The sequence below is a fragment of the Streptomyces ficellus genome (genome assembly GCF_030406405.1).
GTDB classification, from domain to species: domain Bacteria; phylum Actinomycetota; class Actinomycetes; order Streptomycetales; family Streptomycetaceae; genus Streptomyces; species Streptomyces ficellus_B.
This window is the reverse complement of sequence record NZ_JAUEPL010000015.1, coordinates 1-57671: the sequence shown is the minus strand read 5'-3', so window position 1 is coordinate 57671 and position 57671 is coordinate 1. Positions and strand designations below refer to the sequence as shown.

At 68.6% G+C, this 57671-nt stretch carries 50 protein-coding genes and 5 pseudogenes (1 of these 55 running past the window's edge); 35 read left to right on the top strand and 20 right to left on the bottom strand.

Features of this window, described 5'->3' with window-relative positions; translation table 11 throughout:
• The 5 genes from QWM81_RS12830 to QWM81_RS12805 all read left to right on the top strand — a co-directional run.
• Positions 1-155, top strand: the 3' portion of a protein-coding gene (locus tag QWM81_RS12830) for a hypothetical protein (protein WP_290111956.1). 100 nt of this gene lie to the left of the window's left edge; 155 of the gene's 255 nt are visible here — the last part of the coding sequence; the start codon falls outside the window, past its left edge; it ends in the stop codon at positions 153-155.
• A gap of 385 nt (positions 156-540) precedes the next feature.
• A complete protein-coding gene (locus QWM81_RS12820) occupies positions 541-1845 on the top strand; it encodes an FAD-dependent oxidoreductase (RefSeq protein WP_290111955.1) in 1305 nt (434 codons plus the stop codon).
• A gap of 119 nt (positions 1846-1964) precedes the next feature.
• Positions 1965-2081 (top strand): azolemycin family RiPP peptide, encoded by a 117-nt coding sequence (locus QWM81_RS12815; RefSeq protein ID WP_290111954.1) that lies wholly within the window; start codon positions 1965-1967, stop codon positions 2079-2081.
• A gap of 78 nt (positions 2082-2159) precedes the next feature.
• Positions 2160-4325 carry a TOMM precursor leader peptide-binding protein gene (locus QWM81_RS12810; protein ID WP_290111953.1) on the top strand — a complete coding sequence of 722 codons (2166 nt, stop codon included), beginning with the start codon at positions 2160-2162 and terminating at the stop codon, positions 4323-4325.
• Between the two features lie 19 nt (positions 4326-4344).
• Positions 4345-5448, top strand: coding sequence for a SagB family peptide dehydrogenase (locus QWM81_RS12805; RefSeq protein WP_290111952.1), 1104 nt, complete (start codon positions 4345-4347; stop codon positions 5446-5448).
• Positions 5449-5609: 161 nt separating this feature from the next.
• Here QWM81_RS12805 and QWM81_RS12800 read toward each other — a convergent pair whose 3' ends face one another.
• From QWM81_RS12800 to QWM81_RS12775, 6 genes and pseudogenes are all read right to left on the bottom strand, one after another.
• Positions 5610-6041 (bottom strand): cytochrome P450, encoded by a 432-nt coding sequence (locus QWM81_RS12800; RefSeq protein ID WP_290112009.1) that lies wholly within the window; start codon positions 6039-6041, stop codon positions 5610-5612.
• Positions 6042-6045: 4 nt separating this feature from the next.
• Entirely contained in the window at positions 6046-6327 is a 282-nt protein-coding gene (locus QWM81_RS12795; RefSeq protein WP_290112013.1) for a hypothetical protein, read from the bottom strand.
• Between the two features lie 90 nt (positions 6328-6417).
• Positions 6418-7136, bottom strand: a pseudogene (locus QWM81_RS12790) (IS110 family transposase); the annotation flags it as partial.
• Between the two features lie 368 nt (positions 7137-7504).
• Positions 7505-8431, bottom strand: coding sequence for a DUF6895 family protein (locus QWM81_RS12785; protein WP_290111951.1), 927 nt, complete (start codon positions 8429-8431; stop codon positions 7505-7507).
• The gene (locus QWM81_RS12780; protein WP_290111950.1) at positions 8428-9231 is read right to left on the bottom strand and encodes a hypothetical protein; all 804 of its coding nucleotides are present in this window, start codon (positions 9229-9231) and stop codon (positions 8428-8430) included. The genes QWM81_RS12785 and QWM81_RS12780 overlap by 4 nt, the downstream gene beginning before the upstream one ends.
• Complete coding sequence (locus tag QWM81_RS12775) at positions 9228-9416, bottom strand: hypothetical protein (RefSeq protein ID WP_290111949.1); 189 nt, start codon at positions 9414-9416, stop codon at positions 9228-9230. Before QWM81_RS12775 ends, QWM81_RS12780 begins: the two co-directional genes overlap by 4 nt.
• A 417-nt stretch (positions 9417-9833) precedes the next feature.
• On the opposite strand from QWM81_RS12775, the gene QWM81_RS12770 reads away from it, so the two are divergent.
• A complete protein-coding gene (locus QWM81_RS12770; RefSeq protein WP_290111948.1) occupies positions 9834-10082 on the top strand; it encodes an HTTM domain-containing protein in 249 nt (82 codons plus the stop codon).
• 270 nt (positions 10083-10352) lie between these two features.
• On the opposite strand, the gene QWM81_RS12765 is transcribed toward QWM81_RS12770, so the two are convergent.
• The 3 genes from QWM81_RS12765 to QWM81_RS12755 all read right to left on the bottom strand — a co-directional run bounded on the left by QWM81_RS12765 (position 10353) and on the right by QWM81_RS12755 (position 12269).
• Complete coding sequence (locus tag QWM81_RS12765; protein ID WP_290111947.1) at positions 10353-10664, bottom strand: hypothetical protein; 312 nt, start codon at positions 10662-10664, stop codon at positions 10353-10355.
• Positions 10648-11685, bottom strand: a complete 1038-nt coding sequence (locus QWM81_RS12760; RefSeq protein WP_290111946.1) for a terpene synthase family protein — start codon at positions 11683-11685, stop codon at positions 10648-10650. The genes QWM81_RS12765 and QWM81_RS12760 overlap by 17 nt, the downstream gene beginning before the upstream one ends.
• A 413-nt stretch (positions 11686-12098) precedes the next feature.
• Positions 12099-12269 (bottom strand): hypothetical protein, encoded by a 171-nt coding sequence (locus tag QWM81_RS12755; protein ID WP_290111945.1) that lies wholly within the window; start codon positions 12267-12269, stop codon positions 12099-12101.
• Between the two features lie 550 nt (positions 12270-12819).
• Between QWM81_RS12755 and QWM81_RS12750 the strand changes: the two genes are divergently transcribed.
• Positions 12820-13092 carry a hypothetical protein gene (locus QWM81_RS12750; RefSeq protein WP_290111944.1) on the top strand — a complete coding sequence of 91 codons (273 nt, stop codon included), beginning with the start codon at positions 12820-12822 and terminating at the stop codon, positions 13090-13092.
• Between the two features lie 467 nt (positions 13093-13559).
• Here QWM81_RS12750 and QWM81_RS12745 read toward each other — a convergent pair whose 3' ends face one another.
• Positions 13560-13706: a hypothetical protein gene (locus tag QWM81_RS12745; RefSeq protein ID WP_290111943.1), complete on the bottom strand. Its 147-nt coding sequence runs from the start codon at positions 13704-13706 to the stop codon at positions 13560-13562.
• Between the two features lie 156 nt (positions 13707-13862).
• Here QWM81_RS12745 and QWM81_RS12740 point away from each other — a divergent pair.
• Positions 13863-14293: pseudogene (locus QWM81_RS12740) on the top strand (VOC family protein).
• 69 nt (positions 14294-14362) lie between these two features.
• On the opposite strand, the pseudogene QWM81_RS12735 reads toward QWM81_RS12740, so the two are convergent.
• The 4 genes and pseudogenes from QWM81_RS12735 to QWM81_RS12720 form a co-directional block, all read right to left on the bottom strand.
• Positions 14363-15064: pseudogene (locus tag QWM81_RS12735) on the bottom strand (transposase family protein).
• A gap of 1367 nt (positions 15065-16431) precedes the next feature.
• A pseudogene (locus tag QWM81_RS12730) lies at positions 16432-16689 on the bottom strand (hypothetical protein); the annotation flags it as partial.
• Between the two features lie 431 nt (positions 16690-17120).
• Positions 17121-18614, bottom strand: coding sequence for an ABC1 kinase family protein (locus tag QWM81_RS12725; RefSeq protein ID WP_290111941.1), 1494 nt, complete (start codon positions 18612-18614; stop codon positions 17121-17123).
• Between the two features lie 65 nt (positions 18615-18679).
• Positions 18680-18925, bottom strand: a complete 246-nt coding sequence (locus QWM81_RS12720; protein ID WP_290111940.1) for a hypothetical protein — start codon at positions 18923-18925, stop codon at positions 18680-18682.
• A 660-nt stretch (positions 18926-19585) separates the two neighbouring features.
• On the opposite strand from QWM81_RS12720, the gene QWM81_RS12715 reads away from it, so the two are divergent.
• Positions 19586-19762 carry a hypothetical protein gene (locus QWM81_RS12715; RefSeq protein WP_290111939.1) on the top strand — a complete coding sequence of 59 codons (177 nt, stop codon included), beginning with the start codon at positions 19586-19588 and terminating at the stop codon, positions 19760-19762.
• 194 nt (positions 19763-19956) lie between these two features.
• On the opposite strand, the gene QWM81_RS12710 is transcribed toward QWM81_RS12715, so the two are convergent.
• Positions 19957-21324 (bottom strand): NsdA family TPR-like regulatory protein, encoded by a 1368-nt coding sequence (locus QWM81_RS12710; RefSeq protein ID WP_290111938.1) that lies wholly within the window; start codon positions 21322-21324, stop codon positions 19957-19959.
• A gap of 145 nt (positions 21325-21469) precedes the next feature.
• Between QWM81_RS12710 and QWM81_RS12705 the strand changes: the two genes are divergently transcribed.
• The 16 genes from QWM81_RS12705 to panD all read left to right on the top strand — a co-directional run bounded on the left by QWM81_RS12705 (position 21470) and on the right by panD (position 39986).
• Positions 21470-22558, top strand: coding sequence for a polyprenyl synthetase family protein (locus QWM81_RS12705; RefSeq protein ID WP_353938292.1), 1089 nt, complete (start codon positions 21470-21472; stop codon positions 22556-22558).
• A gap of 315 nt (positions 22559-22873) precedes the next feature.
• Complete coding sequence (locus tag QWM81_RS12700) at positions 22874-23443, top strand: hypothetical protein (RefSeq protein ID WP_290111937.1); 570 nt, start codon at positions 22874-22876, stop codon at positions 23441-23443.
• Positions 23365-23655, top strand: coding sequence for a transketolase C-terminal domain-containing protein (locus QWM81_RS29100; RefSeq protein WP_353938291.1), 291 nt, complete (start codon positions 23365-23367; stop codon positions 23653-23655). Before QWM81_RS12700 ends, QWM81_RS29100 begins: the two co-directional genes overlap by 79 nt.
• Before the next feature lie 1509 nt (positions 23656-25164).
• A complete protein-coding gene (locus QWM81_RS12695; RefSeq protein WP_290111936.1) occupies positions 25165-26160 on the top strand; it encodes a beta-ketoacyl-ACP synthase 3 in 996 nt (331 codons plus the stop codon).
• A 43-nt stretch (positions 26161-26203) separates the two neighbouring features.
• Positions 26204-26446, top strand: a complete 243-nt coding sequence (locus tag QWM81_RS12690) for an acyl carrier protein (protein ID WP_290111935.1) — start codon at positions 26204-26206, stop codon at positions 26444-26446.
• 316 nt (positions 26447-26762) lie between these two features.
• Complete coding sequence (gene mvk, locus QWM81_RS12685; RefSeq protein ID WP_290111934.1) at positions 26763-27833, top strand: mevalonate kinase; 1071 nt, start codon at positions 26763-26765, stop codon at positions 27831-27833.
• Complete coding sequence (gene mvaD / locus QWM81_RS12680) at positions 27820-28818, top strand: diphosphomevalonate decarboxylase (protein WP_290111933.1); 999 nt, start codon at positions 27820-27822, stop codon at positions 28816-28818. The genes mvk and mvaD overlap by 14 nt, the downstream gene beginning before the upstream one ends.
• Positions 28815-30020, top strand: a complete 1206-nt coding sequence (locus QWM81_RS12675; RefSeq protein WP_290111932.1) for a phosphomevalonate kinase — start codon at positions 28815-28817, stop codon at positions 30018-30020. The genes mvaD and QWM81_RS12675 overlap by 4 nt, the downstream gene beginning before the upstream one ends.
• The gene (fni, locus tag QWM81_RS12670; RefSeq protein ID WP_290111931.1) at positions 30004-31080 is read left to right on the top strand and encodes a type 2 isopentenyl-diphosphate Delta-isomerase; all 1077 of its coding nucleotides are present in this window, start codon (positions 30004-30006) and stop codon (positions 31078-31080) included. The genes QWM81_RS12675 and fni overlap by 17 nt, the downstream gene beginning before the upstream one ends.
• Complete coding sequence (locus QWM81_RS12665; RefSeq protein WP_290111930.1) at positions 31077-32168, top strand: hydroxymethylglutaryl-coenzyme A reductase family protein; 1092 nt, start codon at positions 31077-31079, stop codon at positions 32166-32168. Before fni ends, QWM81_RS12665 begins: the two co-directional genes overlap by 4 nt.
• On the top strand, positions 32158-33348 hold the full coding sequence (locus tag QWM81_RS12660; protein WP_290111929.1) for a hydroxymethylglutaryl-CoA synthase: 1191 nt from the start codon (positions 32158-32160) through the stop codon (positions 33346-33348). Before QWM81_RS12665 ends, QWM81_RS12660 begins: the two co-directional genes overlap by 11 nt.
• A 396-nt stretch (positions 33349-33744) precedes the next feature.
• Complete coding sequence (locus tag QWM81_RS12655; RefSeq protein ID WP_290111928.1) at positions 33745-34299, top strand: hypothetical protein; 555 nt, start codon at positions 33745-33747, stop codon at positions 34297-34299.
• A 1910-nt stretch (positions 34300-36209) separates the two neighbouring features.
• Positions 36210-36437, top strand: coding sequence for a hypothetical protein (locus QWM81_RS12650; RefSeq protein ID WP_290111927.1), 228 nt, complete (start codon positions 36210-36212; stop codon positions 36435-36437).
• 565 nt (positions 36438-37002) lie between these two features.
• Positions 37003-37440, top strand: a complete 438-nt coding sequence (locus QWM81_RS12645; protein ID WP_290111926.1) for an NfeD family protein — start codon at positions 37003-37005, stop codon at positions 37438-37440.
• A 29-nt stretch (positions 37441-37469) separates the two neighbouring features.
• Positions 37470-38579 carry an SPFH domain-containing protein gene (locus QWM81_RS12640; protein WP_290111925.1) on the top strand — a complete coding sequence of 370 codons (1110 nt, stop codon included), beginning with the start codon at positions 37470-37472 and terminating at the stop codon, positions 38577-38579.
• A gap of 978 nt (positions 38580-39557) precedes the next feature.
• Positions 39558-39986: an aspartate 1-decarboxylase gene (gene panD, locus QWM81_RS12635; RefSeq protein WP_290112007.1), complete on the top strand. Its 429-nt coding sequence runs from the start codon at positions 39558-39560 to the stop codon at positions 39984-39986.
• 392 nt (positions 39987-40378) lie between these two features.
• On the opposite strand, the pseudogene QWM81_RS12630 reads toward panD, so the two are convergent.
• Positions 40379-40878, bottom strand: a pseudogene (locus QWM81_RS12630) (NADP-dependent phosphogluconate dehydrogenase); the annotation flags it as partial.
• A gap of 383 nt (positions 40879-41261) precedes the next feature.
• On the opposite strand from QWM81_RS12630, the gene QWM81_RS12625 reads away from it, so the two are divergent.
• The 3 genes from QWM81_RS12625 (at position 41262) to QWM81_RS12615 (ending at position 44629) form a co-directional block, all read left to right on the top strand.
• The gene (locus QWM81_RS12625; RefSeq protein ID WP_290111924.1) at positions 41262-42401 is read left to right on the top strand and encodes a transglycosylase family protein; all 1140 of its coding nucleotides are present in this window, start codon (positions 41262-41264) and stop codon (positions 42399-42401) included.
• Between the two features lie 344 nt (positions 42402-42745).
• A complete protein-coding gene (locus tag QWM81_RS12620; protein ID WP_290111923.1) occupies positions 42746-44212 on the top strand; it encodes an SDR family NAD(P)-dependent oxidoreductase in 1467 nt (488 codons plus the stop codon).
• A gap of 246 nt (positions 44213-44458) precedes the next feature.
• Positions 44459-44629, top strand: coding sequence for a hypothetical protein (locus QWM81_RS12615; RefSeq protein ID WP_290111922.1), 171 nt, complete (start codon positions 44459-44461; stop codon positions 44627-44629).
• A gap of 267 nt (positions 44630-44896) precedes the next feature.
• On the opposite strand, the gene QWM81_RS12610 is transcribed toward QWM81_RS12615, so the two are convergent.
• The 3 genes from QWM81_RS12610 to QWM81_RS12600 are packed head-to-tail and all read right to left on the bottom strand — an operon-like array spanning position 44897 to position 47690.
• The gene (locus QWM81_RS12610; RefSeq protein ID WP_290111921.1) at positions 44897-46309 is read right to left on the bottom strand and encodes a lipase maturation factor family protein; all 1413 of its coding nucleotides are present in this window, start codon (positions 46307-46309) and stop codon (positions 44897-44899) included.
• 11 nt (positions 46310-46320) lie between these two features.
• Positions 46321-46866: a DUF1990 domain-containing protein gene (locus QWM81_RS12605; protein WP_290111920.1), complete on the bottom strand. Its 546-nt coding sequence runs from the start codon at positions 46864-46866 to the stop codon at positions 46321-46323.
• Positions 46863-47690, bottom strand: coding sequence for a YndJ family protein (locus QWM81_RS12600; RefSeq protein WP_435372360.1), 828 nt, complete (start codon positions 47688-47690; stop codon positions 46863-46865). Before QWM81_RS12600 ends, QWM81_RS12605 begins: the two co-directional genes overlap by 4 nt.
• Before the next feature lie 236 nt (positions 47691-47926).
• Here QWM81_RS12600 and QWM81_RS12595 point away from each other — a divergent pair, with 236 nt between their 5' ends.
• The 6 genes from QWM81_RS12595 (at position 47927) to QWM81_RS12570 (ending at position 55984) form a co-directional block, all read left to right on the top strand.
• A complete protein-coding gene (locus tag QWM81_RS12595) occupies positions 47927-49258 on the top strand; it encodes a DUF6777 domain-containing protein (protein ID WP_290111918.1) in 1332 nt (443 codons plus the stop codon).
• A 74-nt stretch (positions 49259-49332) separates the two neighbouring features.
• Positions 49333-51516: a SpoIIE family protein phosphatase gene (locus tag QWM81_RS12590; RefSeq protein WP_290111917.1), complete on the top strand. Its 2184-nt coding sequence runs from the start codon at positions 49333-49335 to the stop codon at positions 51514-51516.
• 102 nt (positions 51517-51618) lie between these two features.
• Positions 51619-53043: a wax ester/triacylglycerol synthase domain-containing protein gene (locus tag QWM81_RS12585; protein WP_290111916.1), complete on the top strand. Its 1425-nt coding sequence runs from the start codon at positions 51619-51621 to the stop codon at positions 53041-53043.
• A 107-nt stretch (positions 53044-53150) separates the two neighbouring features.
• Complete coding sequence (locus QWM81_RS12580; protein ID WP_290111915.1) at positions 53151-54131, top strand: aldo/keto reductase; 981 nt, start codon at positions 53151-53153, stop codon at positions 54129-54131.
• On the top strand, positions 54128-54982 hold the full coding sequence (locus tag QWM81_RS12575) for an amidohydrolase family protein (RefSeq protein ID WP_290111914.1): 855 nt from the start codon (positions 54128-54130) through the stop codon (positions 54980-54982). Before QWM81_RS12580 ends, QWM81_RS12575 begins: the two co-directional genes overlap by 4 nt.
• A gap of 141 nt (positions 54983-55123) precedes the next feature.
• The gene (locus QWM81_RS12570; protein WP_290111913.1) at positions 55124-55984 is read left to right on the top strand and encodes an Fpg/Nei family DNA glycosylase; all 861 of its coding nucleotides are present in this window, start codon (positions 55124-55126) and stop codon (positions 55982-55984) included.
• A 15-nt stretch (positions 55985-55999) separates the two neighbouring features.
• Here QWM81_RS12570 and QWM81_RS12565 read toward each other — a convergent pair whose 3' ends face one another.
• Positions 56000-56659 carry an anti-sigma factor family protein gene (locus QWM81_RS12565; protein WP_290111912.1) on the bottom strand — a complete coding sequence of 220 codons (660 nt, stop codon included), beginning with the start codon at positions 56657-56659 and terminating at the stop codon, positions 56000-56002.
• A gap of 98 nt (positions 56660-56757) precedes the next feature.
• Here QWM81_RS12565 and QWM81_RS12560 point away from each other — a divergent pair, with 98 nt between their 5' ends.
• Complete coding sequence (locus QWM81_RS12560; protein WP_290111911.1) at positions 56758-57501, top strand: LytR/AlgR family response regulator transcription factor; 744 nt, start codon at positions 56758-56760, stop codon at positions 57499-57501.
• The last annotated feature ends 170 nt before the right edge of the window (positions 57502-57671 follow it).

Below are 57671 nucleotides of genomic sequence, written 5' to 3'. Positions count from 1 at the left end.
CCACCAACGGCGTCACGGGCACCCAGGGCAACACCGTCAGCTATGGCGCTGACTACCGCGTCAGCGACAGCGGCGACGCCAAGGCGTGCGGGGACGCCAAGGTCAGCGCCGAGGGCACGAACGTCAACGAGAAGGAGTGCGTCTCGACACCGTGATCACCAGCACACCCCGGCCCGCCGACCTCGATTGCCGGGGCCGGCGGGCCCCTTGGTGCCTTTTCGTGGACGATCGGGAGGAGAACATCGCTGTGGCAAATGAGCTTGGGATGACCACGGTGCTGTATCGCACTGGCAGCGCTAATGGACAACGCCTCCTCATTGATCACGGATGCCCACACCCTGCTGGCTGCTGGCTCGTACGGGCGGGGCTCGACGACCCACCGCCGCGGGATGGACCAGCAAGGGCGGCCGGCCGGAACAGGTACGGCTCGGCCTGGCCACGGCCGGCCTGCACGTATCGGCAACAGCCTGCGCCTGCGCGGCTTCAAGGCGGCGGGGGCTGGGCGGAGGCTGAGCGGCTGGCGAGTTCCTGCCAGGTGCGATGCCGCTGGGTTCCACGCCGGTCGAACGGCGCATAAGACAAGAGGGGGCGGCACTTCGGAGGGAAAATCGCCCGGCCCGCCATTTGCCTTGCTGTTCTTCCTTTTCGGGGTGGATATTGTTCGATGTGGCGATCGTGGGTGCTCGGTGCGCGGGATCAACCACAGCCATGCTGCTGGCTCGGCGTGGATACCGCGTACTAATACTGGAACGGGCAGAGTTTCCTTGTGACACATTGTCCACGCTCTTCATTCATCTGCGTGGCATGGAATTGCTGGCACAGTGGGGCCTGCTGGACGAGGTGCTGGCCACCGGCTGCCCGCCGCTGACGGAGCTGTCGTTCACGGCCCCCGGGATACGGGTCGAGGGGACGGTCCCGGCGGACGGGGACGCGCGGATGGTTTGCGCACCACGGCGGTACGCACTGGACGAGGTGCTCGCCCGGGGAGCGGTCCGGGCTGGTGCCGAATTCCGCCAGGGCGTCTCCGTCACCGGACTCCACTGGGAGGATGGCGCGGTCGCCGGTGTGACCTGCCGGGCATCCGACGGGCGGCCGAGCGTCGAGCGAGCCCGCTTGGTCATCGGCGCGGACGGACGCCGTTCGACGGTGGCACGCCTGGTCGGCGCCCCGTACACGCGGTGGGACGGCAGGCTCACCCGGGCGTGGTACACGTACTGGAGCGGCGTGGACGGTGCGTCCCTGCGGCTCTTCCTCGGCAAGGGCGTCGGCGGAACCGCGATCCCGACACACGACGGCCTGACCTTGATCAACGTGCAGTTCTCCGTCGATCACCCCCTCGGTGCGCGTTCCGAGCGGGACCGGCTCTATCTCGACCTGCTCGCGAGGGCAGCGCCCGAACTCCGCGAGGCAGTGGCCGAGGGCCGCCGGGAGGACCGCCTCTACTGCTGCGGGGACCTGCCCAACTTTTTCCGCCGGCCCACCGGACCGGGATGGGCGCTGGTGGGGGATGCCGCGCACCACAAGGACCCCCTCGGTGCGCAGGGCATCGCCGACGCCTTCGAGCAAGCGGCACTTCTCGACCAGTGCCTCGCCGACGGCCAGTGTGACGGGCGCCGCGGCGGTCTCGGCGACCGGGAGCGGACGGCGGCGGCGCTGGCGCGGTACGCCACCGCGCTGGAGAGCCGGTTTGCCGCCCCGTACGAGGAGAACCTGCGCCACGCGCGGCTGGCGGAGTCCGAGCAGCAGACGGCCGGACTTCGGGTGGCGCTGGACGATCCCCCATTCCGGGAAGGGTTTTTGCGTACGCTTTCGGGGGCCCCCGGTAAGCAGAATGAAGTCTCCTGAATGGCGTAACCTCGCCACGCCGGATTGCGGTGCACGACGCGGGGGATTTACTTCTCCGACAGATGCGCGTCCCGGCTCGGAGCCTGGCGTGCATACACCTCCACGGAAAGAGTCAAGCGATGGAAGACATCAACGACCTGTTCGAGGAAATGGCCGTTCCGGAGCCCGAGGTGACGGCCGCTTGCCACACCACCTGCTCCAGCGCGGTGTCGGACGGGGAAGAGAGGGCCGACTAGCCGATCAAGGTGTGCCCCGTTTCCACTGGGGGCGGGGCACACGCCTTTCGCCCCCCACCCTGCCGAAGGTGAGCCGCCATGAACGCCCAGCCGAGCCAGCCCTCCGCCTCCGCTCCGTCGATCACCCCCCGGCTCGATGTCCGGTTCCTCGCACGATCGGGTCTGCTGTACGTCTGTGCCAGCACCGGCACGCTGCGGCTGCGCGGAGCTTTCCTCCCGGGCCGACCGGAGGGCGTTGACGACTTCGTCGGCCTGGACGCCCTGCCCGAACCGGCCGTGACCGGACTGCGCCGACGCGGACTGCTCGCCGAAAGCGGCCATACGCCGGCCCATCCGCTGTACGAAGTTGCCGACCCTACCGTGCTGCTCGCCGGGCACGGCCCTGTGCAGGACAGTGTCCGTGCGCTGCTGGTGGCGGCAGGGGTACAGGTCGAGCGCGCCACGGTCTCCAGTACCGCTGCGGCACGCGCAGCACTGGTGCCGCTGTCGGCCGACGAGGGCGAGCTGAGCGACTGGGCCCGGTGGGCAAGCAAGACCGGCAGCCCGGTGGTGACCTACCTGAGCACGCCCACCCGGCTGTTGCTCAGCCGGCTGGACCCACCGGCCACCCCATGCCCGGTGTGCCTGGTCCGGCGCCTTCGCGCCAACCACACCTGGCAGGCGATCGCCGACCTGCCCCTGGACGTCATCCTGGGCGCGGCGGACAGCGACGCCTGGCCCACCACAGCCATCGCTGCCGGCACGCTTGCCCATGAAACCCTTAGGGCCCTGTCTGGCTCAGCCCCCCAGGAGCCCCCGTGCCTGGTGGAGCTGGATCACGCGTCGCTGGAGTGCACCCGGCACCGGTTGCTGCACACGCCCCACTGCCCGGGCTGCCCCGCCGACGTCCACCCCACGACCCGCAGCGACGCGACTTTCGAGGCGGCGCCCGAAGCCGTGCCCGAGCGCGACAGCGGCACCGACTGGGAGCGCATGCGCCATGCCGTCGACCCGCTGACCGGACTGGTGGCCGGGATGCTTGTGCGCGAGGACGGCCAACCGGGCGCCACCACGAGCGTCTACACCACCGGAATGCCGACGACGACCTGGTTCTCCCCCGTCAAGGCGGAACCGCAGGGCGCCGCGAACAAATGGGATCTTGACACCGCCCGGGTGTGCGCCCTGGGGGAGACCATGGAGCGGTACGCGGCGGGCGTCTACGACCCGGCGACGTTGGTGCGCTCCACCCTCGCCGCGCTGGGCGAGGCGGCTGTCGACCCCCGCACACTTCCCCTGGGTTCGGCCGCGGAGTACGAACGCCTGCCCCACTACGGCCCTTTCGACCCGGACGTCGAAATCGACTGGGTCCGGGGCGTTTCACTGACGACCGGGCGCCCACGCTACGTACCCGCCTGTGCCGTTTACCTGCCCTACCACTTCCCACGTGGCCACAAGCCATGGCTCGACTCCATCTCCAACGGGCTGGCCGCCGGACGCAACGCCTCGCACGCGGCCTTGGGTGGATTGATGGAGCTGGTGGAGCGGGACGCGGCTGTCATTTTCTGGTCCAACCGGCTCACCCTCCCGACCCTGGACTTGTCCGTCCTCCCCGACGGCCCGGCCCGCGAGATGGCCGCGCGCCTAACTGCAACCGGCGCCCGCGTCCTCTGCAAGGACCTCACCACCGACCTGGGCATCCCCGTGGCCGGGGTGCAGGTACTGACCGGCACCGCCGATCGGCCGGTCGTCAGCCACGCCGCGAGGGCCGCCCTCGACATACACGACGCCATCCAGGGAGCCCTGGAGGAAGCGTGCCTGTGCCTGTACTCCGTCGAAACCACGCTGGAAACGGAGGGCGTCCCCGAACCCAACCAGGACCTGCGCACCGCCATGGATTTCGGACGCTACTACTGCTCGCCCGAGCGCCTCCACCATCTCCGGTTCTTCGAGGACGGCCCGTTGCACCCGCCGCCGCCTCCGCGACCGGGCCTGTCGTCCACACACGCCGAGCTCACAGAAGCGGTCGAACGGCTGGCCGCCACCGGGCACGAGACCATCACCGTCGACATCACCCCCATCGACGTGCACGAGTGCGGCGTGTCGGTGTTACGCACCATCGTGCCGGGGCTGTGCCCCATCACGCTGCGCCGGGACTTCCACCGCCGCGGTGGCCCCCGTGTCTTCCAGGCCCCCGTCTCGATGAGCGCACGCACCAGTCCGCTCACGGAGGAGGAGCTCAACCCCATGCCGCACCCGTTCCTGTGACCACCGCTCGGAGGCCCGCATGAGCCATCACCAGCGCTACCGTCGCAACCCCGACGTGATTCCCGAATGGGGACACGACGCGGGCCTGGTCCTGCGCGACTGCCGCCAGTGGCGGGTGTTCAGCGTCCGCCCCGCCCTGATCGGGCTCCTGTCCCACCTCGACCGGCCCCACACGGCCGAGGATCTGCACGGCCTCTGGGACGAGTCGCCTGGTCCCGGTCCCGTGGCCGCGCTGTTGGAAAAGCTGGCCGACGCCGGCATCGTCCGACGCTGCCCGCCCGACGACGAGGACGAGCCGGACGACGGGTGGAGCCCGTACGAACTGGCCGTCCACCGGCAGGCGGGCACCGGCGGATTCACCGGGCGGGACCTCGGCGCCTCACCACCCGCCCGCTTCCACCACAGCGAGGCCACCACCACCATCCCGCTGCCCGGCGCCGACGGCACGGACAGCCGCCCCCTGGCCACGGTGCTGGCCGAGCGTCGCAGCACCCGCCGCTACGCCGCCGAGCCGGTGCCGCTGACCACCCTGGCAGCCTGCCTGGAACGCGCCGCCCGGGTCCGCGGCCGCCTGCCGCCGCTCGCGTACCAGCAGACCCAGCGCCCCACCCCGTCGGGCGGCGCACGCCACAGCCTGGAGATCCACGTTCTGGCACGGGACGTGGACGGCCTTGCATCCGGCGCCTACCACTACGACCCTTTTGGCCACGGACTCGCCAAATTGGCGCCCTGGGAGGAGAGCCTGACGGCGCTTCAGCAAAGGTTCATCGTCACGCCGGCCGTGATGGAAGCACCGCCGCCCGTCAGCCTCTACCTCACCTCATGCGCGGAGCGCACCGCCTGGAAGTACTCCCGCCTGGTGCTCACCCTGATCTACCGCGACACCGGCTGCCTCATGCAGACCCTGTGCCTGACCGCCACCGACCTGGGGTTGGCCGCCTGCCCGGTCGGGGCGATCGACGCCTCGCTGAGCGCCCCGTTCCTCGCCCCGTACCGGGACCGTCTAATCCACGTCGGGGGACTGGCTCTCGGACTGCCCGACAGGAGCAGCCCACCCGCGGCAGTGACGCCCCTCCAGGGGACCACTGAAAAAGTTGCCCCGCCAAGGGTGTTTCAGAAGTGAGGGCGTTCGACGCCCTCTTCTCCCTCGCCTGCGGCCTCATCTGCTGGAGACGCCTCAAGAGAGCCTGCCCCGTACAACCCGGCGAACTCGCGTGACCACGTCGGACAGAAACATAGCCAGGCCAGCAACTACCCCGCACACCAACAAGCCCCCTCTGAGCGTCACCCCGGAGCGCGGCGTGTGAGCTGGAGGGAAAGCCGGCTCGGCAGCAGCACCGAGTTGAAGGTCGGCGCAGTGGCTGGGGTGGAGACGGCGAGCTGATAGTGGGTGGTGATGCGGGCGGCGGTCAGGGTGAGCAGGACCTCGGCCAGATGCAGGCCGATGCAGACCCGGGGCCCGGCGCCGAAGGGCAGATAGGCGTAGCGGTGACGCTTGGTGTGCGGGAGCGTCCACCGGCTGGCGTTGAACCGGTCCGGATTGGGCCAGTGACGGGGGTCGCGGTGGATCAGGTACGGGCTGATCAGGATGGCCGTGTCGGCGGGGGCGGTACACCGGTCGGTGACCGCGGTCGGCGCAGTCATGTCGCGGGCCAGCAGCCAAGCGGGCGGGGGAGTGCGCACCGACTCACGGACGAACGCTGTGGTGTACGGCAGCTCATTACCGGATCCCGTGGCGGGTAGTGGCCTCGGCGCGGATGCGTGCCATGTCGCCGGGATGGGCAGCCAGGTCGTGTAGCAGCCAGCACCAGGCGCTGGCCGTGGCGGGCAGTCTCTTCGCCAGGGCCTCGGCCATGACCTCGATCGCCAGATCTGTGGGAACGGAGGAGGGTCGCAGGTTGTCCAACAAGGTCGGGTTGTCGCTCGGCAGCTGGTTTTCGGGGCGACGATCGGTGAGCAGAACGCGAAGTTCGGTCTGCACCCGGCGGCGAGTGGTGAGCACCCGCTACCGCATCGAACTGGGCCACCAGCGGGGTAGGTGCACGCCGGCGCCAGCGAGTACAAGGGCAGCCTTGATGGAGTCCAGCACTTACCCCTTCGCGAGGCGGGCCACCATCGACGCGGCCAGCGTTTCGCCAGGCAGTGAGGTGTGCTGGGCCTGGGCTGCCTCGACGGCGACCTGGGCGAGCGTGGCGGCACCTTTCACCTTGCGGTTCTTCAGCCATGTCTCGATCCGCCTGACGCCGCTGCGACGGATGGCTGCCGGCGTCTGGTAGCCGGTCAACAACAGGACGGGCCCCTTGTTCGTCAGGCTGAGGGCCCACTCCAAAGCCGGGCAGATCTGCAGGAGTTGCTCGCGGAGCCTGTTGATTTGGCGGGTGCGGTCGTTGACGAGGTCGGTGTGCCGCCTGACCAGGATTTTGAGGTCGACGACTATCTCGTCGCCGAGGCGCAGAGCACCGAGGTCCTTGCGCATGCGAGCCTGGTCGGCGATGACGAAGGCGTCCTTGGCGTCCGTCTTGCCCTGGCCGCGGTAGGCAGCTGATGCCTGGTGAACGGCGAGTCCGGTGAGGTAGACCATCGGCTGGTCGTGGCCCAGCAGCAGGCCGATGAGGAGGGCGGCACCGCCGTGGTTGATGTCCACTGCCCACAGCGCGTCCTCGGAGAGCGCGAGGACGTCGTCGATCAGCTCCAAGAGCGCGGACTCGTCGTTCAGGACCCGCCGCGACAGGAGCGTTCGCCTTGCACGTCGATCACCACGCAGTGGTGGTGTTCCTTGCTGATGTCCACTCCCGCCCAGATTTCGGGCACGGTTACCTCCCCCAGCTCGTCGTCGCAACAGTCCCGCAGACGACCTCGCCGACGTTGTCCTACAGAACGATCGAGTCCCGTATCCAAATTAGCGGTCGAGTCGTCGCGGAGCTCCGGGCGGCCAAGTCATTTGAGCCATCAGACGGCGACAAGCTGACAGCCATACCCGGAACCCCTGGGCCCGACGATCTTACGAATGACCCTCTCAAACCCACGCTTGGAAGGTAGGACGAGCTTAGTCTTAGCTCACTTCGGTCTCTTCCGCGACACGAGCTGTGACGGTTTCAGCGATGGACCGCGAGACGTGGTTGGTGAGATTTTCGTTGCAAGCCCGAACTCGGGGCCGGGCCGAACCACCTCAAAGAACCTCAGTGGGGTGGTGGGCGGTCCAGGGCCCGGGCAAGAGCGAGCGTTCCCGCGATCACGACCACGATGGTGGTGTGCTGATGGTCGATGAAGCGCTCCACTGGATCGTCGCTGATGGGCTGGTTGTCGCAAGGCATCATGCCGTCCTGGTGCTGCAGGTTGGCCACAAGTTGCCAGTCGTTGGGATCGGTACGGGGTACGGGCAGGCAGTCCCCGGCCATCATCAGTTCTGCCATCAGGTCCCACTGGCTGGTCTCCGCCCAGATGTCGATCCATACCGGGAGCCAGGTGGAGGCGTAGTCGGCGAGGTCTGGAGGGAGGAAGGCAGGGAGCCGTCCCCAGTCGGTGAGGTGGTAGATGGTGTGGGTGGCGTAGTAGCCGGTCACCCAGTCGATGTGCCAAGGGTCGGGTGTGGTGCCAAGCCAGGTGGCCCGGGTCAGGCTCTCCCAGTCGGGCGCTCCGTCGCCGTGGTCCAGCCGGCAGACGCGAATGGCATTGGCGACGGCGAGGCGGCGGTTAGGCAGGAGCTCTGCGGCGTGTGTGGACGGCAGGGTTACTGTGTGGGCCAGCAGCCTGGCAAGTTGTGGATGGCTGTAGCCTCCGCGAACGAAGTGAGCGTACGTCTCAAGAGGGTCTGTTTTGAGGGGGTGGTGCAGCAGCCGCTCGTAGAGCAGAGTGCCGCTTCCCAGTTGTTGCCAGCTGAAATCGAGCAATGCGCGGGCGAGGTGGAGTTCCGTTGCTCCTGCGACTCCGCTGCGGAGCACGAGCGAGGCGGCGAGGGCTGTCTCGCCCAGCGCCTTGTAGGTCTCATCGGTTTCGAAGTCGGTACTGGGCAGGCAGGAGAGCCTGCCGTGGTGACGGTTGGCGTGCAGCCAGGCAAGAGCTCGGGAGCTGACATCGTGTGCGATGCGTGCGACAGGGGTGCTCATGCGGGCTCCAGGCCGAGCAGTCGGCGGGAGATCGCCGTTTCCAGCGTGATGCGCTCGCTACCACCGAGTAGGGCGATGTGCTCCGTCAGCCGAACCACGTCCAGCGGAAGGCGGGCGTGTTCGGCCTGTAGCCAGGCCAACCAGCGAGTGATGCGTGCGGCGGTAAGGAAATCACGCCTCAGCACGGCCCGTGTGGCACCGCGGGCCAGCCCCATGGCCCCTGATCGTGCTGCCTGGTGGACTGGCCCGTCCAGCCCGGGCAGGGCCAGTGACGACAGCTGTCCCAACCGTACCGACCAGGGCACCCAGCCCTCTCGTGTGTGACCGTCCGAGCCGCCCTCCGCGGTGGGCGGGCGACGGCGGGGTGCGGCGCCGTCATACAGCGGCGGCCCGGCAGGGACCGGGGCCACCACCAGCACGTCTCCAGGGTCGACACGGGCAAGCACAGTAACCAGAGACCAGTCGACCCAAGCCCTCACCCAGGGCTCCTCACGGCCCTCGGGCGGCGCCGCAGGCGGCGGCTGGGCGGGAGGCAGAGCATTGAGTGCCATGTTGATGGCAGCCGTCTCACCGACAGGCGGGGTGCGGCCGGTCAGTACGTACGGTGCCAGGACATCCGCTCCCAGCAGACGCACCGCGCCCAGCGCCACTGCCGTCTGTTCTGCGGACTTGGCTGCGGCGTCTTCCACGTGGTTAGCGGCAATGCCCGTGTCTTCGACGTCCCGCAGGACGTCGAAGACACGGCGGGCCAAGCGGTCGGCCGACAAAGTGTAGGCCGTGCGTGACCGCTCAGTGATCACCGGCGGTCGGCTTCCTTCCGAGGGAGGTTCTTGATCAGCGCGAGCGCGATAAGGCCGGCCCCCCGGGCATCTGCCTGCAGGGGTGCCGGAGCATCGCTCAGCGGCGCTTCTGCCTGAGTCATCAGGCCTTCGAGCGTCTCCGGGTCGAGCGTGAGGCCCGTAGGCCTGACAGCCTGGCTGATCATTGTCTATTCCCTTCGATCAGGGCTGGCGCTACCACCGCAGCACCTCGGACATACCCATACCAACACAACCGGAAAGGGCTATCCATTCGACGCAGGAGCCTTGGGCGCCCTTCCTCAGATACACGGCGCACACACGCCCGCAATGGCGCCCCAACCGGAGAAACCAAAACCCGACCCGGTTAGCCCAAACGAGTGAACGCCATCATTGACGCGGCCCGCTATTCCTCTGTCCGTGATGCCCGCACTGACGCGCGGCGCCATGGCCGCCGCACTTGCCGTCATCCCGCTCACCGGAGGATCGGGACATGGTGGTGCGCGGAGCTCTGCGTACGACCGCCCGGCTCGTACATGAGGGCATGCTTCATGGGGGCCGGACCCACGTCGTGCGCCCTTCCAGGGACCTGCCCAGTGGCGATGATGACCTGGCTCCCCCTCGTGATCGAGGGCTGCATGGTGATCTCCCCGCTGCTCCCACAGCGGCTGCGGTGGTGGGCCATGAGCGCCGGCCTCCTCTTCCACCTCTCCATCGCTCTGATGATGGGCATGTGGAGTTTCGCCCTAGCCATGTCCGGCGGAATCCTCGTCCTCTGCCTGCCGCTCGGCTCAACCCTCCAGATGCGCACCACTGGAAGCGCCGGCGGCTCACCTTGTCCTGCGGGCAGGTGACCTGCTTCGCATCCCAGTTGATCGCGAAGGCTTCGCGGTGGAACATGGTGCCCTTATGGGACTGCCGGGTGCTCCCGGCCCGGATCGGTCCGACCAGGCCGACCCCGTGTTCACGGGCGACCTGCTGTTTCAGCGCGACGGAGAGGTAGCCGCCGTCGACGAAGTGCTCCTTCGACCTTCGACAGCAGGTTCCGGTGGTTCAGGCTGGCCAGGATTCCGGGAGGGCCTTGGTGTCGTGGACGGCGGCCTTGGTGGTGGTCACGTCGGTGATCACGCTCGGCGCGTCGGGGTCGCAGGTTTCGGTGAGTGGGCGAGGAAGCCCTTCCAGGGGGTCTGGCCCCGGCGCGCGTATCGGACGCTCAGGTCATAGGGCGAGACGATGGCGACGGCCGAGGGCGGCAGACCGGCGTCCTGCACCTCCCGCCACTGCGGGCGGTCCTGGGCGTCGATGCAGTAGTTCTGCACGAAGATCTGGCGCAGCGCCTGGACTTGCTCGCCGTCACGGAGGGCTGGCAGGCAGCGGTGGACGTAGCGCAGGAGCAGGCGGCGTTGCCAACGTCGCGGGTCATACGGATGGTTCAACTGCGCCGAGCAGGTTCTCGCGCGCCCACGCCTCGTGCTGGGGCCGCTGGTCCAATGCCTGCGTGTAGCGGGCGCTGGTGCGCTGCCATGGCTCGAACCCAGCTACCCACATTTCCAGGGCGTCCGCGTAGCGGATGCTGCTTTCCGTGTCGCTCGAGGTGAGGCCGAGGTGGGAGCAGACAGCCGGTAGCTCGCTACGCAGTTCGACGAATCGGCATAGCCGTGCATGGATGGTGTCCAGGGCTTTGGGGATGGCTTCCTGGACGGTGATGCCTTCTTCTTCACACAAGACCAGGACGAGGTTGTCGTACTGGCCCCGGGCAAGTTCCTTCTCCAGGGAGAAGACATCGTTGATGAAGTTGCCGAGGTCTGTGGTGATGCGACGCATCAGCATCAGCTGCGGTGAGTAGTAAGCGAGGGCCGATGGCTCAAAGGATGCGGCAGGCTCCAAGATGTCGAGAAAGGGCCCCATGAATCCGCTGCTACGGCGGATGTCCAGGTACACGTCACGCGGCGCGGGCTTCCTTCGCACCTCGCGGTTGAGGGTCTCGTGCGCTACTGCGATTAGGCCCATCTCCCAGTTCCTGGCCGCACGCCGCCACCAGGCGTCCGAGGCGCAGGCGCGCGCCTCACGCAGAACCTCTGCGAAAGCTTGATGAAGCGGCTGGTTAGCGCGCGGTACCGTCTCTCCGCCAGTGCGCACGATCTCCAGGAACGGCGTGATGGCGTTGACACACCTGCCAACGGAGGCCGACTCATCAATCTGGTCGTCCAAAAGGATCGTGACGGCCATCAGCTTGCCCACCAAATCCATGCCGCGTCCGGGGTCGGCATGCGGGTAGCTGTTGCCCACGAATCGAGCGGTGTCCCACATGCAGTACCAGGCGAACGCTTCCTCTGAGCCCGTCAGTCCCCGGTCTTTGACCCACTGCTGCACACGTCGGCCGCTGGCTTCTACAGCCGCGGCCGGGTGAGGGCGGAAGCGTAACTCGGAGACATCAATCGTCTTGGCATAGAGCATTGACCACCACCGGGTTTTGATCTCCCACAGAGGCTGACGGCTGCGGTCGCCATCGGATCGGCAGGCGCACGGAGAGGCTGGATACGTTCACTACAGCGGCAACAGCGGACAGCAACCACCCTCTGACTACAGAAAAGGCGTGAACGCGTTGAATCCTTGTGTCGGCGTACTCATTGAAGTTAAGGAGTACGCCGACAGTTACGGCCGACAGGTTTTCCAAGATCGGCTGACACGGTGGCCGGAAAGCCAACCTGCAGAAGGTGCCCGGCGGGATCAGCCCGCCCCACCACCAGGAGGACTCCGTGGCCAGCACTGCCGACGAGCCGGAACAGACCCCCTCCGTAGACCCCTCCATCACCCCCTCCGTGCCCCGACGCCAAGAGCCGGACGTTTCCGCAGGTCACACCCGGCGGTCAGGGGGTCGGCGCGTTCGCCTTCTCGCCGACCACGTTGGGGGTGCCGAGCGCTTCGGCGATCCGGTCCGCCGCCGCGCCGCCGGAGACCGGCGGAGAGGGCATCGCTGCCCGGATGGTGTCGGCGTCCAGCGCCTCCACAGCGGCCCGGCACCACTGCCAAGAAGACACGTCCGGGTCCGGGATGAGCCCGGTGTGCCGGGCCCAACTGGAAGGTGGCTGCGGGCACCTTCAGGCGCTTGGCGGCCTGGCCCTCGTCGTACTCGGTTCGTCGCATGAGATCACCTCTCGGACTGGCCATGACAGAACACATGAGATTCTGTCAATGGGAGCTGCAGTCAGGGGAGTTGGGCGCGCGCAGCTTGAACTGCGCCCGCGTACGCGAGGGAAAATCACCCGCCCGGACGCCACTGCGATCGCCGACCGAGCCGCCATCGCCGGCGTTCTCGAGGAGGTGAAGGGCGACGGGCCCACCCGGCTCCTGTGCCACGCCGTCGGCACCATCGGTGCCCGAAGCACGCCCGGGGGCGGCCGGTGTTTCCACTGCGACGGCACGAGGCTTGCCCGGCCGCTGTGGGAGTCGGCCTCATCTGCTGGGCAAGCCCAAGGGGAGCCTGGGCAAGTCGCGCCCGAACAGCGGCTTGCCCACCCTGGCCGGGCGCGCTGAGGTGATTGCGCCTGACCAGTCGCCCCGGCCGGTGCCAACACCCAGGAGGGCATGATGCGAACCTTCGAGTCAGGGGAGACGGTCGTACGGCGCCACGTACACGGCTCAGGCCGGGTGTGGAGCGAGCACGCGCGCGTCGTCGCCGACCCCAGCGAGGCCCTGGTGGCCGCCTGCCCGCCGGGAGCCGAGACTCGCTGGCCCGCGCTGTACGTCAGGGCCCGCGCGGAGGGCAACCGGGCGGTGCGCAAGGAGGCGTTCGACGCGATGGCGACCGGCACGTGGGTGCTCGCAGACGCGGTGTGGCAGGAGACCGAGCTGCTGCTGTGAAAGCCGCCGGCGGCCTGGTTCAGCATCAACGCCTTCTACACGAGCGGCGGGCTGCGGAACTGGTATGTGAACTTCGCCTCGGGACCGCCTGGACGAGTGATCGCCGTAGGCGAGCTGCTCGCCGCCGGTCGCGTCGGTGCGGCCGGGCCCGTAGACAGAGAGGGCAGCCTGCGGTCCGATGACAGGACGGGGCCCTACGGCTGCTGCCGCTTTCGCCGGGGCCTGTGCTACTCCGAGCGCGCGGGCTCCGGCGAACCCCCCGAGCCTGCCCGGGTCGCGCCGTGCGCAGCGCCGTCGTAGACAGAAGCCATGAGTGAGGAGAAGACGTCGTGGCATCCCAGTGAGATCGTGCCCGCCACTACAACAGCTGTTGCCCATCGCCGGGTTGACTGTCGTCAACCCGGCACCTGTTGCGGCTGTGGCCCAAGCGCCAGGCCAGAACTGGCGATGGAATTCCACGGCTCGCCCTACGGGAAGATCTGGCAGGACAACCGGTGCCTGACCGCGAGCCCGAACAGCTCCGCCGTCACCACCACCCCCTGCTGACTAAGAGTTGTCCCGCAACTGATCTCGGCCTGAAGGTGGTTGGTCAGGACTGGGTCCTGGGGGGCCACGGGAGCGCTCCGCCGCCACGGTCGCATCGTTCTCGTGGACTGTTCGGCTTGATCACTTGGTGTCCAAGGCGGCCCAGGATGCGACGGTGGAGACGGGCGGATCGGCCCTGGGGAAATGAGCGGCAGGATCCCCCTGGTACGCGGCACGGTGCGCCGATGTCGAAGATCAAGAAGTTCCAAGTCACCTTTGACTGCGCAGAACCTGAGCGCCTCGCTCTGTGAAGTGTTGGGGTACGTCATACCGCCGCCACCGGAGGGGTTCACTACTTGGGACGATCACAACCGCACCCTGTGCCTCCTGAAAAGCAGGGATCACGGTTCGCCTGCAGTGATCCCTCAGGCGTGGGCCCGCGCCTGTACTTCCAGCGCGTCCCCGAAGGAAAAATCGTTAAAAATCGGGTGCATCTCGATGTCCGGGTCGGCACCGGGCTCATGGGGGACGAGCGCCTCGCCGCGCTCGAAGCCGAGTGCGCACGACTGGTCGCGCTCGGCGCAACCCCCACGTGCAGACGCTGTACGCCGATGAAGAAAATGAGTCGTGCATCCCGATGCTGGACATCGAGGGCAACGAGTTCTGTATCGACTGAACGTTCTCCGTGCCGGGGAGGTGGGGAGCCACCTCCCCTGGGCCTCTCTGGTCTCGTATGGGGCGGGAGTTATCCCGCGAGGGCGAGGTTGTGCAGCCGGGCGGTGCCGAGCATGGCGGTGTGAACGCCGTCGCCTTTCAGACGGCAGTCACGAACGTGGGAGGTGTTGTGTTTCTCTTTCCAAGCTGGCAGTTCGGTCTGGCCGCGTTCACGGCGGTGCGGAATGAGCAGGCCGGTGCCCCGATAGCAGCCGTCCGCGATGACCGTGGCCCGGCCGACGGCGGCCTTCGCACACGCCTTGCAGTCATTGCGGTTGCCGGGCAGCGGCCGGCCGACGGCGACGACGAGTTGGGAGTCGGCGTCGATGACGACCTGGTGGTTGGTGGAGTACCGGTAGTTCTTCGACTGCTCCGCGATGGTGTGGTCGCGGGTCGGGACCAGGGTGCCGTCCACGATCAGCACGGCGTCCTTGCGGAACCTTCTGCGTTGCTGGAGCGCGAGCGACGGCCCGAGGTGGTCGATGACACGGTCGGCGCCGACTTCGACACCCCGAACAGCGGGGCCAGTTGGCGCAGGGTCAGTTTCGTGCGCCAGTACGCGGCCACCAGCAGCACCCGGTCCTCCAGCGGCAGGCTCCACGTCCGGCCCTTGCCGGCCCGGCTCTGCATCCTCACGCCGCAACGCGTTGACGAGCTTGCTGAACTGACGTGCGCTCAGCCCGGTGAACGGGGCTATCCAAGAGGGCTCCGACGCCGTGATCACACCAGACACGACAAGATCATCTCACCCGTGACCAGCAGCTACGGGACAGCTCTTAGGTAAGGATTGTTGACTGATGAGGAGACCGTCACGTAGGGCGCGCGAGAGAATCCAGTCGCTACCGTGCACGAGAGTCCTTGGTCTGCGGGCACCGGGCGGGGTCGCAGGTGCCGGGACGTCATCGCGAGGTAAGCTCCTCGATAAAGGCACTGAGGCCGCTGAAAAATCTTGCGATAGTGGCACCGACAGCCAGGACGGCGTGAGCCAATTCTGTAGGTGCTGTGGCGATTATGTACAACAGTATGATGAGGGCGATCCAGAAAACCAGACTATGCGGGCGGGAGAACATGAGCGTCCCCTCTTGGTTGGGCGTTACGAACCAATGAATACTCGGAGTTTATTCATTCGTGACTCGCCAGCAGAAGACAGGCAGGGAAAGCCATGGTTGGTCGGTTTCACCTACGAGATGGCTGATGCATTGTATTGCGATCTCGCCAAGATTAGTCGGCCCTCATGGTGTGGCATTTTGTGGCTCCTCGGCTTCTGTTTACGCACAGGCCGCAGGTCCAGCGTTGCGAACCGTTCATGTGACTTCTCTCCATCTGACCAGCTCGGCTCGAGGGTGTCTACCATGATATCGCTGCAGCGCATGCACGTGTTGAACGCATACCGCCAAGCACTGGAAAAAGCAAAGCGTGCACTTCGGTGTGCTTCTCGCTGGTTGACTGCGACGCCTGGATCAACTCCAGGCGCGTTTCCTTCTTAACGTGGAAGCGCTGAGCCGAGGAATCCATTCAGGTGCAGTAGTCCCGAGACCAAGGCGGCGTCAGTAGTCATGTCGTTCTCCCTACGGAGGGGCAGTGCAGGGGCGTCGTATGTCTGCAACTCAAAGGACGGAATGGGGCCACCGCGGGAGGTCAGCGGACATTGACGCTTTACCGGCTTACTACCGGCAGCACTGTTTGCGATTTCTGACTACCGGGACAGTGAAGAGCACTGGCACCGGTGAAGGGCGCTGGACATTCGCACACATAAACGTCCATAACACAGGCTGAAACGCTTTTTCACGGACGCCGGCTCACTTAGCGGTGTCGGTCCGGACCGCTCAAGGGGAGATTTTCCCTTATGGACTAGGCAGCCTTGCTGCCGGTCGCCCTTATGAAACCTGACCGGACATCGGCTCGAGCCAGTGCGGAGGACCTTGGAGCGCGGTGATGAAATTGCACCTTCTGCGGCAGGCCCAGAGCCGCGTAGTGCACGTCGCGGTTGTCCTCGAAGTCGGCGGACAGGTCGTCCCCGGGTTGTGCCATCGGTTCGCCCCACCGCCCAGAGCTCCCGTCGGTACAACGCGTCCCGCAGCGCCACCAGGACACACAGCTCTACAGGTTCCCTCGACACGACCCTTTGTCGTCCATCACCGTCGCCCGCCACTGACCGGGGACCACATCCTCCAGCGGCACCGTCTCCGCCGGGTCGAAGAACGCCCCCTCCTGCAGCGGGTGCTTCATGCACCACTTCAACAGGTCGATCGCGTCCATCACCGGCCGATAGGCGGTGTTGTTGCACTTCAACGTCAGGGCCTTCAGCAGCGGCGACAGCATCCGCCGCCAGTGCGCTGAGTACAACAATCGCAGTGCCGTGCGGAGCCGGACCTTGTCGTGGCTGCGTTACCCGCGACCTTGGCCAGAGCCTTGAGCGTCTTCTCCCCGCCGACCACCGGAAAGATCACCCGCCGCACCGTGCCGGGACCGCTTCAAGCGCGCCGCCTTCGCGACACGCAGCAGCGCCTACCGCGGACCTTCCTCAGCTCAGCGTTCAGCTCCTTGCGACCGCTCCGCACGGGAGTTGATCTTCAGCACGAGCTGATGAACAGGTCCACCAGCGAATCGGAGGTCTCCGTCTGCCGGACATCGGTCCCGGGACTGGTCGCTCGCTTGTTGAGGTATCGCCTATTCAATTCCTGCGGAGGAGTTCAGTCACTCCTTGTGTCCTCGCTCTCCGATGCGGCTGTGATGCGGCGACGACAGAGATATGCTGAGGTGAGATGCGGCTTGTGGAAGGCAGTTTTTTACCGAGCTCGCCGTTTGTACAAAGCGATAAGTGCGGCGGCGTATCCCGCCCTGTTTATACGAGTGTCTTGCAGCCGGTTGTGGTTATGGACGGCGAGCTGACGTTGAGCCATGTCGGTAAGCACTCCGCTGGCTTCTCTCGGACTCTGGGAGAGGCCGTCGAGAACTGTGAGCGCGTGCAGCGCCAACTGCTCCCGTGAGATGCTGTCGTACATGAGTTCAGTAAGGATGTCTTGCAGAACATCCCGGATAGTGTCCGCCATTTTCAGACGAGGGTAAATGCAGCGAACGGTACCCTCCAGATTGGCGATTGATTTCCCTATCATGGAAATGTTGGGAGACGTCTGTATTCCTCGACGGGTGGAGAAAACCAGCACGCTGGTCAAAGCTACCCCGAAGTTCAGCTTCTCCAAGGAGGCGTCCGTCACATGAGGCACGAACCGCGCTATATCTGAGATGAATCCCCCGACGTCACTCCAGGGCAGCGTGGTGCCGAGCTGCATCCAGGACCGCGCAAGAGCTGGTCCGTCGTTGTGAGCCATGGCAACCATGGCTCCCAGTACTGCAGCGCTCGTACTGCGGTCCAGTCGGCCGACCATGCCCCAGTCAATTATATGAGCCCTGCCGTTCGGGCTGATCAGTACGTTGCCCGGATGCGGGTCAGCGTGAAAAACGCGGTCAGTGAAGTAACTCTTCATTACGTAGGCCATCAGTTCCTTGGCCATTTTTTTCCGCTGCTTGGTGCTTAACTCATGTTCTTTCAGGCGGTTGGCGGACTGGCCATCGGCCAACGTTTGGATCAAAACGCGGGGAGTGGCTAGAATCGGCTTTGGCACCTTGATGGTCTTGTACTCGCGAGCCGTCTTTCTGGCGTCCTTCATGTTGTCGGCTTCTCGAGTGAAGTCCAACTCGTCCGCCATGGCGCGAAATACGACGTCGAGCATGGCCGCGGTATCGATGACTTCGTTGAAGCGGGGTGCCCCGCGCCCGATCACTTTGGCAACGCGGCGTAGGACCTGCATGTCACCGAGAACGGATTCGATGGATCCGGGTCGTTGAATTTTGACTACGCAGGGAGTGCCGTCCCTGCGGGTGGCACGGTACACCTGCGCCAGAGAAGCCGCCCCCAATGGCTGCTCGGTCTCGAAAGAGCTGAAGGAGGCAGGCCAGTCAGCGCCGAGCTCCTTCTCCAGCACTGCCGCGAATTGGGCGAAGGGGTGGACCGTGACTTGGTCCGTCAGCAGCGCAAGCTCCTCACGAACATAGTCAGGTACAAAGTCGGGCCGAGTCGTGAGGATCTGACCGATCTTCACGTACAGAGGGCCCAGTTGTTCCAGCGCCAGGCGGATTGCTACGGCTCGTTGCTGCTCGGCGCTTACCTCTGCCGGCCCCCCCATACGCCGCGTCCACCGGCTCTTGACCGCCCGAGACGCCTCCTGGGCGCTGAGGCGGCCAAGAATGTGCAAGGCACGGCGCCCGCGCTGCTGAGCCACCTAGACTGCCCTCCTCGTCCGGCCTTCAGCGCAGTTGGCGCAGACGTAGGTGCCCTGCGCTCCGGTCACGCCTTGCCGCGCGACTGTGCCATCTCCCGGTCGTGCTTGATGTACCGGTCCAGCTGGACCGCCAGAGCTTCAATGGCCTCGTTGTTGCGCTTGGCCCACTTCCGCGCACTGGCCTTCTTGTTCCTCTTCTTCTTCCGGCCCGTGAGTGTCCGGCGCGTGACCCTGGTCATGTCGCGGCTCGCGTCATCGGTCCGGTCGAGCAAGTCGTCGATCAGGTTCTGCCTTCGCCTTCTTCTGGCCATGTCCGGTTATCTCCCGTCGATACAGAGTGAGTGGCACCCCCCGTCGAGACACACGCTGCTGGGTGCCAGGTCCAGAACACTCCACAGAGACGCGGCGGGTAAGAGGTTCGGGAGTCCTGGACGTGAACGCGTTGAACGATCAAGGGTGACGTTCGGCTGCAGCCGCCACAGCAGCACCGTGTGCAACTGGTCCCGCAGCCGGCCTTTTTCCGGGCGACCAGGCGCCCTTGGCAGGTCATGCCCGCGCGGGAGCCAACTCGCGTGCAGCTACCGCCATTGGGTATCGGTAGTCAGGACGCACATGTCAGGCCCGGCACCTGCGGACTGCCCTCGGCCTTCAAGGTCCTGACTTGGGACAGCACGGCGAACGACGGGACAGCACGGCGAACGAACACCGTTCAGCCCGGCACTATCCCATGACAACGTCTGACGGTTGCCTATACTCAGGGCCAGCGAGCGGACAAGCCAATGGTCGCATGAAAAACTTCCGCGCCTGCAGACAGTTATGGCAATCCGACCAGCTCCCTGACTGCCTGCGTATTTGAAAGTGACATCTCGGGTAGAACGCATGCTCAAATTGAGAATCGTTTCTCCCCTTGAAGGTCCGGTCGGAGGCGATCGAGATTAGGTCTACAGCGTGGCCGCCTATATAAGTGGTCCATGGACGATCCGTATCTCTATGCTGTCGTGTCCGGTTTTCTGACACGGCAGTCTCATTCAACATGCATCGGCGCTGCCGAAGAAGGTCTACCCACCGAGAAAAGCAAGTCCAATGTGGCGCTTGGCGGGCTTGAGGTTGCGGCGGCCGGGCATGTCGCATCTCGTCCGGCCGAATGAAAGCAGCACGAGGTCAGGTGAAGTACCCCGCCGGGCGCCAGGCCTCGGCGCAGGTGGAAGGTCGTTGGCCTCTGTTCCGCGCCGCCCCACTTCGTACGCCCTCTGTGCGCGCTGCCGTCAGGTGTTCTTGCTCCGCCGTCGTGCCCCGTCCCCGTGCTGGTCCTGGCACTGGATCGCAGCCCAATGCTGCCCGCTCAGAGGAGAGACGCGTGTTGAAGAGCCTGTGCGCGACGCAGGACTGCTGTGGCGTGCCGTTCATGCTGGTACGGGCGCAGGGTCCTTCGGAGCTGGTGGAAGGCTTGTGTAGCGTGTTCCGAGCGCAGACGGGCGTAGTGGTCGAGGAAGGTGTGCCAGTGCTGGCAGGCATTTTCCAGGTGCCCTGCGTGCAGCAGAGTTTCGGCTAAGCGAGCGTGGGTGATGGCGCTGGTGCGGTGCTGGTTTTCCGGGCGCGTATTGACCGCGGATACGAGCGCTTGTGTGGCCTGACGGGCTTCCCCCAAAACCAGGAATGTCTGGGCGCGCTGGTAGTCCAGGCCGGCTCTGGGATAGGCGGTAAAGGGGCCGGCAGGGCTGCTGGCGTGCTCGTGCGCCTTCTCGGCAGCCATCAAGTCGGCGAGAGCAGCGCGTCGGTGGTGCTGGTGGCACGCCTGGGCGAAGGCCCGCTGGCTCAAAAGGAAAGAGCGGGTGGCTGGCTGGGCGTGCGGTCCCGCGATGTCTACCGCCGCGTCGGCAAGCTCCCAAGCTTGCTGGGGATACCCCAGACACACGGCCTGCAGACTCATCGCGCGCAGGGTAACCGCGTAGAGGCTTGGCGCACCTGCTTCTTGCGCAACGCTGAGCGCGACGGTGTAGTACTGCTGCGCCAGGCCCGCCTGGCCTGCGTCGTTGGTCATGCGGGCCAGAATGTGGGTCAGCTGAGCAGCAGAGACGAACAGTTCACGGCGTACGTCCTGTGCCGCGGGAGCACTCAGAACGCTGCTGACGTCATCCGCGAGGTAGGCGGCCAGGGAAGAGCGTGCGTGGGCGCCGCCGTACTGTTCGGTGAGCTCGGCGAAGAGACGGACCATATCTTGCAGCCGCTCCACGTCAAGCGGCGTCGGCTGGAAGCCGGTCCCGCGTAATCGTGGTGGTGGCATCGGCTTGGTTTTCCATTCGAGAACGGACGTGGCAGTGGCCAGGTTGTAGACCGATGCGCTGAGCACCGCTCTGCGTACGGGGTCAGCTTCTGCGCGGCACAGGGACGCAAGGCGGTGCACGGCGTCACCCTTCTCGTGAGAGTGGTGTGATAAGGGGGCCAGTGTTTGTGGGGCTTGGAGGAGGCCTGTTTCTTCGGCGGAGATCAGGCGGTTGCAGCGGCGGCTGAGGGCTGCTGCGGCTAGATCAGCCACCGGCTGGCGCGGGCGGGAGCCGGTGAGCCAGTGCGCGACCGAAGTGCGGTCGTAGCGTAGCTTCAGCCCCTGGGCCGCCCCCAGGGTGTTGACCGCCCTTGCCAGCTCCGCCCCACTCCAACGGGCTTCGGCGAGCAGCGCGGCCAGGCGCTGGTTGGGTTCGTGGCGTGCCATAGATGGTTCTCCACCTCTCGTGGGTCCGCTGTGACAGGGCTTTCAACGCGCTCACGCAGCTGATGCGGTGGATCACGTTCACTCGCTGTCGGACGGGTATTCAACGGAACACCTGTCGGGCCCGGACTGTCCAGAGCCCCCCCACATGGGTGGCCAACGGGTTACCGATCTCGTCTGGGGAGGACCGTTGACATCGACGACATCCGCGCAACAGGCCGCTGACCTGGCACGCTTGGCGCTGGCGCGAGCGCGCGACCGTGTGACACCTGCCATGCGAGCGTGCACTCGACACCTGCCGCCGCAGATGGCGACTATGGCGGGATACCACTTTGGATGGCTGGACGTACACGGTCACGCGACCAAGGCTGCGGCCGGAAAGGCGCTTCGGCCGGCTCTGGCGTTCGCCTGTGCCGAGGCGGTAGGGGGCCGAGCGGACGATGCACTAGGGCCAGGTGTGGCGGTAGAGCTCGTGCATGCATTCTCCCTGATCCACGACGACATCATCGATCGTGACCAGATGCGCCGGCACCGTCCGACGGTGTGGAAGGCGTTCGGTGTTCCTGCCGCTCTCCTGGCCGGGGACGCGCTGCTGGCCGCGGCACATCTGGAACTCACCCGACCGTCCTGCCGTCGCCCAGCGGCTTGTGTGGAGGTACTCACGCAGGCCGTCCTGGAGTTGATCGAGGGTGAGGCCACAGACGTCGCCTTCGAGAAGCGCTGTGACGTCACCCTCGCTGAATACCGGGTGATGGCCGCCGGCAAGACGGGTGCACTGATAGCCGCCGCCTGTCAGTTAGGAGCACTCGCCGCAGGCGCTGGGCCCAAACGAGCCCAGCGCTTGGCCGGCTTCGGCCACCACCTCGGCATGGCCTTCCAGATTACCGATGATCTGCTGGGTATCTTCGGTGATCCGCAAACGACCGGGAAACCGGTCGGTGGTGATCTGGTAGCACGCAAGAAGACCTATCCCGTCCTCGCGGCACTGACAGCGCGCACTGCAGCCGCCCGTCAGCTGCGGGCCTTTTACGCCGCTGAGGGTGCGCCCCGGGCTGATGACGTCGGCCAAGCCGTCAGCCTGGTGGAACAGGCCGGAGGGGCTGATGCGGCGCGGGACGCCGTGCGCCAGGAGACGCAGCAGGCGCTGGCAATCCTGAGGGAGGCCGTCGACGTGAACACCGCAGCGTACCGGGACCTGACCGCGCTCGCTGACCTGATGAGCGCGCGCACTGCCTGACCCGGTCCAAGGAGCGGCCCGATCATGGATAGCCCTTCTCCACAGCTGTACCCGGTACACGCCCCACACCCTCGTCTGCGCAGCGATGAGGTCCTGCTACTCCGGCAGGCGCACCGTCTCCGTATCAGGCCGGTACAGCCGCGTGGTCCCCAACAACTCTCGGGGCCGCAGGACACGCAGATAACCGTTGCCCGCCTATTCGGCGGGCAGAAACCGCCCGCTGGGCTTGCTGTCGCAGCTACGGGAGCCGACGGAGGTACGGCCGCCTGCCCCAACGTGGATGAGGCCCGGCCTGGACTGCTACGGCCGCGTACGGTGCTGCTGCCTTCTCCCCGTTCTATTTGTGCCGCAGGGGAACGGACCGTCGACGACGCCGAAGCCCCCCTTGAGCAGAACACGGCGCCCGGCCTGCCGGTCCATGTGCGCAAGCAGATCGTCCACGACACGCATGTCGTGGACGATCTGCAACGGCACGGCACGGTGCACGTCGATGACCTCGCCCGCGTACCTGCCGGTGCTCGCGTCGTCTCCTCCGCCCACAGCGTCTATCCCCGAATACGCCCAGGGGATCAGCATCACGGAGTGAACGTCGTCAGCGGCACCTGCCGGCTGGTCACCAAGGCAAGCGCGCAAGCCCGCGGCTTCGCCGCCCGTGGTGAGACCACCCTGCTGACCGTCCACGCCGAGCACGAAGAGTTGGAAGGCACCTTCGGTGAAATCCCGCACAGCACGGGGCTGGGGGAACGCGTACCCTCATCGACCCACGCTGGGTACTCCCGGTATCCCAGGAACTCCTCCGACTGGCCGTGCGCCACCGCACCGTCATCACCCTCGAAGACAACACACGCCATGGAGGCATGGGCGCCGCCATCACCCGCGCTCTGAGCGACGCAGGCAGCAGGATTCCGGTCCGTACCCTCGGCGTGCCCGGCATGTTCATCCCCCAAGCACCCGCAGCAGCCTGTTCGCCCAGGCAGGCCTGGACTCGCACGGCATCGCCTGAGCAGTTCTTGGCGCTCGAACCAAACACCCTAACCAGCCAAGTACAGGAGGCATACGGTGACCCGGATCAATCTCGCACTGCCCGCCCGCGCTGACCAAAGGCGAAGACAAGTCTGTGCATGTGCCGTTGTTGATCCTGGGCCCCCTTCTCCAGGCTTCGCGAGCCCGTCCCAAGGACACGGGTGCCGCCTGATGCGGCACTCGGACGCCTGTGGGGACAGAACGACCCCAGAGCGGCCACGAAAGTGGACCTTCCCTTCCGCATCCATGGCGAGCATGTGCGCAACCCACTTCTTTCGTGCACACGCACACGGGCGGTCACGGTCACCCACACCGGTAAAAAGTTCGCGGACCTAGCTTGGGAACGACGCGGCGGTGCCATGTTTGTGGCAGTAACGGTGGCGCGCGTCGGCCCCTGCGGTCCGTAGACCACAGGGAGAGCTACCCACGGGTCACATCGACTTGGCCGGCTGCCGCCTGCAGGTCCTCACGGTGTTCCAGCGGGGATGCACGTGCTCTGGTAGCCAGAGCCGTCCTGTTCGCACCCGCCCTAGCGCTGGCCGCGCCGACAGCCGCAACTGCGGCAGAGCACGGAGATCCAGACGTTACCACCGCCTACCAATGCCACGATCTCGCAGTGAAAGGGGCCGAAGTCGTGGGGATGGGTTGCCGGGCGCCCAGCAGTTCCAAGGAGCAGGGTCCCATCGGCGGCATCTTCCTCATCACCTCACATCACGGCGAGGCATTCGTGTGCCAGATCCGGTACGCGGGCCTCCCGGACAAGGTCCATGGGTACACCTGCACGGATTGGCTACGAAAGTACTGAAGGCGCGTTTCGGCAGGTAGGCCAACAGTCTTGCTCATCTCCGTCGGCCTCGCGAGGTCTGCTCCATGCCCTGCCGGCCGACCCAGGAGGCTGCGCGCCAGCAGCCCTGTGTGCGCCGGCAGACCAAACACAATCGCGCGGGCTGGGCATAGCTGGCTTCCAGGCCGGTCTGTAAAGCGAGGCGGCCTTCGCATCAAGCGGCAACACACGTGACGGGTTCCCGCGAGAATTTTGACTCAACTGCCGCAACGATTGACGCAAGCACGACGAGCATGAGGGATCTCCAACACCACCCTTTCGCATCAGACGCGAGCGCACGGATGACACAGATGCGTGAACACGTTGAACGGTTGTGCGCTTGTGAATTCCCTGCTGGAGCGGTTTACCCGGCTCCAGGCACCTACTTCACACCAGCGACGGCAACTCTTCCTGCAGCTTCGTGGGGTAGCTCCATGAGTGACAGGGCAACTGCACGCGAGACGTTGCGCTGACCCGCCGCCCACGGATTCGTGGGAGTGATCGCCTGCGCCTCCGGAGCGACGCACCCAGCCTTTTTTCGTACGTTCAACGCGCTCACGTCCGGGGCACGTGGCCGCCGGTGCACGTTCTGGCCCTGGGGTAGACGCTTACTGCGTCCGCCTCCTGCTGCGGCCGGAGTGAGTATGGGCTTCTCGATTCGGACGGTGGCGCCTGCGGCCTCGTCGGCCCGAATTGCGCCTAGAGGCATCGCACCGTGCATGGCGTGGCGCCCCCGTCCCGCAACGTACTGGAGCGTCAAATGAATGAGGATCTGAAGAGCCGGGGGGCAGCTGTTGCCCCATGGGTAGGGGTGCCGAGCCCCGGTTCCCGCATCAGTGGACTGGGCGCTTACCGGCCCGCTGAGGTAGTGAACAACCAGAGTGCGTCCGCAGCGGCCGGAGTGAGTGCGCAGTGGATCTCAAGCCGGGTGGGTATCGAAGAACGCCGGCATGCCTCGGAGGCCGAGACTGTAGTGGCCATGGCCATCGCTGCGGGGAAGGAGGCATTGGCGGACTGCGGGGCCAGCACTGACGACATCGATGTGGTGATGCTGGCGACCTGTTCCATGCCCTCTCCTATGCCCAATGGGGCCGCGCAGGTCGCCGTCGGTATGGGGATTTCGGCTGTAGCCGGGTTCGATCTCAACGCCGCATGCTCAGGGTTTTGCCACGGGCTGGCAGTCGCCGACGGCTTGGTTCGGGCCGGGTCCGCGCGGGGAGTCCTGGTCATTGGCTCAGAGCGCATGACCGACTGGGTATCACCCGAGAACCGTGACACCGGCCCGATCTTCGCAGACGGGGCAGCAGCGGCACTGGTGGTCCCTTCTGCAGACACGTCGATCTTCCCTGTCGCGTGGGGAAGCGCCGGCGCACTGGCAGACCTGATTCAGATCCCGGGTCCGACAGGCCGGATGGAGATGGCCGGGCGCAAAGTCTTCCGTTGGGCCACCGCTGAGCTGACGGGTGTCATGCAGGCGGCTTGCGAGCGCGCGCGCCTGCGGCCGGCCGACCTACGGGCATTTGTCCCGCACCAGGCCAACCTACGTATCATCAACGCCCTGAGCCAGAGCCTGGACGCACCCAACGTGGTGACCGCCACCGACGTGATCAATGCTGGCAATACTTCGGCCGCCTCTGTCCCCCTCGCTCTGCACGCTCTGCGCCAGAGCGGCCAGGTGGACCGCGGTGATCCCGTCCTCCTCTTCGGGTTCGGCGCTGGTCTGTCCTATGCGGCACAAGTCGTTTTGTGCCCGTAGCCGAAACCGTATCGACTTCACAGCCCGATGAAAGGAGAGGCCCGTGCCCGCCAACCCCGACGCCCTGGTACAGGTTAAGAGCATCATCTCCCACCTCAGTGAGCGACCGGTCGAAGACATCAAGTCGGACGACAGGCTCCTGGAGGATCTCGGACTGGATTCCTTGACCATCACGGAGTTGGCCCAGCAACTCGAAAACGCTCTGGGCCATCCCATCGACGAAGACCTGCTCAACGTCGAGAACACCACAGTCGCCCGCTGCGCCGAAATAGCGCAGGACGCCTGACCCGCGCACGTGCAGGCGGGGCGCGCGAGGACTCCTCGGGTAGGGCCAGCGCAGGCACCTCCTACCTCCCCCTACGCGTCGTCGTGGCGCCGCCTGGCATAGGCCGTTCGCCGCCTGAGCTCCAACGAAAGGTCGACTATGTCCGCCGTACCCACCACCGGGCCGCAGCCCCGCGGACTCGGCGCGATTCTTACCTGCTCTGAGATCACCCTGAAGATTTTCTTGGCCACCAGGCCCGAGCGGGTCCATTGCCCGGCACCGCACCCAGCTCACCGACCGCACGTGACCACGCTCATGGACGGGGGTGGGAACGCCCATGGGACAGAACGCGGCTGACGCCGAACAGAGCGCCCACTTACGGAAAAGGATCCGATCCTGGCAGCGGGCTGCCCTGCCCGGATCCGGCACGGGGACGGCCCACGGGAAGGTCATTCTGCTCGGGGAACATGCCGTGGTCTACGGCGCGCCGGCCCTGGCTCTCCCAGTGCCAAGTTTGGGCTGCCGGGCCCGGGTCGCCTGTCGTTTTCCGGGCGAGGGCAGGGTGGTGGGTTTCCGCATGGTTCAGCTCCCTCCCGGTGTGCCGTCCGGCCCCTTCCTGCCACCACCACACATCACGGAGGGCCCCATTCCGGAGGGCCTGCACATGGTGGTGTCGGCGCTGCTGCGCCGGGCCGAGCTGCAGGTGCTGCCGGGCGTGGACATCCTGTTGGAAAGCGGGGTCCCGCCCGCTCGTGGACTCGGCTCCAGTGCCGCCTGCGCTCGCGCGGTGACCCACGCTCTCGATGATCTGCTGGGGTTGCAGTTGAGCTCCGAGGCGGTCTTCGAATGTGTGCAGTCGTCCGAGACGGCAGTGCACGGCCAGGCAAGCGGCATTGATGCTCTGGCCACCGGAAGTCGCCGGCCGGTACTGCTCGCCGGTGGGCACGTCAGTACCCCCGCGGTGGGTGCTGACGGTTGGATCGTCGTAGTGGACAGCGGCAGTGGAGCCTCCACGAAGGAGGCCGTCGCAATGCTGCGCGATTCCTTCGCGGCCCACCCCGGCAGCCGCGAGAGATTCCTCGACCACTCGACAGCGCTGACCCTCGCCGGCCTGCGGTCTATGGCAGGGGGTCGCCTTGCAGAGCTGGGGCGCCGGCTCACGGACTGTCACCAGCTCCTCGCCGGTCTCGGCCTCACCACGGAGCGGACCGACAGCCTCGTGGACGCCGCCCTTACCGGGGGCGCGCTGGGCGCGAAGATGAGTGGTGGAGGACTCGGCGGGTGCGTCATCGCCCTGGCAGCCACCGAACCGGAAGCGGACGCCCTGGCAGCCCTGCTTCTGCGAGAGCACGGTGTGCGCTGCTGGACCACGCGGCTGGTGAGGGAGGCGGAGCATGCCGGGACCTGACGTAGTCACCGCGGTGGCCTACCCCAACATCGCGCTGGTCAAGTACTGGGGCAAGCGGGATGAGCGCCTCGTCCTGCCGTGCGCGGACAGCCTGTCGATGACGCTCGATGTCTTCCCGACCACCACCCATGTCCAACTCACCCCGCACGCGCAGGACATCGTGATCGTTGACGGCGTCACGGCACAAGGGGAGATGGCGCGGCGCATCACCAGCTTTCTCGATCTTGTACGGAAGCGTGCGCGCAGCAAGCGGTGCGCCAGGGTGGAGACGCGGAACACCGTTCCCGTCGGGGCGGGTCTGGCTTCCTCCGCCAGCGGGTTTGCGGCCCTCGCCCTGGCCGCTGCCACCGCCTACGGGCTGCCGACCGAGCCAAAAGAGCTTTCCCGCCTGGCGCGCCGAGGATCCGGGTCTGCCGCCCGCTCGGTGTTCGGGGGTTTCGTCATCTGGCACGCCGGCTCACCCGATGCCCCAGATCCTGACCGCTCCTCCTACGCCGAGCCCCTCACCAGCGCGTGCACGGACCTTGCGCTGGTGGCCGTCCTGGTCGACACCGGGCCCAAGCCGATCCCCAGCCGCGAGGCCATGCGACGCACCGTGGCCACCTCTCCCCTCTTCCCTGACTGGCTCATGCAGACCCGTCACGACATGACGGTGATGCGCCGGGCACTGGCACAGGGCGATATCACCACTGTGGGGGAGATCGCAGAACGTAACGCCCTCGGCATGCACGAGACCATGGCGGGCGCCGTCCCGCCCGTGCGTTACCTGACCCCTGCCTCTCACCGGGTGCTTGAGGAGGTCTGCCGACTGCGCGATCAGGGGGTGGGGGCCTGGGCGACGGTGGATGCCGGGCCCAACATCAAGGTGCTGTGCAGCGGTGGCGATGCCGAACAGGTCGCGGTGCGACTGCGCGAACTGTCCCGCCGCCCGGCGGTGGTGGCGCGCAGTGGGCCCGGCGCGGCCCTGTATGGGACGCAACGGTGACGACGCGGCCGCCGGTTGCGTGCAGCGCGCCGGGCAAGCTTCTGGTCGCCGGTGAGTACGCCGTTCTCGAGCCGGGACAGCCCTCGATCGCGGTGTCCGTGGACCGGTTCGTCACGGTCGAGGTCGCGCCGTCTCCCGGTGGGCAGGTGGTATTCGACACCGACCTGCTGCCGCACGAGGTGCCGATGCTGCGTACCGCCACCGGTCTGCAGGCCAACCGTGCAGAGGACACCCGTCACCACAGCGGGGCTCTGGCGTATCTAATCTCTGCCGTCGAAGTCGTCGATCAGTTGCGCCTCCATCTGGGACAAGCGTCCCTTCCCTTGCGCCTGACCGTCCGCAGCACACTGCACGAACGGGGCACGAAGATCGGTCTGGGGTCGAGCGGAGCGGTAACGGTCGCAGCTATCGCCGCCCTGGCCGACTACCACTCGATTCCGATGTCGCCCGAGCTGCGGTTCCGGCTCGCCTTGCTGGCGAGCATCCGCGTGGATCCCAAGCCCTCCGGCGCTGACCTCGCGGCCAGTACCTGGGGCGGCTGGGTCCTTTACCGCGCCCCGGACCGCGACCGGCTGCTGTGCCGGCTAAGCAAGGAGGGCGTGGCACGCACGCTGCAGGCCCCGTGGCCTCGGCTGTCGATACGCCCGTTGCCGCCGCCGTCCACGCTACTGCTGTACGCAGGATGGAGCGGCATACCATCCTCCACCTCCGCACGTATCGGCAGGCTGTCGAGCACCGCGTGGTGGCACAGCGCAGCCCATAACCGGTTCTTGAAAGGCAGCGCGCGGTGTGTGACAGCTATGGCCGAGGCTCTCGAAAAGGACACCCCGAGCAAGGTACTCGCTGCCATCCGCAGCACACGCCGTCTCCTCGCCGCCCTCGACCAGGACACAGGACTTGGCGTCTTCACGCCCCAGCTGACGGCGCTGTACAGCGCCGCGGAGGCGTGCGGAGGCGCAGGCAAACCCTCAGGAGCGGGTGGCGGGGACTGCGGTATCGCCTTGCTCCCCAAGACCGCCGACATCCGCGCTCTGCACACGCAGTGGGCAGCAGCCGGTGTCACCGCCCTGCCGCTGCGCGTCACCGATCCTGTCCACACCGAGCACCGCCTTTTGCGGGCCGGACCGGATATCGCACAGAGGGGGTCGTTGCCCGCACCCTCGTCGCAGACCAAGGAGAGCTCTGATGACCGGATCGCGTAAGGATGACCACGTGCGGCTCGCCGTCGCCCAGCACGAGACCTCCGGGACGGCCCTTGGCAGAACGTCCTTGATGGCCAGCCAGTTCGACGAGGTGCACTTTGTCCACCACGCTCTGGCCGGCACCGACCGCGAGCGCGTCTCGCTGCGTACCCGGTTCGGTGGGCTGGACTGGCCTCTCCCCCTCTACATCAACGCGATGACCGGTGGCACGCCCAAGACTGGTGAGATCAACCAGGGCCTGGCGATCGCGGCCCGCGAGACCGGCATCCCCATCGCGTCCGGGTCGATGAGCCCCTACCTCAAGGATGCCTCAACCGCTGCGACCTTCACGCCGCTGCGCGAACTCAACCCCCACGGCTTTGTGATGGCGAACGTCAACACCAACGCCACCGTGGAACAGGCCCGTCGGGCCGTCACCCTCTTGAAGGCCGACGCACTGCAGATCCACCTCAACTCGGTGCAAGAAACCGTCATGCCTGAGGGAGACCGCTCCTTCGGTCACTGGCCTGCCGCAATCGAGAGCATCACCGCGGCCGTCGATGTTCCGGTGATCGTCAAAGAGGTCGGCTTCGGCCTCAGCGGCCAAACCGTCACCCAACTGGCGTCCCTGGGCGTCGATGTCGCGGACGTGGCCGGACGGGGAGGAACCAACTTCGCCCGAATCGAAAACGGACGCCGCCCCCACAGCGACTACTTTTACCTGGAGGACTGGGGCCTGAGCACCCCCGCAGCGCTCCTTGACGCACGCGGCCACGGATTGCCCTTACTGGCCTCCGGTGGCGTCCGCCACCCGCTCGACGTCGCCCGGGCTCTCGCCCTGGGAGCCCACGCCGCCGGTGTTTCCGGAATCTTCCTCACCACCCTGATCACCGGCGGAATCGACGCCCTCATCCAGCAGATCACCACATGGCTGGAGCACCTCACCTCCCTCATGACTCTTCTGGGAGCCCGCACCCCGGCCGCACTGACCGGCTGCGATGTGGTGATCACCGGCTCACTGCACCAGTTCTGTCACACCCACCACATCGGTCTCACCAAGTCCCAAGGAGAGCAACCGTGACCCTCCAGCCTCCACCGACCAAGCCACCCGCTCCTAGCGCGGTATCCGCAGCACGCGTCCCCCTGCGCTGGGTGGGCCCGCTGCGCGTCTCCGGCAACGCGGCCACCACCGAGACGGAGGTGCCCCTGGCCACCTACGAGAGTCCCCTGTGGCCGTCGGTGGCCCGTGGTGCACGCATCTCCATGACTGTCGAGGAAGGCATCAAGGCCACACTCGTCGACGAGCGAATGACCCGCTCCGTCCTCGTCGAAGCCGACAGTGCCGAAACTGCCTTCGCCGCGGCCCACGCCGTCCACAGCCGCCTCGAAGAACTGCGTGTGGTCACCCGTAGCACCAGCCGGTACGCCGAACTCCTCGGCGTGCGTGACGAAATCGCCGGTCCCCTGCTCTTTCTGCGCTTCGAGTTCAGCACAGGAGACGCCGCCGGACACAACATGGCCACCCTCGCTGCCGACGCCCTCCTCGGTCACCTCCTCGCTCACGTGCCCGGCATCCGCTACGGGTCCATCTCCGCCAACTACTGCACCGACAAGAAGGCCACCGCCATCAACGGCATTCTGGGCCGCGGAAGGAACGTGACCGCGGAAATCCTCATCCCCCAGCACACCGTCGCGCAGAGCCTGCACACCACGGCCGCGAAAATCGCTCGCCTCAACACACACAAGAACCTGGTCGGCACACTCCTCGCCGGAGGCATCCGCTCCGCCAACGCCCACTACGCGAACATGCTGCTCGCCTTCTACCTTGCCACCGGCCAGGACGCCGCCAACATCGTGGAAGGCTCCCAGGGCGTCACCTTCGCCGAAGACCGCGACGGCGACCTCTACTTCTCCTGCACCCTGCCCAATCTCATCGTCGGCACCATCGGCAACGGCAAAGCCCTCGACTTCGTCGAAGAGACGCTCAGGGCACTCGGCTGCCGCAAGGACCGCCCCGTGGGCCACAACGCACGCCGCCTCGCCGCCTTGGCCGCAGCCACTGTTCTCTGCGGCGAACTGTCCCTGCTCGCCGCCCAGACCAACCCGGGCGAACTCATGAGGGCCCATACCCGCTTCGAACGCGGCAACGGAGACCGTCATGCCTCCTGACCTCCCCGTAGGCATCCACGACCTGTCCTTCGCAACCAGCAGCCTCGTCCTCACCCACACTGAACTCAGCAAGCACACCGGCGCCAACGTGGCCAAGTACCACACCGGCATCGGCCAGAAGGCCATGAGCGTGCCCGCCGCCGACGAAGACATCGTCACCATGGCCGCCGACGCAGCCGCACCGGTCATCACACGACACGGCACCGGCCGCATCCGCACACTCCTGTTCGCCACCGAGACCTCCATCGACCAGTCCAAAGCGGCAGGCGTCTACCTCCACTCCCTCCTGCGCCTTCCCTCAGCCATCCGCGTCGTCGAGCTCAAACAGGCCTGCTATTCGGGCACCGCGGCCCTCCAGTTCGCGGCCGCACTCGTGGCACGCAACCCCGAGGAACAGGTGCTGGTTCTCGCCAGTGACATCGCCTCCTACGACCTCGACAGCCCAGGAGAAGCAACCCAGGGTGCCGCCGCCGTAGCCATGCTCGTGTCAGCCAAACCGGCCCTCGTCGAGCTGTGCCCTGCCACCGGGCTACACACCGACGACATCGCGGACTTCTGGCGCCCCAACTACCGTTCCACCGCGGTCGTCGACGGCAAGAAGTCCGCAGCCGCGTACCTGGCAGCCGTTGACGGCGCCTGGCGCGACTACCAGGCCCGGGGCGGACTCCCGCTGGAGCAGCTGCGCACCGTCTGCTACCACCAGCCCTTCACCCGCATGGCATTCAAAGCCCACCAGCAACTCACCAACGCAGCCGGCATCAAAAGCAGCAACAAAGCCATCGAAAGCACAATCGCACCCACCACTCGCTACAACGAAACCATCGGCAACAGCTACACCGCCTCCCTATACCTCGCCCTGGCCGCCGTGCTGGACGGAAACGACACACTCGGCGAAGAAACGATCGGCTTCTTCAGCTACGGCTCGGGAAGTGTCGCTGAATTCTTCGCCGGCCGCGTCGTCCCCGGCTACGGCGACCGGCTCCGCACGCGCGCCCACCGCGAGACGATAGCCCGGCGCCGCCCCATCGACTACGCCGCCTACCTCAAGCTCCGCGAACATCCGCTCCCCCACGACGGGGGCATGCACCTGATTCCTCGGCAGACCCAGGGCAATTTCCGCCTTTGCGGAATCAGCAACCACCAGCGACTCTATGAGGTAGTCGGACCTCTCTCGGCGTGAAACGGGGAACAAGTAATGTTCCGGAACCCCGGATAACACGGTCAAAAACTAAGCCACCTACTGACGTTGCACTCGCGTTGCCGTAGGGGATGACGGTTGATCGTCCGCTGCGGTATCACCGTGGCATGCGGTATTCACAAGGGAGCGGGCTGACCGCCGAGCGGCAGCAGTTCCGCTAGGGGCTACGGCTCCAGGCGCGGCCCAACGATTCTTCCTGGCAGGCGAGCGTGGCGGCCGCCAAGAACCTGTGGGCCGCCATTCGGTGCGCACTGGTGACGGCGGACGTGCAAGAGAGCGGCGTGCTCTGCGGTCACAAGGACCGGTGTCGCTGCGGAGGCCGAGCCAGAAGTAGTTCGCGACATCTGTAGGTGGAGCTGGCCAAGGGGCCGGCCGCGCATGCGGCTGGGAGTATCAGCGCTGGAGGCTCGTGTCACCAAGATGATCGCCCGCAGCGGCTCGGTCGGCTTCTCCGCAGACGGCAAGGTCGTGTGGGCCCACGTCCACGGCCCTCTGGCGCACGAGGCCCCGGACGGTGGCCGCGGGGAGGAATGGCTGGTGATCAACGCCGTGGACAGCACGCTGCTGGCACGTGCCGTGACGGGGACGGCGGCGGGTTCCGTCCACGTTCCGCATCCGACCGGCCAGATGGGTCTGACCATCGGCGAAGGTCAGAATGGCTCCCCCTTGAGATGGGGGCGTTGGGACGGTTACGCCCTCGTGGTGGGCAGCTTCGGCGACGAGGATTGTGTCCTGCCGGCGGTGAGCCCTACCGGAGACCGCCTGCTCACCGTCACCCATGACCAGGACGTTCTCGCCGCTCATGAGGTCACTCGGCTCGGCAGTAGCCGAGGCTTCCTCGACGAGAACACCCTTGTCGTCGGGCCGTCGACAGCGACGAGGAATTCGGCACGGGTCGGCACTGGCTCGTCGACACGGCCCGCATGCGACTGATCGACCAGATTGCCTGCCCCTTCGAGGTGTGAGTCGGCTCTGATGCTGATCTTGTGACGGCCACAGCTGGCAGACATTAGCGATGCCCAGTCATGGTCGAGGATGATGCGGGGATGACTGATCAAGGCTCCGCCGCAATTCCGGCGCTGCTATTGTGCAGCGCGGAGTGAGGTCCGTTTGATCGGGCCCGCACCGGCTCCGGTCACAGAGCGGCTGGTGGGATCACCCCGGGGCACGGACGAAAGGCCGTTGCCGATCCATATTGCAGTCCGCCTTGGAGGAGAGGCCCTGTACCTTGGCACTGCCAAGGTGAGCCAGACTGGCACATCCGACGGCGTTCTCACAGACTGCGAACTGCGCTTCGAAGCACCCTTGAGTCGACAACTCCTCAACCGCGTACGCCCACCGCTTCCCGCCGTGGACTTGCCGGGCCTGGGGTGGCTCGGGAACGTGAACGGTGACCGTTCGATAGCGCTGGAACAGTTCATCACCGGCTGGTATCCAGACGCAGACGCCACCGAACCATCTGCCACCTGCTCTCCGTCGTATCTGCGGTGGACTGAGGCAGTTGTGCCGGTTCGGGAAGCAGCGGCCGGGTACCCTCGGAACCCAAAACAGCATCCTGCCCGAGTCAGACCTGCACACCGGCCATCTGGGGGAGATGCTTGTCTTCGGCGTCGAGAGCCAAGGAGACTTCTAATATCCATGTCCCTCGGCGTTGCGAAGGGCGCGGTCGGGCATGCGGTTCGCGAAGCCCAGCACCGCTTTGGCGATGGTGAAGAAGGACCGGTGGTCGGTCAGATCGAGGTGCGACTTCCATTCCAGCCATCCGACCTCGTCAGCGGCGCCGGCCCTGTACGCGGCGGTGGTGAGGGCTGCTTTTGGTCGAGACGCACGGCTGCCGTGGTCTGGTCATAATCAAGGGCCATTCGTGGCTGCACCACCCCTTCGCCGGTGGAACCAGAATGCCGGGTCGCGGGCGGCCATGGGGTCTGGAAGGCAAGGTGCCGGCATTTCCGCGGTAGTGGGGTTACCCAGACCTCCTCCCACCGATCCGGCCGAGGACCCTATCAAAGGCCCCCGTGACGGGTGCTGCCCTCTACTTGCGGCGGCAGGCAGTGGCAGTGGCCCCTTCCCGCGCCTGACCGACGGCTGACCCCATCGGTTTGGGGTGCAAGGCACATGCGAGGCTGTTCGCTCTGTTGCGGAAGTGGTGTTCGAGAGAGCGGGGGAGCGTATGCGGGATTGGGCATCGCGGCACCGTAAGTTGTGTGGAGCTTGGCCTGTGCGGGGCTCGTACTGGTCGCCGTCGGGTTCTCGGTTCGGGCGCCGGTGAAGGACTGGTGGCTGGCACGTGAGGCGTGCGGGGGCGCGCTGCCCAGTGGTGACCTGAAGAGGCTACGGGCGGACGGGCGGCTCGGTTTACAACGGGAGTCCTTCGACGAGGACCTCGGCGAGTACCACTGCGTGCTGACGGACGACGCGGACAAGGTCGTGATCGCGGTGGACGCCTATCCGCCCGGAGCGGCCCGCGACGAGGAGTTGCGGTTCGTCGGGGACTACTATCCGCCGCACGCTGTGTTGCCGGGCGGTCTGCCCGGATTCGAAGACCAGCACAGTCGGGTCTTCCTCATGCCCGAGTGCCCGGACGGCGTCAAGGACCCGCGCGGGGAAGACCATCGGCTGCTCGTGACGACATGGACCTACTTCGCGGAGAGCCGCGAGGAGGAGGCCGTCATGCTGCGGCTCGCGGTGCGGATGACGAACGAAGTGACCGCGAAGCTCGGTTGTGGTGGCGAGCCGCTGCCCGAACCGAAGGATGGTGCAGTCCCGGACACCGGCAGGTTCGTGCCCCGCGCGGAGGCGACGGGCACAGCCTGCCATGCGCTTTTGCCACCACGCGCGTCCCGGTGGAAGGACGCGACGGGGAGGTGCGCATCGCCATCGCGGAGGGCGGGATCGTCGGACGGTGCACCCTGCACGCGCCGAAGGAAGAGGACTCGTACCGCGGTGACCGGCGGGGCCGACCGCTCGTCGAACTCACCATGTGGCGCGGTGACTGGGGCACGAACATACGCGAGATGGGCTCCGGCCCCGACCCGCTGCCGATGGGCGACGCACCTGGAAGCCCGCACTGACCGAGCACAGAGCCTGGGCCGTCGCCCAGTGTGACGGCGAGAGCATCGGCTTCGCCGCGCACTGGGGCTACGGCAACCGCTCCCGCGAGGAGCGCGAGAAGGACCAGGTATACGAGCCTCCGACCGAGGCGATGCGACATGAGCGGCGTGTGCGGCTACGCGAGTACGTAGCCGCGTTCGCAAAGGACCAGGTCCGGCGTGGGCACTGCTCCGGGTTGGAACTGCCTGCGAGTCCGTGAGGCCCGTGCTTGTACTCGCCGGTAATGCGAGGCGTCGCGGTGGCCGACCCTCAGCGGAGGAGCGCAGTGCAACATGTGCACCCCTACCTCGTGCCGGCGCTCCAGGTGCGGCTACAGGCGACGCCGGATACGTCGCGGTGTGGCCCTCGTCGGCCTGCTTCCGGCGTCGCTGTTCGCCGGGCTGCCGGACCGGCACCGGGACCACAGGCGGGGCCTCCTGCCCCCTCCGCCTGGCGTCCAGATCGCAGATGGGGCGGAGCAAGCTGTTCCGTCCAGCGTTCCGGCGGGTAGGTTGGTGGATAGGTCCCCTTGGGGAGGCTGATTCGATGCCGTGGTTCGTATGGCTGCTCGCCGCCGCGGCGCTCGGTGTCGCGGAGTTCTTCACCCTGACGCTGGTTTTCGGGTTGCTGGCGGGCGCTGCGCTAGTTGCCGCTGTGGTCGCCGGCGTGGGCATCGGCCTTTTTGGCCAGCTCGTGGCCTTCGGGGTGACTGCGGCAGCGGGCCTCGTCCTCGTCCGTCCTGTCGCGCAGCGGCATATGGCACAGGCACCCCTCATCCGTGAGGGCAGCGATGCGCTGATCGGCAAGCGGGCCGAGGTCATGCAAGAGGTCACCGCGACCCGCGGCCTGATCAAGGTATCCGGCGAAGAATGGTCCGCCCGTGCCCTCGACGAGAGCCATGTGATCCCGGTAGGAGCGCTGGTGGATGTCATGGAGATCGAAGGCGTGACGGCTGTCGTCTACCCCCGTGAACTCCTTCCGTGAACGGCTGAACACATCCCAGCGGAGGAATTGTGGATCCGGTTGTCATCCCGATTCTTGTGGCGGCGATTGTTGTCGTCTTCCTCGTGGCCTCCACGGTGCGGATCGTTCCGCAGGCGCGGCGCTACAACATCGAGCGGTTCGGCCGGTATCGCCGGACGTTGCAACCCGGCCTGAACTTCGTCGTGCCGGTGGCGGACCGTGTCAACACCAAACTCGACGTGCGCGAGCAGGTGTATTCGTCCCAGCCCAAGCCGGTGATCACCGAGGACAACCTCGTGGTGAACATCGACACGGTGCTCTACTACCAGATCACCGATCCGCGGGCGGCGGCCTACGAGGTCGCTGACTACCTGCAGGCGATCGATCAGCTCACCGTGACCACGCTGCGGAACGTCATCGGCTCCATGGACCTGGAAGAGACGCTCACCTCACGTGAGGAGATCAACGCCCGGCTCCGCACCGTCCTCGACGACGCCACCGGCAAGTGGGGTATCCGGGTCAACCGCGTCGAGATCAAGGCCATCGATCCACCGCACACCATCAAAGAGGCGATGGAGAAGCAGATGCGGGCCGAGCGTGACAAGCGGGCGGCCATCCTGCACGCCGAAGGGGAGCGGCAGGCCAAGATCCTCACCGCGGAAGGCACGAAGCAGAAGGACATCCTGGAAGCACAGGGCGCGCAACAAGCCATGATCTTGCGGGCGGACGGCGAGGCGAAGGCGGTGGAGCGCGTCTTCCAGGCCGTCCATCGCAACAATGCCGACCCGAAGATCCTGGCCTACAAATACCTCGAGACGCTCCCTCATCTGGCGAAGAGCGACAACAACACGTTCTGGGTGATCCCGGGCGAGCTGACCGAGGCAGTTCGCGCCGTCACCCACGCATTCGGCGATCAGTCGACGATGGGGCTTCCCGCATCCGCGCAACCGGAGAAAGCAACCACGACCGATGTCGACGACGCGTCGGACGAAGGCGGGGCTCCGGAGCTTGAGCCAGGATCGCCGCTTTCGCTCGACGCTGCCGCAGCTGCCGATGAGGTTGCGAAGCAGGCCGCTGCCGTAGTGAGCGACGCGAAGGCCGAGGCCGAGGCCGCGAGGACACCCCAGGTGCCGGGCCGGGGGCAGAGGTCCGGCAATTGAGCGACGACAGCGAGGGCCGGGATCGTCAGTGTCGTCGAGCACATGTCGGGCCGCAGCAAGGTTTCTGATCGCGGGTTGCGGCGGCCGTGGGGGCAAGCCAGGGTGCCTACGCTCCGGCCGCGTAAGGGTGACCGCGCGTCTGAGCTGCAGGGTGCTGGGATAGAGCTCCCCTCCTGGGATCACTGAGCACGTGCGGATCAAACCGGGCATCCCGGCATCCGACTGACCACCGCCGGGGCCGGCACACACGTTGTCGGCTCCCGGCCACCCGGAAGGACACGCGTGGCGCTCCCGCCTCTCATTGCCGGTGTCTGGTACCTCGGGCTGTCTTCCTTCCTTGTCACACGTAGCGACACGGTTCCCCTCGGCGTACCGGTGTTCGCTCTCACGGGAGTAGTTCTGGTGATCGCGGGGATGCGCATGTCGACAGGCCGACCGTGGACGGTGAGCGCCGCACGGTGGGCCTCGTCAGTGGCTTTCTCCGTGGCCCTGGTGCCCGTGGTACTCCTGCCGGCCGTAAGCGTCTATTCGGGAGACGCCGTGCGCTTGGAGATGGCCTTCGCCGATGGTTTCGTCGCCCAGGCCGTGGTCGGAGCCGTCCCGGCCGTAGCCGTCCTCCTGCTCACCCGTGAGCGATCCAGGCCCACCGCTGACTGAGTTACGCGCCTCTCCACGGCGGCCGGCCCCGTTACGGCCATCGCTCCTGACTGCCGCCCAGACCGCCAGAGTGACGGTGGTCACTGACGCCCTTGGAGGGGTGCTGCGTAGGCTTGTGCCGTCGTCGCGGTGGGGTCCGGGAGAGCGGGCGAAGCCCTCCTCCAGTCGCCTGATGATGCGTCAGAAAAGTTGGCAAGTGGTCAGCATGAGTCCTGAAAAACCTGGAGAATGCTGCCCGCACATGCGACTCGTTGTAGGGTAGGAAAACCGCACTTGACCTGCAAAAACGCAGGCAGGGAGCCCATGTCCAGGAGTACCTCGATGATGCGCACCATGTTCAAGTCCAAGATCCATAGGGCCACCGTCACGCAGGCGGATCTCCATTACGTCGGCTCGGTCACGGTTGACGCCGACCTCATGGAGGCCGCCGATCTGCTGCCCGGTGAGCTGGTGCACATCGTTGACATCGACAACGGTGCCCGGCTGGAGACGTACGTCATCGAGGGCGAGCGCGGCTCGGGTGTCATCGGGATCAATGGCGCGGCCGCCCACCTCGTACACCCCGGGGATCTGGTGATTCTGATCAGCTACGCGCAGGTCGACGACGCCGAGGCCCGCTCGCTGGTGCCGCGTGTCGTCCATGTCGACGCGGCCAACCGGATCGTGGAGCTCGGCTCCGACGCGTCCGCGCCGGTGCCGGGCAGCGACACCGCGCGCAGCCCGCACGCCGTTCCGGCGCCGCGCGGCTGACCTCCCCGGCGTACCCCCGATGAGTGAGCCCGCCGTGCACGGGAAGGCGGAGCGGGAGAACGTGGAACACGCAACGCCCGACCACCCAGGGGAGCGCGCCATGACCAGCCCGAACCCGTACCCCGACCCCGTGCCGCCCGCGCCGACACCGCCGCCCGGACCGCCGGACCCGGTGCCGCCGACGCCCGTACCGCAGCCGGGCCCGCCGGGCCCCGAGCCGGGCCCCGCGCCCGGTCCCGTACCGACGCCGCCACCGCACCCCGGGCCGCCGCCTCCCGGCCCGGCTCCGGACCCGGTTCCCAAGCCGCCCGGCCCCGACCCGGTACCCGGACCGGAACCGGAGCCCGGCCCCGCCAGCTGAAGCCCGGCGCCAGGGGACCAGGGGCTCTGTCCGCCTCCACCTCCGAGCGGTCCCCGCCCCAGAGGGTGTGGAAGGCCCCCTCCCGGTCGGTCCGCCGGTAGGTGTGCGCCCCGAAGAAGTCCCGCTGCCCTTGCGTCAGGGCAGCGGGCAGCCGGGGTGTGCGCAGCGCGTCGTCGTGGGCGAGCGCCGCCGAGAACCCCGGCGTCGGCACGCCCCGCCGCGCCGCGGCCGCCGCCACCTCGCGCCAGCCGTCCTGGGCCGCACCGGCCTCCTCCGCGAACCGCTCGTCGGCCGGCAGGCTCACCAGCCCGGGCCGCGCCTCGTACGCGCCCCGGACCGGTCCAGGAACGCCGCCCGGACGATGCGGCCGGCCCGCCGCAGCGCCGTCACCGCGCCCAGGTCCACATCCCACCCGTACGCCTCGCCGCCCGCCCTCTTCGACGCGTACAGCGTCTGCTCCACGCGCTCCGCGAACCGGGCCGCCTCCTTCTCGCCCAGCGGCTCCGCCACCGGCCCCGGCAGCGTCCGCGCGACGCCTGACGTCGCCCGGCTCCAGCAGCGGCCCGAACTCCTGGATCACCGCGTCCGTCGGCTCCGCCCGCCTTCACCATGACGGCCGGCCGGCGCGGGCGCTCCAGCGCCGCGACGAACTCCTCGGCGGTCCTGGCGGCCACGGACGTGAGCCCCGTGCATTCGTAGCCGGCAGCGGGGTGCCTTCCCGTGACCCGTAGGGATACGCGCCGTGGGAGCGGGCTGTTCACCGCTCATCTGGCCGGCCGCTGTCGCGGGCACCGGCGCGCTGCGCCAAAAGGCGGCGCGCGACGGGCACTTGGCGACGAGCACGCCCCCTTGTCAGGCCCGTTCCCAGCCTCTAATTTGGGCGGGCTTCTGACCTGTGCAAGGGGGGACCACCCATGGCCGTACGCGGACGACACCGGCGGTATCAGCCGAGCCGTATCAACCGGGCATCGCTCACCGTCACCGCGAGCGGTGCCGGGATGGCTCTGCCGCTGATAGGGGCGGGTTCGGCGCACGCGGCGTCGGTGGACGTGTGGGAGAAGGTCGCCGCCTGCGAGTCCACCAACGACTGGCAGGTCAACACGGGCAACGGCTACTACGGCGGCCTCCAGTTCAGCCAGTCAACCTGGGAGGCGTACGGCGGCACGCGCTACGCGCCGCGGGCCGACCTCGCCACCAGGGACCAGCAGATCGCGATCGCCGAGAAGGTGCTCAAGGGGCAAGGCCCGAGCGCCTGGCCGACCTGCTCGGTGAAGGCGGGGCTCGCCCGTGGCGGCGACGCGCCCGACATTGCACCCCAGGGGCAGCCCACGACCACCGTGTCACCCCGCAAGGCCTCGGCCCCGGCCGCGACGCCCACCACCGTGCCCACGGTGCGCGAGAGTTACACGGTGGCGCGCGGCGACTCGCTGTCCCGTATCGCCGACGAAGAGAAGGTCAAGGGCGGCTGGGAGCGCCTGTACGCCGCCAACCGCACGGTCATCGGCAGTGACCCCGACCTGATCTTCCCGGGGCAGAGACTCACCCTGCGTACGACGACGGCGCCCCCCGCGGCCAAGCCGCCCACGGCCGCCCCGGCCCCGGCCAAGCCGCCCACCGCGCCGCCCAAGCCCGCCGCCCCACCGCGCACCGCCGGATTCAGCGCGCCCGTCGACGCCGGACCCAGCACCGCGTACCGCAAGGCCGGCTCCGGCTGGTCCAGCGGCTACCACACCGGCGTGGACTTCCCGGTCCCCACCGGCACCGCGGTGAAGGCCGTGGCCTCCGGCCGCGTCGTCTCCGCCGGGTGGGGCGGCGCGTACGGCTACCAGGTCGTCATCCGCCACCACGACGGCAGGTACAGCCAGTACGCGCACCTCTCCGCGCTCACCGTACGGGAAGGCCAGCAGGTCAACAGCGGCCAGCGGATCGCCCGTTCCGGTTCGACCGGCAACAGCACCGGACCGCATCTCCACTTCGAGGTCCGTACGGGACCGGGATACGGCTCCGACATCGACCCCCTCGCCTACCTCCGGGCGGGCGGCGTCCGGGTGTGACGGTACGGCCCTGAGCAGCCTCAGGGCCACACCGGATGAGGGCCACACCGGATCAGGGCCACACCGGATGAGGGCCACACCGCACCGCACGCGTCCACGCGATCACGGTGCTCGCCGGGGCGCGCCGGAAGGGCCCACCTGACGGCCGCCGCCCCCCGGCCCCGCCGCGGCCTTCGGCAGCACGAACGCGATCATCAGCGACCCTGGCGGCCGCACCAGGCGGCCGGCCCCGCAGGCGCCCTGCGCCCGTTTGGCGGCCGCGGCGTCCGCTGACGTAAAGTTCGGCTTTTGGAAGCTTTGAAAAGTAAACGCGGCAAACGAGTGATCGAGGAACGGCAACGGCCATGACGGTGACAGAAGAGAACCAGGCGTATGGGCCGGGAATCGACCCCGAGCGTCTGGCCGTCTGCCTGAGCGTCCTCGAAGAGCTGGACAAGCTGGACGTCGACCACCCGGATGCGATCGCCGTCCGGCGCGCCACGGCCGGGATCTACCGCTCCGTGAAGCAGCGCCGCCGCCAGGAGCGCCGGGCCGCCAAGACCGCCCACGACAAGGCGGTCACCGAGGCCACCGCCACCGGCTCCGCCGAGCGGATCGACGACGAGACGCAGGGCCTGCTGCCGTCCTCCTCCGTCGTCGGCGAGATCGCGGGCGTACTCCAGCGCCCCCGCTCCTGCTACATCTGCAAGACCCGGTACGTCGAGGTCGACGCCTTCTACCACCAGCTGTGCCAGAAGTGCGCCGCCGAGAACCGCGCCAAGCGCGATGCCCGCACCGACCTGACCGGCAGGCGCGCCCTGCTCACCGGTGGCCGCGCCAAGATCGGCATGTACATCGCGCTGCGGCTGCTCCGTGACGGCGCCCACACCACCATCACCACCCGGTTTCCCAACGACGCGATCCGCCGCTTCAAGGCCATGCCGGACAGTGACGAGTGGATCCACCGCCTGAAGATCGTGGGCATCGATCTGCGCGACCCGGCACAGGTCGTCGCGCTCGCCGACTCGGTCGCCGCCGAGGGTCCGCTGGACATCCTGATCAACAACGCCGCGCAGACCGTACGCCGCTCCCCGCAGGCGTACCGCGAGCTGGTGACCGCCGAGTCCGCCCCGCTGCCCGCGGGCGAGCTGCCGTCCGCCGAGGTCATCGGCACCTTCGGCAGCGGCGCAGTGGAGACCATGGCCGCGCTGCCCTCGGGGCTCGGCGGCGAGGGCCTCACCGCCCAGGACGTCACCGATCTCGCGCTGGTGAGCGGTTCGGCGTCCCTGGAGCGGATCGCCGCGGGCACCGCGATCGACGCCGGCGGCCTGGTGCCGGACCTGCACGACACCAACAGCTGGATCCAGACCGTCTCCGACGTCGACCCGGTCGAACTGCTCGAAGTCCAGCTGTGCAACTCCACCGCGCCGTTCATCCTGATCAGCCGGCTCCGCCGGTCGATGGCCGCGTCTTCGGCCAGGCGTACGTACGTGGTGAACGTCTCCGCCATGGAAGGGGTGTTCAGCCGCGGTTACAAGGGCGCCGGACACCCGCACACCAACATGGCCAAGGCCGCGCTCAACATGCTGACGCGCACCAGCGCCCAGGAGATGTTCGAGTCCGACCGCATCCTGATGACCGCGGTCGACACGGGCTGGATCACCGACGAGCGCCCGCACCCCGACAAGATGCGGCTCGCCGAGGCCGGCTTCCACGCCCCCCTGGACCTCATCGACGGCGCCGCCCGGGTCTACGACCCGATCGTGCGCGGCGAGATGGGCGAGGATCTGTACGGCTGCTTCCTCAAGGACTACGCGCCCGGCAAGTGGTGATGAGCCCGGTGCCCGGATGCACCCAGGGTGTCCGGATCCTGACTATGTGACGCGTTCCATCGAGCGGAAGCGTGCTCATTTGGTTAACCTGAAGCGAACGGTCCGCCGCCAGGGATCCACGAAACCTCTCACGGCGGACCCGGGGACAAGCCTGTCACCAAGGCTGCGGTCCCGCCCGAGTACCGGCGCCACCGCGACCGACGGCAGTACATGTCCTCATAGGTTCGCGACACTAAGGAGTGCGCGGTGACACCAGAACTCACGACGCAGGAGCAGCGGCCGACAGAACACGGTGAGAGATTCACCAGGCCCGACACGCTCGGCAGCCTTGAAGTGTGGGCCCGTTCGGCCCCGATCCGGCTGGCCGGTTACGAGGACGACCTCGCCGAGCCGCACATCCTGCCCGGTATCGACTGATCCGCCGCCGCGCCGACCCGTTGATCCGTACGGCATGACGCGTGCCCCCCGCCACACCGGCGGGGGGCACGCGCCATGCCGGCCCCCGTACAGCGCAAGCGGGGCGGAACACAGGCGCGGAGCAGAGGGGCGGAAAAGAGACGCGGAAGGGCCGGACAGGGGAGACGGCCGAACGTCATCGGCATCCGCTCGGCCCGCCTCACCGGTGCCGAAAGTTACAGCAGCCCCTGCGGTACCGGCCACCCTTGACCCGGGCTTCACGGAGGGTCAGGACAGTCGGCTCGGCGGCAGGAACTCCCGTACATAGGTCCGGTGCCACCAGGCGCCCGTGGAGCGCAGTTCAGGCCATGTCGTGAAGCGGTAGCGGTACAGCCTGGCACGCAGCCATACGGGAGGGTCGTCCGGGAAGGGATTGTGGCGCAGCAGGCGCAGCGTGTCCCGGTCCCCTTCGAGCAGCCGCTCCACGAAGGACCCGAACCAGGAGTAGGCGTACGCGGGGGAGAGCGCCGCGAACCACATCAGCCAGTCCAGGCGCAGATGGTAGGGGGCGTACTGGCGCGGCAGCCGCCGTACGTCGCCGGGCTTGCCCTTGAACTCGTACTCCCGCCACACCGTGCCCGCGTGGACGCTCTCCTCGTCCGTGCCCTCGATCACGATCTCGTGCCGGATGCGCCCGACCGTCCCGAAGGCCCCATAGGTGTTGACCAGGTGCAGCGGGTCGAAGGAGCGGTTCATGGCCTGGTGGCGGGAGACCAGGTTGCGGGCCGGATGCCGGCTGAGGACCACCACCAGGGCGGTGACGGCGATGACGAGGATGCCGTACCAGAGCGGGGGAGCGGGCATCGCGGGCGACTCGACGAAGAGCGAGCCGTCGACGGCCGACAGGGCGAGCACGATGGTGATCCAGTTCAGCCAGGAGAAATTGCCCGACAGCACCAGCCACAGCTGGGTCACGATGATCAGCCCCGCCGCCACGCTCGCCACCGGCTGCGGGGTGAAGAGCAGGACCGGTACGACGAGCTGCGTCACATGGTTGGCCGCGGCTTCCACCCGGTGCAGCGGTGTGGGCAGGTGGTGGAAGAACCAGCTCAGCGGGCCGGGCATCGGCTGGGTCTCGTGGTGGTAGTACAGGCAGGTCAGATCGCGCCAGCACGGGTCGCCACGCAGCTTGATCAGGCCCGCGCCGAACTCCACCCGGAACAGCAGCCAGCGCAGCAGGAACAGGATCAGCACCGGCGGCGCGGTGTCCTCGTTGCCCAGGAAGACGGCGAGGAAGCCGGTCTCCAGCAGGAGTGTCTCCCAGCCGAAGCCGTACCAGGTCTGTCCGACGTTGACGATCGACAGGTACAGCGCCCACAGCACCGCCCACATCAGCATCGACACGGCGAGCGGCACCGCGTCGCCCGCCCCGGCGATCATCGCGGCGGACAGCGCCGCCCCGGCCCAGGCGCAGCCCGCGAAGAACCGGTCCGAGTAATGCCAGTGGAAAACGCTCGGCGCCATGCGGAACGGAATCCGGCCCACGTACTGAGGCACCGGCAGCATGCCGCGTTCCCCGATCAGGGCCCTGAATTGGAGGGCGGCGCACAGGAACGCGACCAGGTACACACCGGCCAGGGCCCGCTGGAAGACCAGTCGGCTCAGCCAGTAATCGGACGAGGTGAACCAGAACCAATCCATCAATCCCAGTATCAGCGATCGGCGATCTTCCGCAGCGTCCGGCCGAGGTGGCGCGCGTACCCGTGCTGGAGCGCGCGGGCGAGCGGACCGGCCGCCTGTGTGTACCAGCGGCCGGGCCGGCTGAAGGCGGTCACCGTGAACCACACCGAGCCGTCCGCCCGCAGCTCCACCACGAACGACTCCTCGCCGCTCTCCGGGTGCCCTTCCCGGGTCCCGTACGCGAAGCCGGTGCGCCGCTCCTCGTACGCCGTCCAGACCACCTCGCACGGGGCGGTGATCCGCAGCGGCCCGGCGCCGAGGGAGACGTAGACGGCCGTGCCGGGCTCGGCCCGCGCCGAACCGGTACGCATGCGGGCGCTGGCCGCGCGGTGCATCCGCCAGGTGGTGACCGCCGCGCCGGCCCGTTCGAAGACCTCCCGGCCGCTGCCGATCAGGGCCTCGTGGTGCAGGTGGTGGTAGCCGGTGGGCAGCGGGCGGGTGCGCGTGGCGCCGACGTCGGGGTAGTTGAACGCGGGCGGTGCGGGCGTGGTGCTGAGGCTGCGGATCAGGCGGGTCATGTGGTGACGGGTCCCTTCAGTCGTCGCCAGGCCAGTACCGAGCACAGTGCGAAGCCGAGTGCGTTGCCGAGGCCGTGGGTGGCGGCCATCCAGGTCAGGTTCGGGTGTGGCAGTCCGGTCGCCTCGCCGAGCGCCCAGCTCAGCGCGAGCAGCATGGTCACCACCAGGACGGCGGCCGACACGGCGAGCAGCGTGCGCGTGATCCGGTCGCGCCCGCCGGCCCCCGCTCTGACGTCTCGCCACGTCAGCAGTGCGACGGCCCACATACCGGCGGTGAGCACGAGTGCTCCGGCCAGTTCGGCCCAGTCGTCCAGGAAGTAACCGAGGAGGACGAGCAGGGTGCCCAGCGGCACGCTGAGGGCGGCGAAGCGGGCGGCCGGGCGGTCCGCCGTGCGGCAGACCAGGCCGGCCACCAGGGCGGCGGCGAAACCGGCGAAGTGGAAGTGCGGGACGGTCAGCGCGAGGATCTCCAGGCCGAAGCCGAACAGGCGGTGCCCCGCCCGCTCGGCGACCAGCGCCAGCGCGGCGACCGAGGGGCTCACCAGGGCGGTCAGGACGGCGATCTCGGCGGGTGCGGCCGACCGCGTACGGAGCAGGCGGCGCGGCGCGGTGAGCGCGAGCACGACGGTACCCAGCGCGTAGCAGGCGGCGAGCACGGTGGCGGCGCCTCCGCGCGGGAGCCACAGACAGAAGGCCCCGGGCACCGCGAACAGCGGCCACAGGCGGCGTACGGCGGTGAGCTCAGGTCCGTCGATGAGGCGCAGGCCCGCCGGGACGATGACCAGCATGCCGAGCATCACCACCGGATTGACCAGACCGTCCAGTACGGACATCCGCCCCGCCCCCTCTGCTTGAACGTGTTCAATTCGTGAGCTTAGGGCGTCGCCTGAACGTGTTCAAGTGGCGGTGGGGGGCAAAGTCTCCGGTTGCGCGGCAGGTCCGCATCCGGCAGACATGGAACGCAGACATGGAGCAGAGAACAGGCCGCGGCGGCAGCCACGAGAACCGTCCACGGTCACCAGGCGTTCGTTCGGTCGGTTTACGAGGGCGGGAGGTCCGCGTGCGTTCACCCACACGCCGTCGCAGGCATGCCGCGCTCACCGCGCTCACGGCGCTGGCCGCGGGGGTGCTGACCGCGGCCTGCGGCGGCGGCGGTGACAGGGGCGCGGCCGCCGGAACCGGGACGGCGGCGGGTTCCCACACGGTGCGCCTCCAGCCGGCCGGTGCCCAGGGGCCCGACCCGTTCACCGCCTCGACTGCCCTGCCCTCACCCCGTCCGCCCGGCGCGCCGCCGCCGGCCGAGCGTGGCGGCGTGCGCACCGTCCTCGGATCCACGCCCGGCCTCTACGCCGGCACGCGCGCACGCCCCAGCTGTGACGTCGAACAACAGGTCCGCCTCCTCACCGCCGACGACACCAAGGCACGCGCCTTCGCCCAGGCCGCCGGGATCGGTCCCGCCGGCATCGCGCCCTGGCTGCGCGGCCTGACGCCCGTCGTCCTGCGCGCCGACACCCGGGTGACCGGCCACGGCTACCGCGACGGCTCCGCCACCGCCTTCCAGTCCGTCCTGCAGGCCGGGACGGCCGTACTGGTGGACCAGTACGGCGCGCCGCGAGTCCGGTGCGCCTGCGGAAACCCGCTGCGCTCGCCGGTCGGCGCCCAGGGCGCCGCCGTGCACAAGGGCCGGCCGTGGGCGGGTCACCGGCCCGACCGGGTGCTGATCATCGCGCCCACCCAGCAGGTGGTCACCAGCCTGGTCATCGTGGACGTCGAGCACGACACCTGGATCGAGCGCCGGACGGGCACCGGCGGCGAGCAGGACAAGCGGCCGGCCGCGCCGCCCCCGTACGCCCCCGGCGACCGCCACCCCGCCGACGCGCCCGGCGCGGAACCGGAACCCCCGCGCGGCGACACGGCCCGCCCCACCGTGCCCGTCGAACCGGCCGGGCCCGGCGACGCGGCGTCCGTACCCCCTGACGTACCCAGGGGTGAGGGCCGTGCGGAGCCGGAGAACCCCGGCGCCGCCGAGCCCGAGCCGGTGGATCCGGCTCACTGCCCGACGGAGCTCCACGGAGGCGAGAGGGTCCCGCCCGGCTGCCCCACACCGCCCCCGCCCCCGCCGCCACCGGTCCTGACCGTGCCGGACGGCCCGGACGGCGGCTCGGACGGCGGCTCGGAAGGCAGCCCCGGCGAAGGCTCGTACGACGGGCCGGGCGGCGGCCCGGACGGAGGCTCGGAGAGTGGCTCCGAGAGCGGCTCGGAGGGTGGCTCCGGCATCTCCGGTGACCCCGGTGCCTTCGGCGGAGCCGGCCTCCCGGACGGCGCCGGAGCACCGGACGGGGCCGGGGAGCCATACGGCCCAGGCGTCGAACCGGAGCCCTACGAGGGCTGATGACGACCTCCCGTATCCCGCCCGGGGCTCCACCGGCAGTCGAAAAACCCGACAAATGATGGCAGAGTGGCTCCATGGTTGATCCGGCAGCGGACGCCCTGTCGCTCCCTGAGGACTGGCCCGCCCACCCGGATCTGAGTCTGTCCCTCAACCGCATGGGCAGCTTCGACTGGGATCTCGACACAGGGCTCATGCACATGGACCGGGCCGCCCTCGACGTGTTCCAGGTGGACCCCGCCGAGTACGACGGGCGGCCCGCGAGCCTTGCCGCCCGCGTCCCGCCCAGCGAGGCCATCCGCCTCGACGGGCTGGTGGCCCAGGCGCTCAAGAACGGCAGCAGCCACTACGGCGCCTACTTCCGTATCCGCGCCCGTGACGGCGGGCTGCGCTGGACCCACACCCAGGGATCCATCAGGCGCGACGAGACCGGCCGTCCCCGGCGCATCATCGGCATCGTCCGCGACGCCACCCAGGAGCTCGCCGAGTCCACCGCACGCCGCGAGGTCGACGAGGAGAGGCGCCGCCAGACCAGCGTGGTCGAGTCCACCACCGCGGCGCTGGCCCACGCCCGCACCGTCCAGGACGTCATCGACGTACTGAAGGACTCCCACGGCCTGGAGCACCTGGGCGCGACCAGTGTGGTGATGGGGCTGCTGGAGGCCGGCCGCATCCATCTGGTCGCCGACGGGCCCGAAGGCTCCTTCGTGCCCGGCACCCGCTACACCCGGGTGGACGAGCGGTACCCGATGAGTGAGGTCGTCCGCACCCTGACGCCCCGCTTCATCGAGTCGCCCGAGGACTTCGCCACCTCCTACCCCATACTCTGGCCGCACATCAGCGGGCTCGGGATCACCTCGGCCGCCTATCTGCCGCTGATCGCCCAGGCCCGGCCCATCGGCGCGCTCGGCCTGCTCTACAGCGACAAGAACGGCTTCTCCCCGGAGGACCGCAACGTCCTCGTCGCGCTGGGCAGCAGCATCGCGCAGAGCCTCCAGCGCGCCATGCTCTTCGAGCAGGAGCACGACCTCGCCGAGGGGTTGCAGCAGGCCATGCTGCCGCGCCGCATCCCCGAGGTCCCCGGAGCGCAGATCGCCGTCCGCTACCGCTCCGCCCGGCTCGGCCGGGACATCGGCGGCGACTGGTACGACATCATCCCGCTGCCCGGCGGGCGGGTCGGCGCCGTCATCGGGGACGTACAGGGGCACGACACCCACGCCGCCGCGGTGATGGGGCAGCTGCGCATCGTGCTGCGGGCGTACGCGGCGGAAGGGCACACGCCGGCCACCGTGATGGCGCGGGCCTCCGCCTTCCTGCACGAGCTGGACACCGACCGCTTCGCCACCTGCACCTACCTGGAAGCCGACCTGGCGACGGGCGTGATGCAGGTCGTACGCGCCGGGCACGTCGACCCGCTGCTGCGGGACACCGACGGAAGCTGCCGCCGGGTGCCGATCCAGGGCGGGATGCCGCTGGGCCTGTCGGCGGAGTTCGGGCGGCTCGACTACCCCGTCAGCATCCTGGAGCTCGACCCGGGGCAGGCGCTGCTGCTCTACACGGACGGGCTGGTCGAGCAGCCGGGCGCGGACCTCGACGAGGGCATGCAGTGGCTCACCGCCCTGGTGCGCAACGGGCCGGAGGACCTCCAGCGCCTCGCCGACCACCTGTGCGACGTGGTCGACGAGCGGGGCGGTGACGACGACGTCGCGATCCTGCTGCTGCGCCGCAAGGGCGGTTACACCCCGCAGGCCGGCGGGCGGCTCCAGCAGCACGTGGCGCAGAGCGACCCCGAGGCGCTGAGCTCGGCCCGGCACATGATCAGGGCGGCGGTACGGGCGTGGGGCGCGGGGCAGCGGGCCGACGAGGTCGAGCTGGTCGCCGACGAACTGATCACCAACGCGCTGGTGCACACCGATGGCGGCGCGATCGTCACCCTGCGGATGCTGGCCGGGCACGAGCGGCGGCTGAGGATCGAGGTCGAGGACCGTTCCAGCGTCCTGCCGCGCCGCCGAGAGGCAGGTTTGTCGGGCGTCTCCGGCCGGGGGCTGCTGATCGTCGACCGGCTGACCGATGTGTGGGGCGTGGACTCGCGCGGCAGCGGTAAGTGCGTGTGGTGTGAGTTCACGATCCCCGGCGGATTCACGGCGCCTGCCGGATTGGCGGCGCCTGCCGGATCGGCGGTGTCCGGCGGATTGGCGGCGCCTGGCGGCGGAATCACCGCGCCCGGCGGAATCACCGCGCCCGGCGGACCCGACATGTGACGCTCATCAGTTGTTAACTGTACGTGAAGAGATCGTACTTGACCGTAACCGATCGAAGGCGATTGACTGCCTTCCCGTAGCCCTCCACGACATGGGGATCCCTTGAGCAGTGAGCTGCTGGCACCTCTGGACCTGGCCTTCTGGCACCTCGAAACCGCCGACCACCCCATGCATCTCGGCGCGCTGGCCCGCTTCGACCCCGGCCCCGGCGACCCCGGTGACGTACTGGAGCTGCTGGCCGAGCGCGCCGCCGCGATCCCCCGGCTGCGGATGCGCGTCCAGGACGTCCTGCTGCCGGTCGGCGGCGCCGCCTGGAGCGTGGACAAGACCTTCGACGTACACCGCCATGTGCGGCACATCCACGTCCCGGACGCGGGTTCGGACGGCGGCGGTTCGGACGGCGGCGGTTCGGACGGCGGGCCGCCCGGTGGCCTGCCCGGCGGCTTCACGGCCGAGGCGGTCCGGCTCGCCGGGGAGCTGATGGAACGCCCCCTCGAACGCGGGCTGCCGCCCTGGGAAATGTACCTGCTCACCGGGGAGCCCGGTGGGCCCTTCGCCGTACTCGTCAAGCTCCACCACGCGCTCGCCGACGGCATGCGCGCGATCGCCATCGGCGCCGGCATCTTCGACGAGATCGCCGGGGCCCGTGCCATGGCGTCCCGCGCCGCCGGCCGCCGCCGGCCCCGCCCCGTGCCGCCCCGCTCCTGGCTGCCCGGGCCGCTGAACGTCGCCGGCGCCGCGCGCGGCCGCATCGAGGAACTGGGCCGCGCCCTGGGCGTCGGCGCCTCCGTCGTACGGGCCAGCCGGCTCGACCCGCGCGGCACGCCCGCCCTCACCGCCGCCGCCAGCGGAACGCGGCGGCTGGCCACCGTCGACCTGGACCTGGAAGAGGTACGGCGGGTACGCCGGGTGACCGGCGGCACCGCCAACGACGTCCTCCTCGCCGTCTTCGCCGGAGCGCTGCGCCACTGGATGCTGGAGCGCGGCGAGCGGCTGCCCATCGCCGACCCCCGCGCCCTCGTACCGGTCTCCCGGCGCAGGCCCGGCGGCGCGCCCGGCCCGGGCAACACCTTCTCCGCGTACCTCCTCGACCTGCCCATCGGCGACCCCGACCCGCTCGGTCGCCTGGACTCCGTACGCCGCGGCATGGACCGCAACAAGGCCGCCGGGCCTTCCCGCGGGGCCGGGGCGGTCGCCGTGCTCGCCGATCAACTCCCGCCGCTGGCACACCGGTTCGGTGCTCCGCTGGCCGGTGGCGCGGCGCGGATGCTCTTCGACGTCCTGGTGACCAACGTGCCGCTGCCGCGCTCGACGCTCTCGCTCGGCGGCTCGCCGCTGCGCGCCCTGCACCCCATGGCGCCACTGGCGCGCGGCCAGGCCCTGGCCGTGGCGATGTCCCCGTACGGAGGGCAGGTGCACATCGGGCTCGTCGCCGACGGCAAGGCCGTACCGGATGTGGACCGGCTCGCCGCATGCATGGCCGACGAGCTCGCCGAACTGCTGAAGCTCACCGATACATCGGACTGATCGCGCGCTGCGGCTGCGGTCAGGCCGGCAAAGCGCCGCTGTACGGCTGTCGACCTCCCCTCAGTGCTCCGATGACTATGGCGTACGGGTGAGCACGGGGGAGGGGTATGCGAGACAGCACGCTGGGACGCGGCGGCGTCACGGTCACCGAGCTGTCCTTCGGAGCGGCCGGCATCGGCAACCTCTACGCCCCCGTCGATCCCGATGAGGCCGCCGCCGCGGTCGACGCCGCCTGGGACGCGGGCATCCGCAGCTTCGACACCGCCCCGCACTACGGCCTCGGCCTGTCCGAACGGCGGCTCGGGGAGGCGCTGCGCGGTCGGCCCCGCGACACGTACACCCTGGCCACGAAGGTCGGCCGGCTGCTGGAACCGTCCGGCGAACCCGTGGGAGACGATCTCGCCCACGGCTTCGCCGTCCCCGCCACCCACCGCCGCGTCTGGGACTTCAGCGCCGACGGCGTACGCCGCTGCGTCGAGGCCAGCCTGGAGCGGCTCGGTCTGGACCGGATCGACCTCGTCCACCTCCACGACCCCGACGACCACGAGGACGCCGCCTTCCGGCACGGCTACCCGGCACTGGAGCGGCTGCGCGAGGAGGGCGTGGTCCGCGCCATCGGCGCCGGCATGAACCAGACCGCCATGCTCACCCGCTTCATGCGGGACACCGACGTCGACGCCGTCCTGTGCGCCGGCCGCTACACCCTCCTCGACCGGTCGGCCCTCGACACGCTGTTGCCCGAGGCCGCCGCACGCGGCACCAGCGTGCTCATCGGCGGCGTCTTCAACTCCGGGCTCCTCGCCGACCCCCGGCCCGGCGCCACCTACGACTACACCGCCGCGCCCCCCGCGATCCTCGCGCGGGCCCTGCGCCTGAAGGCCGTCACCGAACGGCACGGCATTCCTCTGCGCGCCGCCGCGCTCCGCTTCCCTCTCGGCCATCCCGCCGTCGCGTCCGTCCTGCTCGGCGGCCGGTCCGCCGACGAGGTCCGGGACGCGGTCGCCCAGTACCGGCGGCCCGTTCCCCCGGCGCTCTGGGAGGACCTGCGCGCCGAAGGACTGCTGCCCGAGGAGGCCCCCGTACGGTGATCATCGACGCCCACCACCACCTGTGGGACCTCTCCGTGCGCGACCAGGACTGGATCACCGGCCCCCGGCTCGCCCCCATCCGCCGTGACTTCACCCTCCACGACCTCGAACCGGAAGCGCGGGCCGCCGGGGTCGCGGCCACCGTCGTCGTCCAGACCGTCACCGTCCCCGGGGAAACCCCCGAACTGCTGGCCCTGGCCGGCGACAGCGACCTCGTCGCCGGCGTCGTCGGCTGGACGGACCTCACCGCACCCGGCGTCGCCGACACGCTCGCCGCCCTGCGCGAACTGCCCGGCGGACGGCACCTGGCCGGCATCCGCCACCAGGTCCAGGGCGAGCCCGACCGCGAGTGGCTGCTCCGCCCCGAGGTGCTGCGCGGCCTCGCCACCGTGGCCGACGCGGGCCTCCCCTACGACCTGGTCGTCCTGCCGCACCAACTGCCCGCCGCCACCCGCGCCGCCGCCCTGCTGCCGCAGCTCACCCTGGTCCTCGACCACCTGGGCAAGCCGCCCATCGCCGGCGGCGCGCTCGAACCCTGGGCGACGGGCGTGCGCGCGCTGGCCGCCCGCCCCAACACCGTCTGCAAACTCTCCGGGATGGTCACCGAGGCCGACTGGTCCACCTGGACGACCGCCGGTCTCGTCCCGTACGCCGACACCGTCCTCGACGCCTTCGGGCCCGGCCGGCTGATGTTCGGCTCCGACTGGCCGGTGTGCCGCCTGGCGGCGGAGTACGGCGAGGTCGTCGCCACCGCTCGCGCGCTCACCCACCGGCTCTCCGGCGACGAGCGCCAGGAGGTCTTCGCCGGCACGGCCGCCCGGGTCTACGGCCTGTCCACGGGAAGCATGTGAGGCCCCACGGGCATCTGAGGCTCCACGGCATGTAAGGCGCCACGGCAGGTGAGGCTCCCCGGCATGTGAGGCGCCACGGCAGGTGAGGCGGCCCCACGGGCATGTGAGGCGCGCCGCGCGGCCCTGCGGCAGGCTGGAGACATGCCCGAACTGCCCGAGGTCGAAGCCCTGCGAGAGTTCCTCGACGAGCACCTGGTGGGCAAGGAGATCGCCCGCGCCCTGCCCGTCGCGATCAGCGTCCTCAAGACGTACGACCCGCCGCTCGCCGCACTCCACGGCACCACCGTCACGGCCGTCGCCCGGCACGGCAAATTCCTGGACATCGAGACGGACGGGCTCCATCTGCTGATCCACCTCGCCCGGGCCGGCTGGCTCCAGTGGCGCGACGTCCTGCCCTCGGGGCCGCCCCGCCCCGGCAAGGGCCCGCTGGCGCTGCGGGTCGCGCTCACCGGCGGCGACGGCTTCGACCTCACCGAGGCCGGCACCACCAAACGCCTCGCCGTCCACCTCGTACGCGACCCGGCCGAGGTGCCCGGCGTCGCCCGCCTCGGGCCGGACCCGCTCGCCGACGACTTCGGCCGCGAGGCCTTCGCCGCCCTGCTCGCCGGGGAACGGCGGCAGATCAAAGGCGCGCTGCGCGACCAGAGCCTGATCGCGGGCATCGGCAACGCGTACAGCGACGAGATCCTGCACGCCGCACGGATGTCGCCGTTCAAGCCCGTACAGAACCTCACCGAGGACGAGATCACCGCGCTGTACGAGGCGATGCGCACCACCCTGAGCGAGGCGCTGGAACGCGTCCACGGTCTCGCCGCCGGCCGGCTCAAGGCCGAGAAGAAGAGCGGGCTGCGGGTCCACGGTCGCACCGGCGAACCATGCCCCGTCTGCGGCGACACCATCCGCGAGGTGTCCTTCAGCGACTCGTCGCTGCAGTACTGCCCCACCTGCCAGACCGGCGGCAAGCCGCTCGCCGACCGCCGCCTGTCCCGGCTGCTGAAGTGAGCGCCCCCGAACGCCTCAGGGCCGTACCGACACCAGCCGCTCGCCGTCCACGGACCGGACCTCCAGCCGTTCGATCTCACCGAGCCGCAGTGCCGTACCGCCCTCCATGACCGGCTCGTCGCCGTCCTTGGCCGCCCATGTCATCACCGGCCACGCCCGGCCGTCCGTCCCGACGACGACCAGTTCGCAGACGCGAGTGCCGCGCACCCCGGTCACGCGCAGCGCCAGCTCCGTGCCCCACTCCCGGTCCCGCAGCGCGACCGCCGCCGCCACACCCGTGGCCGCGTCCGTCGCCGAGGCCCGCAGCACCGGCGCGGGGTCCTCCTCCGGCACCAGCAGGGCGGCGCCCGGCACCGCGACGGCCAGCGCGGCGGCCACCCCGGCCAGGCGCATCCGCCACCTGTGTACCGGCGCACGGCGCCCCCGCGCGCGACGGCCCCGCGCCGCACGGCACCGCCGGGGGCGGGGCGGCGCGGTGCCCTGGACTCGCCGGGGGCACAGCGGTTCCCGGTCCGCGAGCTGACCCAGCGCCGACACGGCGACGGCGAAGTCCGCGAGCGCGGCCGAGCAGGGCGCGCAGCGCGCCAGATGCTCCTCGCAGCGCAGCGCGTCCGCCGGCTCCAGCACGCCCAGCGCATAGGCGGCGACATCGTGATGCCGCTCCCGCAGACTCATGGGGGGTGCCTCATTCCCGGGTACGTGATGTGCTTCCGTGAACGAGTACGCACGCCGGGCGCTTCTCGCTCAATCGGCCCACGCCTACACTCCGCACCATGGTGCGCGTACTGGCCGTCGACGACGAGAAGCCCGCTCTGGAGGAGCTGCTCTACCTCCTGCGCGCCGACCCGCGGGTGCGCAGCGCGGAAGGCGCCACCGACGCGACCGAGGCGCTGCGCCGTATCGGCCGCGCCCTGGAAGCGGGTCCCGACGGCGAGGGCGCCATCGACGTCGTCTTCCTCGACATCCACATGGCCGGGCTCACCGGCCTCGACATCGCACGGCTGATCGCCGGGTTCGCCAGGCCGCCGCTGATCGTCTTCGTCACCGCCCATGAAGGGTTCGCCCTCCAGGCCTTCGACCTCAAGGCGGTGGACTACGTCCTCAAGCCGGTCCGCAAGGAACGGCTGGCCGAGGCCGTGCGCCGCGTCCGTGACCTGGCCGAGCCGGCGCTGACGGGGACGGCGGCCGAACAGATCCCGGTCGAACTGGGCGGTATCACCCGGTTCGTGGCGGTCGACGACATCGCCTATGTGGAGGCGCAGGGCGACTACGCGCGGCTGCACACCGACGAGGGCAGCCACCTCGTCCGCATACCGCTGTCCACGCTGGAAGAGCGGTGGTCGGCGCGCGGGTTCGTACGGATTCACCGCAGCCATCTCGTGGCGCTGCGCCGCATCGACGAACTGCGGCTGGACGCCGGGACGACGACGGTACGGGTCGGCAGCGCCGAGCTGGCCGTCAGCCGCCGGCACGCCCGCCAACTGCGCGACCTCCTGATGCGCCAGGCCCGCAGCTGACGCGGCGGCAACCCGGCGCGCGGCCGAGGGGGCGGGCAATCCTCGGCCGGGGCGAGGATGTACTCGATGAGGATCGCCGTGCCGGTGAGGAACCCGCCCCAGGTGCCGAGCGCCCGGCGCGCGAAGCCGTAACCGCCGCCCGCGGCGGGCAGGATGGCGGACAGCTCGGC

Coding starts and splice junctions, on each gene's coding strand:
- QWM81_RS12695 (WP_290111936.1), top strand. CDS start 25,165: ATGAATGAGGATCTGAAGAGCCGGGGGGCAGCTGTTGCCCCATGGGTA.
- QWM81_RS12660 (WP_290111929.1), top strand. CDS start 32,158: ATGCCTCCTGACCTCCCCGTAGGCATCCACGACCTGTCCTTCGCAACC.
- QWM81_RS12605 (WP_290111920.1), bottom strand. CDS start 46,866: ATGACCCGCCTGATCCGCAGCCTCAGCACCACGCCCGCACCGCCCGCG.
- QWM81_RS12655 (WP_290111928.1), top strand. CDS start 33,745: ATGCGGCTGGGAGTATCAGCGCTGGAGGCTCGTGTCACCAAGATGATC.
- QWM81_RS12820 (WP_290111955.1), top strand. CDS start 541: ATGCCGCTGGGTTCCACGCCGGTCGAACGGCGCATAAGACAAGAGGGG.
- mvaD (WP_290111933.1), top strand. CDS start 27,820: ATGCCGGGACCTGACGTAGTCACCGCGGTGGCCTACCCCAACATCGCG.
- QWM81_RS12610 (WP_290111921.1), bottom strand. CDS start 46,309: ATGGATTGGTTCTGGTTCACCTCGTCCGATTACTGGCTGAGCCGACTG.
- QWM81_RS12815 (WP_290111954.1), top strand. CDS start 1,965: ATGGAAGACATCAACGACCTGTTCGAGGAAATGGCCGTTCCGGAGCCC.
- QWM81_RS12785 (WP_290111951.1), bottom strand. CDS start 8,431: ATGAGCACCCCTGTCGCACGCATCGCACACGATGTCAGCTCCCGAGCT.
- QWM81_RS12560 (WP_290111911.1), top strand. CDS start 56,758: ATGGTGCGCGTACTGGCCGTCGACGACGAGAAGCCCGCTCTGGAGGAG.
- QWM81_RS12750 (WP_290111944.1), top strand. CDS start 12,820: ATGCGAACCTTCGAGTCAGGGGAGACGGTCGTACGGCGCCACGTACAC.
- QWM81_RS12645 (WP_290111926.1), top strand. CDS start 37,003: ATGCCGTGGTTCGTATGGCTGCTCGCCGCCGCGGCGCTCGGTGTCGCG.
- QWM81_RS12705 (WP_353938292.1), top strand. CDS start 21,470: ATGGGTGGCCAACGGGTTACCGATCTCGTCTGGGGAGGACCGTTGACA.
- QWM81_RS12620 (WP_290111923.1), top strand. CDS start 42,746: ATGACGGTGACAGAAGAGAACCAGGCGTATGGGCCGGGAATCGACCCC.
- QWM81_RS12565 (WP_290111912.1), bottom strand. CDS start 56,659: ATGAGTCTGCGGGAGCGGCATCACGATGTCGCCGCCTATGCGCTGGGC.
- QWM81_RS12715 (WP_290111939.1), top strand. CDS start 19,586: ATGGACGATCCGTATCTCTATGCTGTCGTGTCCGGTTTTCTGACACGG.
- panD (WP_290112007.1), top strand. CDS start 39,558: ATGATGCGCACCATGTTCAAGTCCAAGATCCATAGGGCCACCGTCACG.
- QWM81_RS12775 (WP_290111949.1), bottom strand. CDS start 9,416: ATGATCAGCCAGGCTGTCAGGCCTACGGGCCTCACGCTCGACCCGGAG.
- QWM81_RS12805 (WP_290111952.1), top strand. CDS start 4,345: ATGAGCCATCACCAGCGCTACCGTCGCAACCCCGACGTGATTCCCGAA.
- QWM81_RS12625 (WP_290111924.1), top strand. CDS start 41,262: ATGGCCGTACGCGGACGACACCGGCGGTATCAGCCGAGCCGTATCAAC.
- QWM81_RS12570 (WP_290111913.1), top strand. CDS start 55,124: ATGCCCGAACTGCCCGAGGTCGAAGCCCTGCGAGAGTTCCTCGACGAG.
- QWM81_RS12810 (WP_290111953.1), top strand. CDS start 2,160: ATGAACGCCCAGCCGAGCCAGCCCTCCGCCTCCGCTCCGTCGATCACC.
- QWM81_RS12760 (WP_290111946.1), bottom strand. CDS start 11,685: ATGCTCTATGCCAAGACGATTGATGTCTCCGAGTTACGCTTCCGCCCT.
- QWM81_RS12590 (WP_290111917.1), top strand. CDS start 49,333: ATGGTTGATCCGGCAGCGGACGCCCTGTCGCTCCCTGAGGACTGGCCC.
- QWM81_RS12770 (WP_290111948.1), top strand. CDS start 9,834: ATGACCTGGCTCCCCCTCGTGATCGAGGGCTGCATGGTGATCTCCCCG.
- mvk (WP_290111934.1), top strand. CDS start 26,763: ATGGGACAGAACGCGGCTGACGCCGAACAGAGCGCCCACTTACGGAAA.
- QWM81_RS12710 (WP_290111938.1), bottom strand. CDS start 21,324: ATGGCACGCCACGAACCCAACCAGCGCCTGGCCGCGCTGCTCGCCGAA.
- fni (WP_290111931.1), top strand. CDS start 30,004: ATGACCGGATCGCGTAAGGATGACCACGTGCGGCTCGCCGTCGCCCAG.
- QWM81_RS12580 (WP_290111915.1), top strand. CDS start 53,151: ATGCGAGACAGCACGCTGGGACGCGGCGGCGTCACGGTCACCGAGCTG.
- QWM81_RS12720 (WP_290111940.1), bottom strand. CDS start 18,925: ATGGCCAGAAGAAGGCGAAGGCAGAACCTGATCGACGACTTGCTCGAC.